Consider the following 57,423-nt stretch of genomic DNA (forward strand, 5'->3'; position numbering starts at 1 on the left):
GTTACCGTGATTTGGCGTTAGTTGTATTATTGGCAAGTATTTTCACAGCTTTTCCGATGCTCGAATCGGTGCAGCTGATGAAATATATTTCTCCGTTTACTTTAATTTTGACGGTAAATTTGGAGCCGATTTATGGGATTATTCTTGCTTTTTTTATCTTTGGGGAGTCTGAACAGATGAGTCCGGTTTTCTATATCGCCTCATCGATTATGATTTTGGCCATTATTGCAAACGGGATCATCAAGCAAAAGAGAAAAGCTTCGACCAATAAATTAGAAATTTGATGATAAAACTCTTCCTTACATTTTTCACTCTTGCAGGAATCCTTTCCCAAGCACAAATCGTGAGAAAATATTCCAACGAGTTTCTAAATATTGGAGCCGGTGCAAGAGGTTTGGCAATGGGAGGAGCAGTAATTTCCAACCAGAACGATGTGTATTCACCGATGTGGAATCCGGCAGGATTAATCGGAATCGAACGCGATTGGCAAGGTGCGGCTATGCACGCAGAATACTTCGAATCCATCGCAAAATATGATTACGTTGCCTATGCAAAAGCACTGGATCACAAAAACGGAACCTTCGCCATTTCCATAGTCAGATTGGGTGTGGACAATATTTTAAACACCACTCAAATGATTGATTCCGAAGGAAATATTGATTACGACAGAATCACCAGCTTCTCGCAGTCTGATTATGCGGGAATTCTTTCTTACGCATTTAATCCGGGTGGAAATCAAAAACTGGCAGTGGGAGTCAATGCGAAATTGGTTTATAGAAATGTAGGGAAATTTGCAAATGGATTCGGTTTTGGATTTGATTTGGGGGCACTTTACTTTGCGGACACCGGCTGGAAATATGGCGCGATGTTGAGAGATGCCACAACGACTGTGAATTTCTGGACCGTTAATCAGAAAGAACTTTCCGCCATAGTCAATGGTGAGGAATTCAACCCCGCTCCAAAAGACAAAATGGAAATCACCATGCCAAAACTGAATTTGGGCATGAGCAAAAATTTTGAAATCAACCGCGATTTGGAACTGGAACCTGAAGCGGGTTTAAATATCGATTTCGCTAAAACCGCTTCCCTGATTTCTACAGATTTTGCCAGCATTACACCATATGCAGGTGCAGAATTGAAATTTCAGGATATGATTTTTGTGAGGATTGGACTGAACCGTTTTCAAACCGTCACCGACATTGAAAGCTTGAAGAGAAAAATTTCCTTTCAGCCAAGTGCGGGAATCGGGATAAAATATCAGGGGCTGACTTTGGATTACGCCATTACCAATTCTGGAGTCGGTGGTTCCAACTTTTACTCCAATTTTTTTTCTTTGAAACTGGATATGGGCAATTTCAGGAATTAAATTACCTTTGTTTCAGTCAAAGTAAAAATCATGAGAAACATCTTTAAATTATCTTTTATTTTCCTGTTCGCAATACTTTCCGGGCAAAATATTTCAGATTACCAATATATTTTTATCCCTAAAGAATTCACCAATGCAAAAGCCAACAAATACGGATTGAGCAACTTATTGGCAAAAAAACTCAAAGCTAAAAAATATGTGATTCTCACCGATCCCATCCAAACCAGCTGCGAGTCATTACACGCAGAAATTGCAGACACTGGAAATTTTCTCACCAATAAAGTTCGGGTAGATTTCAAGGATTGCCAAAATAAAACGGTTGCGACTTTTGACGGAAAATCAAACATCAAGGAATTAGAAGAAGGAATGCAGGATGCATTGGAAAATGCCATGAAAGGAATAAATGTTTCAAATCCTGTACATCTTGTTTCGTCCCAAATGTCAAAACAGACAGAAACCGTCTCACAAACAGAACATGTCAACCAAAAAGAAAATACGATAGAAACCCCAAATGGAATTACCGCGCAAAATACTGCCGAAGCATATACCAACGGAACTTTGACTTTAAACAGAATCAATTTATCTGAAAACCAGTTTATTCTGGCCAATCCAGGCAAATCTGTTCCGTATGCGGTTTTTTCGGCTTCTGGCAAAAAAGATGTGTACAGGGTTCAGCTTGAAAATGGCACTACAACTTTCGGTTATTTTGAAAACGGAAATATTGTGATTGAAACACCAAATTCTGATGGAAGTTTTGGAAAGCAGGTTTTTATCAGGAAGTAATTATTCCGCTCCGTTGAAATATTCGTAAACCACTTTTCCTCTGGATTTCCCAATGATTTCTTCTAAAGTTTCCAGTGAAGACTCGCGAATTCTTTTGACGGATTTCAATTTGGAAAGCAAAAGTTCCACCGATTTCTCTCCCACTCCCGGAATTTCTTCGAGTTCGGATTTGATGGTTGAATTTTTTCTGCGTGTTCTGTGGTGTTTCACCCCGAAACGGTGGGATTCGTCCCGGACTCTTTGAAGGATTTTTAAGGTTTCCGACTTTTTGTCAATATAAAGCGGAATCGAATCCTCCGGAAAATAGATTTCTTCCAGACGTTTTGCAATTCCAATAATGGTAATTTTCCCGTAAAGCCCCAAAAGCTTCAAACTCTTTACCGCAGAGGAAAGCTGCCCTTTTCCGCCATCAATCAAAATCAATTGCGGAAGTGGCTCGTTCTCCTCAATCAGTCTTTTGTACCGGCGATAAACCACTTCTTCCATGGTCGCAAAATCATTCGGTCCTTCAACCGTTTTCGGATGGAAAATCCGGTAATCATTCTTGCTCGGTTTCCCATCTTTGAAAACCACACAGGCCGAAACCGGATTCGTTCCCTGAATATTTGAATTGTCGAAACCTTCAATGTGGCGCGGCTCCACAGGCATTCGCAGCAGTTTTTGCATTTCCGCCATGATTCGGTTCGTGTGCCTTTCCGGATCAACGATTTGGACCTGTTTTAATTTTTCTACCCGGTATTCCTTTGCATTTTTTTCAGAGAGTTCCACGATTCGCTTCTTATCTCCCACTTTTGGCACCATCAACTTTACGTTAGGAATCTCGGTCGGAAGATGAAAAGGCAACAAAATTTCCTTAGAATCGGAATTGAATTTCTGCCGGATTTCAATAATCGCCTCCTCCAAAATATCTTCGTCGGTTTCCTCCAAAACTTTTTTGATTTCGGTGGTGTAGCTTTGAATAATGTTTCCATTCTGGATTTTGAAATAATTCACATAAACCGCTGTTTCGTCGCTCGTCATTCCGAAAACATCCACATCATCAATGTTCGGATTCACCACGGTGTGTTTGTGTTCATAATCTGCAAGCAAATCGATGTTTTCTTTCACCGACTGTGCTTTTTCAAATTCCAGATTTTCAGCGTATTTCATCATCTCACCAATCAAATGTTCTTTCGCTTTGCGGAAATCACCTTTGATGATCCCACGGATTGCATCCACTTTCGAATCATAATGTTCCTTGCTTTCAAACATTTCACACGGTCCTTCACAATTTTTGATATGGTATTCCAGGCAAACCTTGTACTTTCCTTCCGCTATTTTTTCCGGCGAAAGGTTCAGGTTGCAGCTTCTGATTTTATAAATATGTTTAATGGTATCAAGCAAGACCTTTGCGGGACGAACTTTTGCGTAAGGTCCAAAATATTCCGAACCATCCTTGATCAAAGTCCGGGTCATAAAAATCCTGGGAAAATCTTCATTTTTGATGCAAATCCAGGGAAAAGACTTATCGTCCTTCATCATCACATTGTAGAAAGGCTGATGTTCCTTGATCAGGTTGTTTTCAAGGAGAAGTGCATCGTACTCGCTGTTTACTACGGTTGTTTCCAAACGGTGGATTTTTCCGACCATGATTTTGGTTCGGTAACCGGAAAGATTCTTATTAAAATAAGAAAGTACCCTTTTCTTGAGATTTTTTGCCTTTCCCACATACAGAAGCTGCCCGTTCTTATCATAATAACGGTAAACTCCGGGATCTGAAGGCAAAGTCTTAAGCTGAAGTTCGAGATTGAGATTCACCCTACAAAAATAGGGAAATGGATTTGGAAATTCAATTTTCATAATCCTCGGAAAAACCGTAATTTTAAGACCAAATAATTAGTAATGATTTACGGCATAGATTCCTTCACCATATCCGATATAATGGCGATTTTGGAAAATCCCAAAATTGCAAAACTCAATAAGGCGTCGAAAGATAAGATTCTGAAATCCCAGAAAAACGTTCAGCAGATTGTGGAATCAGACCGCACCGTTTACGGAATCAACACCGGATTTGGACCGCTTTGTGATGTGAAAATCTCGGAAGAAGAAGCTGCGCAACTTCAGCACAACCTCATCATTTCTCATGCAGTTGGCGTTGGAAAACCCATCCACAAAGATTTTTCACGGGTAATGATGATTGCGAAAATCCACGCCCTTTCAAAAGGATTTTCGGGAGTTTCACTGGAAGTGATCGAACGACTGGTATTGATGCTGGAAAAAGACATCATTCCGGTTGTTCCCGAGCAAGGTTCTGTAGGCGCTTCCGGAGATTTGGCTCCGCTTGCTCATTTGGTTTTGCCACTTCTGGGTTTGGGAAAAGTCTGGGAAAACGACCAACCGGCAGAAACCTCGAAAATTTTAAAAAAACATGGTTTAAAACCATTAAAACTTGGACCAAAAGAAGGATTAGGACTGATAAATGGAACCCAGTTTATTTTGGCACACGCCATTTTGGGCTTACATAAATTCGAATATTTACTGGATCTGGCTGATTTGACGGCGGCTCTAAGCTTGGAAGCTTACCGTGGATCCGCAAGTCCCTTCAAGAAAGAACTTCATGAAATCCGGCCGTTTGCAGGAAGCAAAAAAGTGGCGGCGAGAATGTTGAAGTTCCTGAAAAATTCCGACAACCTGAAAAGCCACGAATTCTGCGACAGAGTGCAGGATCCGTATTCCATGCGATGTGTTCCGCAGGTTCATGGTGCGAGCAGAAATGCTTTTGAACACCTGAAAAATCTGGCAGAAACCGAACTTAATTCCGTGACCGATAATCCAATCGTGTTGAGCGCAGAAGAATCTATTTCCGGTGGAAATTTCCATGGTCAACTCCTCGCATTGCCTTTGGATTATGCGACTTTAGCTGCGGCAGAAATTGGAAATATTTCCGACCGCAGAAGTTATCTCTTGTTGGAAGGAAAATATGGGCTGCCCAGACTTTTGGTGGAGAGTTCGGGGCTAAATTCCGGATTTATGATTCCGCAATACACTTCCGCTGCTTTAGTTACCGAAAATAAAACGCTTTGCTTTCCGGCATCGGCAGATTCCATTCCCACCAGTTTGGGACAGGAAGACCATGTTTCCATGGGAAGTATTTCCGGACGGAAATTCAACCAGGTTTTAGCAAATCTTGAAAATATTTTGGCGGTGGAACTGATGTTCGGCGCACAGGGACTGGAATTCCGACGACCTTCGAAATGCTCGAAATTCGTGGAAACCGCTTATGAATTGATTCGAACAAAAGTTCCTAAATTAGAGGATGACCGCTTGATTGGCAACGATATCCTGGCAATTGCCGAACTGATAAAAGACAGAAAATTTGAGGTGAATTAATAGATCTGAAAACCTTAACTTCGTTAACTTTAAAAATAAAATTCAAATAAAAATTTAGGAATGGAAAAAAGAACAGCGTTATATGACAAACACGTTTCTTTGGGCGCTAAGATGGTGCCTTTTGCAGGGTTCGAAATGCCGGTTCAATATACTGGCGTAACCGAAGAACATTTTGCGGTACGCGAAAAAGTGGGAATCTTCGATGTTTCACACATGGGACAATTTTTCGTGGAAGGTCCTTCTGCAAAGGATTTGCTGCAATACATCACCACTAATAACGTGGATTTGCTTGAAGACGGAAAAGCTCAATATTCTTGCCTGCCAAACGGATCTGGCGGAATTGTGGATGATCTGATCATCTACAAAATGAATGACGAAAAATATTTTGTGGTGGTAAACGCTTCAAACATTGATAAAGACTGGAACCAATTCCAAAAATACAATGACCGATTCGGGGCAAAATTAATCAACGCTTCAGATGAAATGTCGCTGATTGCGATTCAGGGACCAAAAGCAACTGAAACACTGCAAAAACTTACCGATACCAATCTTTCCGAAATTCCTTACTACCATTTCGTGGAAGGAACTGTGGATGGAATATCCAATGTGATTATTTCAAATACAGGTTATACCGGAAGCGGCGGTTTCGAGATTTACTTTAAAAACGAGGATGCCCTGAAACTGTGGGACGCATTGACCGAAGCTGGAAAAGAATTCGGATTGATTCCTTGCGGATTGGCTTCCAGAGATACTTTGCGTTTAGAAAAAGGGTTCTGCCTTTATGGAAACGATATAGACGACACCACTTCTCCCCTTGAAGCAGGATTGGGTTGGATCACCAAATTCGACAAGGATTTTGTGGACAAAGAATTTTTTGCAAAGCAGAAGGAAGAAGGCGTTTCCAGGAAACTGGTCGGTTTTGAAATGCAGGAAAGAGCGATTCCGAGACACGGATATTTGGTGGTGGATTCCGAAGGAGCGGAAATTGGTGTGGTAACTTCCGGAACAATGAGTCCGATGAAAAATATAGGGATCGGTTTGGCTTATGTTGCAAAACCGCACTTCAAGGTGGGATCGGATATCTTTATCCAAATCAGAAATAAAAATGTTCCAGCAAAAGTAGTCAAAACACCATTTGTATAAGGGAATTTTTCTTATCAGCTAAAAAAAGAAGGACCTGAGATAAAGTCCTTCTTTTTTTATGTTAAATAAGATGCTCTTCGAATCAAATTCCCGCCATTTCAGCCTTAATTTTATCCTGCAAACCTGCACTGGCTGGAACCAAAGGAAGTCTGAGAAAGTTTTTCACGATTCCCATTTCTGCCAATACAAATTTGATTCCGGCAGGATTTCCTTCCGCAAAAATCAATCGGGTGATTTCCACGAGTTTGTTGTGGATTTCATAAGCTTCTTTCACTTTTCCGTCAAACGCGAGCTGAACCATCGTAGAAAATTCTTTCGGATAAGCTTGTCCAATCACGGAAATCACTCCATTTCCACCTGCCAAAGTTACAGGAAGCGTAAATTCGTCATCCCCTGAAACCAAATTGAAATTTGCCGGTTTTTTCCTCAAAATATCGAAATACTGCAAAATGTTCGGTGCAGCTTCTTTGACCATGATCAAATTCGGGAAATCATTTGCCAGTCGAAGCGTTGTTGCTGCCTCAATATTTTGTCCGGTTCTTGAAGGAACGTTGTAAATTATGATATTCTTGCCGGTTTGCGCCAAAACCTTGTAATGCTGGTAAAGTCCCTCCTGATTTGGTTTGTTGTAATAAGGCGAAACGGAAAGTATCGCTTCAAATGCGGATAAGTCAGTTTCCTCGATCTGCTTTTTCACCGCCATCGTATTATTTCCACCGATTCCTAAAACCAGCGGAAGTCGGCCGTTATTCACTTTTACAATATGATTGATTACCGCTGTTTTTTCATCAGCGGACAAAGTCGCAGATTCTCCCGTGGTGCCCAAAACCACTAAATAATTGGTACCATTTGCAATATTGAACTCCACCAGTTTGGTCAGCGAATCGAAATCAACCGAAAGATCCTCATTAAACGGTGTAACCAAAGCAACACCAACTCCTCTTAAATTGCTCATTTCAAATAAAATTAATGTTTCAAAATTACGAAAATTAATGCGAGAATTTGAGAAAAAAAATCAGAACTTAATATTCATATCTTTATATTTGCAACTCTAGACAGCATCTTAATGAAAAACAGATTTCTGATTCTTGGACTGGCCATTTTATCGCTTTCATCTTGCAGAACTGCGATGACAGTGGCTAAAGTGAGCCCCGGGAAAAACATCTCGCTCGACAAGGATTTACCGGAAGACCCCAAATTTACCGAATTCATTGAACCCTACAAAAAAGAGTTGGAAGGAAAGATGAATACCAAAATTTCCCATACCAATGTGGATTTGAACAAACAGGGAGATAATAGCAATCTCGGGAATTTGCTTGCAGATTACACCTTCGAAGGAGCTGATAACTGGGCAAGGAAAAACGGAATTCCCGGCGGAGTGGATGCAGCGGTGATCAATGTGGGTGGAATCCGGTCCACCATTGGAAAAGGCGATATTTTGACCAAACACATTTACGAAGTCATGCCTTTTGAAAATGAAGTGATGATCGTGAAGATGAAAGGTTCGGATTTGAAAGGTCTTTACGAATATTATGCAAAAACCCAGAAAAACAATCCCGTTTCCAGACTTTATATTGAAACCGACAGCGGAATGAGCGTCAAGGAACTGATCAATGGAAATGAAGTTGATCCCGCTAAAATCTATTATATCGCGACTTCCGATTATCTGGCTTTAGGTGGCGATAATATGGCTTTTTTCGGCAAAGGTGAAATGATTTCGACCGGAATCAAATTGCGCGATCTGTTTCTGGAAAAATTTAAAGAAAATCCAGAGATCACCATTCCGAAAGACGTGCGAATCCTTTTTAAAAACAAAAAGAACAAGACCGATGAATAGACAGCAATTTCTGAAAACGATTGGCAGTGGAACTTTGGCGCTGACTTTAGCTCCCAATTTGCTTTTGGCGGAAAACCTGAAATTTCTGGAAAAATCAGCGGCAACCAAGCTGACTATTCTTCACACCAATGACCAACACAGCAGAATCGAGCCGTTTGATTCCAGCTACAGCAGAAATCCAAACCAGGGCGGTTTTGCAAGAAGGGCTGCTTTGATCCAAAAAATAAGAAAAGAGGAAAATAACGTCCTTTTGTTGGATTCGGGAGACACATTTCAGGGAACGCCGTATTTTAATTTTTTCGGTGGCGAACTGGAGTTTAAGCTGATGTCGATGATGGGTTATGATGCTTCTACCATGGGAAACCACGATTTTGACAATGGTTTGGAAGGCTTCAAAAAAGTTCAGCCCCATGCAAAATTTCCTTTTATTTGTTCCAATTACGATTTTAAGAACACCATTTTAGACGGACACACCATTCCCTTTAAAACATTTCATAAAAACGGAATTAAGGTCGGGATTTTCGGAGTTGGAATAGAACTCGCCGGATTGGTTGGGAAGAAAAGTTATCGCGAAACGGTTTACCGGAATCCCATAGAAATCGCTCAGCATTATTCGGATTTTCTCAGGAAAGACCAAAAATGTGATTTGGTGATTTGCCTCTCGCACATCGGATATGATTACAAAGATGATCCCAAAAAGATTTCAGACAAGATCTTGGCCGCAAAAACTGACGGAATAGATCTGATTCTAGGTGGCCACACCCACACTTTTTTGCCTGAACCACAGAGTTTCCTCAACAAAAGCGGAAAAAATGTTTTGGTGAACCAAGTGGGATGGGCAGGATTACTTTTGGGAAGAATTGACTTTTATTTCGACAAAAATAAAAACGTGAAAAATATTTCATGGAACAATCAAGTTATAGATGAAAGAATTTTAGTTTAACCAAATGATGAAGAAAACATTACTTATTTTACTGTTAATCGTTTCCGTTTCTGCTTTTTCGCAGGTAATTACGTCCAGCAAATGGAGCGACCTTTTCTCCTACAACAATGTCCTGGAAATCCGGGAAGACGCGGGAAGACTTATTGCAGCTACCGAAAACGGAATTTTCTATTACACGCCGGCAACTGGTGAAATCAAGAAACTTTCGAAAGCAAACGGATTGCATGAGGTGAAAATTTCTGCTTTTGACTATAATCCGGATACCAAAATCGGACTTGTTGGTTACAATAGCGGCTCTTTGGACATTATTTCTCCCGAAGGAATTACTTATGTAGTGGACATTCCTATTGCAACCGGATATATGGGAAACAAGAAAATCAACCACATCCATATCACTGGAAATTTAGCGGTCATTTCTGTAGGTTATGGGGTTTCCATCTTTAAACTGGATAAAAAAGAATTCGGGGACTCCGCTTTCTTCAATAATGGTGGAGTTTATGAGGCAGCTCGAGAATCAGTGATTAAAGGCGATACCGTTTATGCACTGACTTCTACCGGTTTGAAGACCCACAAAATGGATGTGACTTTCCCCATTTACAGCAGTTGGAACACCATTTCAGCGGGAAATTTCACCCAGATTTCTTTGTCCACGGTAATGGCTTACGCAAATAGCACAACGGTTTTTGTGGGAGACGGCACTACTTTTAATGCGATTCCGAAAACTTTTAACGGGGTGAAAGATGTGGTGGCAACTCCACAAAATATTATTGTGGCGGATTCCCAATCTGTTCAGATTTTTAATACTACAGGCACTTTCGTAAAATCTTACAATGCTTCCGAAGCCTTGAATACAGGTTTCTACAGCAATTCTGTGATTTACGCAGGAACAGAACTTTCCGGAATGAAAAAGGAATCCGGCGAAATCCTGAAACCAGATGGACCTTATAATAATTTTTCTTATAAAATCAGTGTCAATGGCAGCGAACTGGTGGTTTCAACAGGATTTCGGGAAGCTCGTTTCAATTTTGCAGGCTACAATGCGAAAAATCTGGGCTTCTATTATTTCAATGGGTCTGAATGGATTTATCCAAGTTACTTCAAAAATAATCCTATTCAGTTTAATGTTTTGGATGCAGTTCAAAATCCATCCGTCAAAACAGATTTCTTTTTTTCCAACTATAATCAGAACGTAGGTCAGGGTTTTTTCAGAATGAAATACAATCCAGGCACCAAAGATTTTGACTTTCAGAAATATTATTCTATAGGAAACAATTACTCCTACAACAGACCAGTTGGATTGACCTATACCGACACCGGAATTCTGTACGCAACAGCAAGTTACTACACCCCGACTTATTCCGGTCACTCTACCGGATATCTGTCTTTCGACCCATCCAGCGACAGTTTCATAGGAAGAAATCTACTTGTGGCTCCAAATGGTGAAGCGGTGCAAAAAGCTTATGTCTCGGAGGGATATCTTTGGATTCCATTTCCGCGTTCCAATAATTTCGGCGCAGTGGATTACAAAAACACTCAACCTGTTTCAGATGACCAAATTTACATCATACAGAAAGATCAAGGTCTTCCAAGCAATTCCGGGGGAACTCTAAGTTTCATCATAGACAAAAACGGTGATGGCTGGATTGGAACAGAAAGCGGATTAAGGATCTTAAGATCTGCCGCCACCGAAATCAAGAACACTCCCACTGTGGAGCCGATCATCATCGAACAAAATGGACTGGGTGAAGAACTATTCAGGGACAGCATCATTTTGCAGATCGAAGTGGATTCCGGAAACCAAAAATGGGTATCCATCGATGGAGGCGGTGTTTTTTATTTAAGTTCAACCGGTGAGCAAACCATTTTGCACTTTACCAAAGAAAATTCCCCGCTCCCTACAAACAGTGTGACAGACATCAAAGTGGACAGCAAAACCGGAAAAGTCTATTTCGTGACGGCAGACGGAATCATAGTTTACCAAGGTGACGTTTTGGAGGTAACTTCCAACTTCGGTGATGTGCTGGTTTATCCAAATCCTGTAGTCTATGCCAATTACAAAGGAAACGTACGCATCAGAGGTTTGGCAGATAAAACCAACATCAGAATTACAGATGCTGCAGGAAATCTAGTTCACCAAGCCGTTGCAAGAGGTGGTTATTATGAGTGGAATCTCAACAACCAGCGCGGAGTGCGGGTAGCTTCTGGAATTTATTTTGTCTTAATGACCAATGCTGATGCAACCGATAAAGCAACTGCCAAAATTGCCGTGGTGAATTAATGCAAAATCAAAAATGCTTTCTGCTTTCTTACATTAAATATGGCGACAATGATGCGGTGATGCATTGTTTTTCGCAGGAATCAGGATTTGAGAGCTTTTTTGCCAGAGGAATTTATGCACCCAGAAACAAAAAGAAACCCTATCTCATTCCGCTGATTCCACTAAATATATCGGTGATTCCTGCAAACAAATCAGGAAAAATGCCCAAAATTTCAAAACTGGAACCAGCCAATGAGCAAAAAGAAGAAGGCAACCTTGTTCAAAACTCCGTCCTTTTTTTCCTGGCAGAATTCTTGAACCAGGTCTTAAGGGAGGAAAGGCAAAGCGAGATTATTTTCCATGAAATATCGGCAGTTCGGAAGGAAACATTGGGCGGAAATGTCAATGCCTATAATGCTTTTCTGGTGAAGTTCCTCCAAATTTCCGGCATTGCTCCACTGCTCAACGACAAAAAATTTCTTCACCCCGAATCGGGCACTTTCGGCGACGAAAAAATCCATGAACTCTTTGATGAGAAAATTTCCCGGACCTGGAAACAATTTCTGACGTCGTCAGACCCCTACGGAATTTCGTTGAAGAGAACCGACAGAAATCTGTTTACTGATTCGCTGATGCTGTATTACCACATCCATTTCTCTGGCTTCCGAATGCCGAAATCACTGGAAATCATGCGCCAGGTTTATGAATAGAATAATTCTAAAAAAAAAGCAACCCATTTCTGAGTTGCTTATTTTCTTTTTCGGAAGATTATTTTCTTAAACCAAGTTCCGCAATAATCGCTCTGTATCGTGCGATATCTTTTTGCTTAAGGTAATCCAAAAGTCTCTTTCTTTTACCTACCAATTTCACCAAAGATTTTTCAGTGTTGAAGTCCTTTTGGTTTTTTTTCAGGTGTTGAGATAAGTGATTGATTCTGAAAGTGAAAAGGGCAACCTGTCCTTCTGCGCTTCCTGTGTCTGCATCAGACTTTCCGTGCTTTGCGAAGATTTCTTTCTTCTTGTCAGTTGTTAAGTACATTCCAATATTATTTTAATGATTATTATGTAACGGTTGCAAAAGTACAATTATTTTCCTAATGCACAAAGGAATTTGCAGGATGAATAAGAAATGTGCTGGACTTTTATTTTTCTTTATGGTCATTTTTTATCAAAAATTTCTATTTTTACACGGATTATTAAAATAAACTATGGAAATTTTTCGTGACCGGAAAAGCCTTCGCAACTATATTGAAAGACAGAAGGAAATGGGAAAAAAGATTGGATTTGCACCCACTATGGGAGCCCTTCACAAAGGCCACCTCTCCCTTTACGAAGTTGCCCAGAAAGAGAACGATCTTGTGATTTCCTCCATTTTTGTGAATCCAACGCAGTTTAACAATCCGACAGATCTGGAAAAATATCCTCGAAATGTTGAGAAGGATATCGAAATCTTAAAGGATTGCGGATTGGTGGATGCGGTTTATATTCCGGAAGTGGGCGACATTTATCCAGAAGGTTTGAAAAGCCAGCACTATGATTTTGATGGCTTGGAAAACGAGATGGAAGGCAAATTCCGCCCTGGGCATTTTGACGGAGTCGGCACGGTGGTTGAAAAACTGTTCCGCCAAGTAAAGCCGGACCATGCTTATTTTGGGGAAAAAGATTTTCAGCAGCTGGCGATCATCAAAAAACTGGTCAAGAAACAGAAACTTATGGTTAAAATCCACGGCGTTCCAATTTATCGGGAAGAAAACGGACTTGCAATGAGTTCCAGAAATGAAAGATTGAGTCCCCAACAAAGAGAACAAGCAAAACTCATCCATGAGACCTTGGTCAAAGTGAACGACTGGTTCCGAATCATCACCATCCCTGAAATCTACAGACGGGTTCAGGAAATCTTCGAAGATCAAAAAGAAATGAAGCTAGAATATTTCGAAATTGATGAAGAAGAAACTTTAAAAGAAACCGACTTTTTTTACCCGGGCAAAAAATACCGCGCATTCATCGTGGCTTTCGTGGGAGATGTGCGCTTAATAGACAATATGCACCTTACCTAAAAAGCCAAAAGCTTCCTTTTCAGAAAGCTTTTGGACACCAAATCACAAAATATTAATATGAAAAAAATTTACTCCTAAAAGTAAATAGTGACCTGGCTGGGATTCGAACCCAGGACCCATACATTAAAAGTGTATTGCTCTACCAGCTGAGCTACCAGGTCTTAATTCTAATTAAGAATTAATAAATTCGGAAATCAGACCAAACAAAAATTATTCATTTTTAATTCTTCTTTTTTCCCTTAAAGAATTTGTCGTGCCTGCGACTGGACTCGAACCAGCACATCCATAGGAAACCACCCCCTCAAGATGGCGTGTCTACCAATTTCACCACGCAGGCAAAAAAAAACCGTAAATCTTACGGAATTTATTTACTTGTGACCTGGCTGGGATTCGAACCCAGGACCCATACATTAAAAGTGTATTGCTCTACCAGCTGAGCTACCAGGTCGGCCACAAAATTATAATTGATCATTCATAAATCTTGGCTGACAAAACTGCAAGTATTTATATATCCATTAATTTTTGGTGGTGCAAAGATAAGTCTTTTTTTAAAATCTCAAAATTTTTTTAGAAATTTGTGAAAAATTCAAAAATGATCATTTCACTCATCGGATACATGGGAAGCGGCAAATCACACATTTCCAAACTATTGAGCCGGGAAATGAATTTGAAATTAATTGATCTGGATAAGGAAATTTCATTTCAGTGTAAGATGCCGATTTCAGAAATCTTCGAAAAGAAAGGCGAGTTATTCTTCAGACGTGCCGAACGCGAAAAGTTGGAGGAAATTCTGGCAAAGGATAAAAACTGTGTATTAAGTCTTGGCGGAGGTACTCCCGCCTATTATAACAACATGGAAATCATCAACCAAAATTCAGAAAGCGTTTTTTTGCGTACCTCCGTCGGAACTTTGGCTGAAAGGCTTTCAAGGCAAAAATCAAAACGGCCCATAATTGCAAAAATTAATGAGCAGGATCTGCCGGAATTTATTGCAAAGCACCTTTTCGAGAGAAATCAATTTTACAGCATGGCAAAATTCACCCTGGATACCGACCGAAAAACCCCTGGTGAAATTTCCGCCGAAATCCGGGCATTTTTTAATCATCGTTAGAATCCTCCAAATCACTAAAGAAAAAATCCCAATCGGTGTTTTCATCACGGGGCTCGTCGGAGGTGAAACCCTCCAAATCTCTTCTATCTTTTTTGGTAGGTCTTCCCTCTCCTTTCGTTCGGTAGTACTCCTGAGACATTTTCCTCAATCTCAAAATTTCGTACTGTTCCTTTTCGGTACGGTCTTGGATATGCAGCGGAACCAGTTTTGCACCTATTCTGCTTTTAGGGATTTCCAAAATCTTGATTTGGTAGTCGATTTGGTTTTTTCGGATTTTAAGGAGGTCTCCGATTTTCACCTCTTTCGAAGATTTCACCACCTGACCGCCGACCGACACCCTATTCTTCTTTATTTCATCCGCCGCAATGCTTCTTGTCTTGTAAAAGCGCACACACCACAAAAATTTATCTATTCTCATAATTTATTTATACTTTTGCCGTATTAAAAAAATCCCAGCAATTTAATGATAAAATTGAATATGAAAAAAACAATCTTGTTCCTGGTTTTGGCTTCCATCTCAGTGATTTCATGCAGAAAAGACGATCCCACTGCCGCAGAACCAGAAGTTAGCATAGAAACCCAAAACGCATATGATGACGAAGCAACCATAGAGTTCCTAAAGACACACTACCTTGATGCAAAAGGAAACGTGAAGGATTTTGTGGAAACCGATACAGTGAACACCAAATTATTCGACCTGAATCCTGTCACTCTGCCTTCAGGTGTTGTTTATGTGAAAAAAGTAGCTTCACAACCAGATCCAGGCACCGTAATCGGTGATAAAGACATTTTGAGGCTGATGAATATCGCAACCACCTATGTGGCACAAAGTACAGATGGCAAAGTGAAATTTGGTTCGTCCTATCCTTTCAGAAATACTGTTTCAACAGGAAACCCAGAAGTTGACCCAGCTTATTATTACGTGAAAAATTCTGTGTTAGCAGCTTTCAACAGCAAGTATGGCACCAGTTACGACCACTCTTATTATGAGATAGAAGGTTTTCGGGAGGCTATTCAGAAATTCAAGGCATACGACATTCCAGATGAAGAGAACTATAATTTACAGGGGGTGATCATCGTACCGTCTAGAGCAGCTTTTGCAAGAGATCCACATTTTAATTATTCTAACATATCCTTCAGAAACAGAAGTTTTATCTTTAATTTCCAGGTTTATAAAACCACGACCAGAATCATTCCTGATCAGGACTAAATCCAAAAAGATTGAAAACTTCTTTTGATAAAATTAAAAGCAACCCGAATTTGGGTTGCTTTTGCGCATAAAAAGGTCAATATTTAAGCCGCTCTTCCCCGGGTAAATAAATTAACAATTGCGAGTAAAACGATGGCTCCCACTGCACCGGTAAGAATCTGCCCAATAACTGCAGTGCCAAAAGTGGTTCCCAACAACCAATAACCGATGAAACCTCCCAATATTCCGACAACAATGTTGCCGATTAAACCTAAACTTCCGCCCTTAAAAATCTGAGCGCCCAACCATCCTGCAACCGCACCGATGATTAATGTCCATAAAATTTCCATAATAATATTTTTTAGTGATTTGAAAAGTAAAATTCCAATATTATGCCAAGCGCAACATCAAATCATTTGAAAGATCTTCAAACCTTGTAAAAGTATCTAAAAGAACTTCAGCGTTTTTCCCTATCTTTGCACACGAAAATTTAAAGAGATTAAATAGTAACGCACTCAATACGGAGTGCAAAAGACAGTTTTATTTTATGAATGCTCCAGAAGCAATTATCGAAAAAATTCAATTAAAAGACGGGAGAGAAATCTCCATTGAAACAGGACGTCTCGCGAAACAGGCAAACGGTTCTGTGGTAGTAAAATGTGGCGGAACAATGCTACTTGCAACGGTGGTAGCCAACAAAGACGCCAATCCGGGAGTGGATTTCCTTCCACTGACGGTAGATTACAGAGAAAAATTCTACGCAGGAGGCAAGATCCCTGGAAATTTCTTCAGAAGAGAAGCAAGACCTTCCGATGAGGAAATCCTTACAATGAGATTGGTTGACCGTGTTCTCCGACCGCTTTTCCCTGAAGATTTCCATGCTGAAGTCCAGGTGATGATTTCCCTCATTTCTTACGACAAAGAATCCATGCCGGAGGATTTGGCTGGTTTAGCTGCTTCAGCAGCCATCGCGATTACCGATATTCCGTTCAACGGACCCATGTCGGAAGTTAGAGTGGTGAGAATAGACGGTGAACTTTCCGTAAACCCAAGTTTTGAAAATTTAAAGAAAGCCGACCTGGATATTATGGTAGGCGCAACCAAAGATTCCATCGTGATGGTGGAAGGAATTATGGACGAAATTTCGGAAGCGGAAATGATTGAAGCAATTCAGTATGCCCACGATGAAATTAAAGTTCAGATCGCCGCACAGGAAAGACTGGCGGAACGAGTAGGAAAATCTTTACCAAAAAGAGAGTATTCCCACGAAGACCACAACGAAGAAATTCGCGAAAAAGTTTGGAAAGAAACTTATGATAAAGTGTATGCCATAGCGAAAACGCCGTCGGCAAAAGAAGAAAGACATGATAATTTCGCGGCAGTATTGGAAGAATTCCTTTCCCAATATTCTGAGGAAGAAAGAGCGGAAGTGGAGCCCTTTGCAAAAATCTATTACCACGATGTGGAAAAAGAAGCGATGCGCCAAATGATCCTGAACGAAAAAATCCGTTTGGATGGACGTGATCCGCAAACGATCCGCCCCATTTGGTCAGAAATCGATTATCTTCCTGGAGCGCACGGTTCCGCAATTTTCACGAGAGGAGAAACGCAATCGTTAACAGCAGTGACTTTAGGCTCCGTCAAAGATGCAAACATGGTGGATTCTGTGGCATCTCAATATGATCAAAAATTCTTCCTGCACTACAATTTCCCGCCATTCTCCACAGGAGAAGCGAGACCCTTGAGAGGAACTTCACGTAGAGAAGTTGGCCATGGAAACCTGGCTCAAAGAGCGCTTCAAAACATGATTCCTGCTGAAAATCCTTACACCATACGTATCGTTTCAGATATTTTGGAATCCAACGGTTCATCTTCCATGGCGACGGTTTGTGCCGGAACTTTGGCATTGATGGATGCCGGTGTACAGATTTCAAAACCGGTTTCCGGAATCGCAATGGGCTTGATTACAGATCCAAAATCCGGGAAATTTACCGTACTTTCAGACATTCTTGGTGACGAAGACCACCTAGGAGATATGGACTTCAAAGTAACCGGAACCGCTGATGGTATCACCGCTTGCCAAATGGACATCAAAATCCAGGGACTGACAATGGATATTATGGAAACCGCTTTGAACCAGGCAAAAGACGGAAGACTTCATATCTTGGGAGAAATCCTAAAAACCATCGATAAACCAAGAGCCGATGTGAAACCACACGCTCCGAAAATGGAAGTTTTGGAAATTCCAAAAGACTTTATCGGTGCTGTGATCGGACCTGGTGGAAAAATCATTCAGCAGATGCAGAAAGATTTCGATACAGTGATTGCAATTGAAGAAATTGGCGAAATCGGAAGAATCGAAATTTCCGGGGTCAACAGAGAAAACATCAACGCAACCATTGCGGCAATCAACGAGATTACTTTCGTGCCGGTTGTAGGTGAGGTTTACAAAGGAAAAGTAGTGAAGGTCATGGATTTCGGAGCATTCGTAGCGATAGCAAAAGGAACAGAAGGACTTCTCCATATTTCCGAAATCGAATGGAGAAGATTAGACAAAGTTCCTTATGCTGAAGGCGACGAAGTGGAAGTAAAATTCATGGGTTATGACGACCGCAAGAAAATGAAGCTTTCCCGCAAAGTGCTTCTTCCGAGACCTCCAAGACCGGAAGGCGGCAAACCGAGACAGGATAGACCGAGAGGTGAGAATGGTGAAAACCAAAAGCCTCAGAATGAAGGTCAAGGTGAAATCAACGAAGGATAAATAACATTCTTTATATACGAATCCCGCTGTGAGGCGGGATTTTTTGTTGTGGCGCCATCAAACAAAATTGAGCGGGTTACTCCCCTAAACAGCGTCATTTCAGGAAACACCAAATAGGTTTCTATTGTGCTCTAGATTTGCCATATATTCTTGCGAAAAGAAAATTTTATAGTTGAAATTCCTTATTTCAAAAACTGCTGAAAATTCTTTGAAAATTTCGATGAAAACAAGAAGAAACAATATTTAGAGAATGAATTGACCAAAATCATATGAATTAGGTGAATAAGAAACAGAAAACCCTTTCAAAGCAAAAAACCAGGAAAGGGTTTATTTTAAACTAAAAGCTTCATTAAATATTATAGCTGCTCAAAACGCGCCTGAAAAAACCTTAAATATTTGGGTTCGTACACCATTTTCAAACCTTTGATTTCGTTTCTTCTTTCATAAACTCGGGCAGTAGATTCGGCGATTACGTCCATGTGAGCTTGGGTATAAACTCTTCTCGGAATAGTGAAACGCACGAGTTCCAGTTTCGGATAATAGTTTTCACCTTTAGAATTTCTTCCTGCAGAAACAATTCCTCTTTCCATCGTTCTGATTCCGGCATCCAGATAAATTTCTGCGGCTAATGTCTGAGCCGGGAAATCATCCTGAGAAATATGTGGTAAAAACTGTTTTGCATCCACGAAAATTCCATGTCCTCCGATCGGTTTTACAATCGGGATTCCGAATTCCTGCATTTTTTCTCCCAGATAAATGACCTGTCCGATTCTGGCTTTCATGTGTTCATCCTGCACGCTTTCACATATCCCGATTGCCATCGCTTCCATATCTCTTCCTGCCAATCCGCCATAGGTGTGCAAACCTTCGTAAACGACGACCATATTACGTGCTTCCTCGAATTTGTCGAAATCATTTAAAGCCAAAAATCCACCGATATTGACCAATGCATCTTTTTTCCCGGAAAAGGTGGCTCCGTCTGTATAACTGCAGATTTCCTTCACGATTTCGGCGATGGTTTTCAATCGGTAACCTTCCTCTTTTTGTTGGATGAAATATGCATTTTCAGCAATTCTGGTCATGTCGAGCATGATCTTGATGCCTTTTTCTGCGGTGTACGCACGAAGTTCTTTCAGGTTTTTCATGGAAACCGGTTGTCCGCCTGCAAGGTTTACGGTAACGGCGACACAGATGTAAGGAATTTTTTCTGCACCGTATTCCTGAACCAGTTTTTCTACTTTGTTTAAATCCACATCACCTTTGAAGGCATATTCCGAATTGGAATCGTGCGCTTCGTCTATGATCACATCATGAAAAACTGCTCCCGCCAATTCCTGATGAAGTCTAGTTGTGGTAAAATACATATTTCCCGGAACAATATCTCCTGGTTTGATCATGATTTGTGAAAGGATATTTTCCGCGCCGCGACCTTGGTGGGTTGGAACCAGATATTTGTAGCCATATACTTCGGAAACGGCTTTTTCCAGGTTGTAGTAGTTCTTACTTCCGGCATACGCTTCGTCTCCGCGCATCATTCCGCTCCACTGTTCGTCACTCATTGCGCTGGTTCCGGAGTCGGTCAATAAGTCGATATAGACCTCTTCGGATTTTAAAAGAAAAGTGTTGTAACCGGCTTCTTGAAGTGCTTTTCTTCTTTGTTCCGGGGTGGTCATTTTCAATAGTTCCACCATCTTAATTTTGTAGGGTTCTGCCCAACTGTCTCTTTTTAGCTGCATCTTTTTTGATTTTAATTTTAAACATAATAAATAGCTGGAAATTCAGAGGAAAATCCATGTTGTTCGGAAATGTAAAATCAGATCAGGTTGGTTTGCGCAGAAATTTCTTGTAGAGCAACAGCGAAAAAATATCGAAAGTGCTTTCGAAAAATTTTAAGAATTGTAATTCAGCTGTTCCCATAAGGTTTGAAACTGAACAAATTTAAGGAATATAATCACATCGATTTTGTGATTTGCATCATAGTATCCACTTAATTGTTGAAACTGGAACAACCAAAACAAAATGATGTAACCAATAATATCAAGAAAGGCCAATGGTATATATCGCAAAATTTTCATCTTAAAACATTAATTCAGTGGGGGTTTCATGACTGCATTAACAAAAAATATCCATTAACAAAAATGATCATCATTAACAAAAATCAATTTTTTTGAAAAAAAGGGTTTTTTCACTACTGTTTTTTGGAGTGGTTCTTTCTAAATTTATTGCCGGAATATCATTCAGATTCAACACAAAAAAAAATATAGCCATGCCAACAAATCCCTTAGAAATCAGGACCAAAGAAATTCAGAAAAAACTGTCTGTGTCACCAACCGGAATTTATGACCTACCCACCTGCAACCAAATTGAAATGCTATTAGGAGGAATCGTCACCGACCTGAATTTGGAAGAAAAAAAGAAAAACATTCAAAGACTGCTGGGCTTTACCGGAAAAGCAATCGATGGTATTTTTGGGGTGAACACCACCACAAAAATTGAGATGTTCCTCACCGAAAGACTGCCGGCAATACCTTCTGGAGCTAGAATGATTGTTTCCAAAAAATCGCTGGAGCTCGTTATTGAGAGTGAAATCAGTTCTCGGGCCTCCTACAATTCAAAGTACAAATTTCCAGTTTGGCCACAAGGAAACAGTGGAATCACCATTGGAATCGGATATGACCTCGGATACGTCACCAAACCGCAATTTGAAAAAGACTGGAAAAATTCCATAAGCGACGATAAACTTACCAAACTCAAAGCTGTAATCGGACTAAAAGGCGATGCGGCAAAAAACGCATTAAATGCCTCATTAAAACAGATCGAAATTCCTTACGACGATGCTATAGCGGTATTTTATGTATCATCCGTCCCTAGTTATGCTCGGGAAACTGCCAATGTTTATCCTGGAGTAGAACTTTTGCCTCCAGACGCGCAAGGTGCACTGCTTTCGCTGGTCTATAACCGTGGTGGTTCGCTGGTAGGTGACACCAGAATAGAAATGAAAAATATCGCCGCTTTGGTAAAATCAAAAAACCTTTCGGGAATTGCCAATGAAATCCGCAAAATGAAAAGACTATGGCAAGACAAACCCAATATGCGCGGACTCCTTTTGCGGCGTGAACGCGAGGCGATCCTAGTTGAAAATGCAAATTATTTTGTTCGGGCTCAAGATTTCATTTTCGCTTAAATTTTTAACCAAAAAAAGATAAACTATGAACATTTACGATTTTTCTGAAATACTATACTATATCGGAGAGGATGATGAGGGGAAAGAGCTGATCAGTAAGTTAAATGGCGTGAAAGCACAAAACAAGGCCTTTTCTGATGTTTATACGCAAGCGGAAGATGATAGCAGATTTCAATTTGCAGAACTCGTTCAGGAAGGCGGTGGAACCTTGGGGATTTCTTTGGTGGGATTCTGCTTCGTATTGGAATTTCTCGGCATCCGTTTTCTTCGGCTTGCAGGAACGAGCGCAGGTGCCATCAACACTTTATTCATGGCTGCTTTAGGCAAAAATAAAGAATATCCTGCAACTCCCGAACTCTTCCAGATCGTGAAAAACATGGATATGTTTTCATTTGTTGATGGCCACTGGATCGCAAAACGTGCGGTCCGAAGTATCATTTCAAAAGATGGCTGGTTACAGAAAACCATTATCATTTTTGTGGTGGTGGTTTTATTTCTCATGATTTTTTTTCCCATATTTTTTATATTCAACCTTATACATAGTGCTACTTATTGGATTGCACTTGCAATTTTGGTCTTTTTTGTGGCCATCAATGTCTATATGTATTTGCGTTTTAAAAAGGCCAATTATGGGGTTAATTCAGGAAATAAATTTTTGGAATTCCTGATCCAGAACCTTCAAAAAAAAGGCATATCTAGAAAGCTCCAATTGGACCGGATCGCAAAATTTGTAATTAATGAAGACGGCACCGTGGAAGGAAATTCAAATTATCAGTTTCTTGCGAGAAGAGAACATTTGGATGAAAATCAGAACATCATGGATGCACTGAACAATCAATACCACACCAATTTGCAAAGTAACTTTACCCTAAAAAACCTCACTGCAGACTATACCTTTATTTCGGTGGATATTTCTTCCGAAAGAAAAGTTGAATTTCCTGCCCAAGCTGGACTCTACTGGAGCAACCCCAATTTTGATGTGAATCCCGCGGTTTTCGTTCGTGCTTCCATGGCGATTCCTTTATTCTTTGAACCTGTCATTCAAAAAATCGACCGCTCGGATCTGCAAATTGTGGAGAGCTGGGAACGGATTTTTGTCCATCAAAATGAAATACCCAATAAGGGAATCTTTGTAGATGGTGGCTCCATTTCCAACTTCCCCATCAGTATTTTTCATAATCAAAGGATTATCATTCCGAGGGTTCCTATTTTCGGCATCAGAATTAATGATTCCAAACCCAACCCTGAAACAGAAATTAAAAATCTTGCAAACTATGCCGGAAGGATTTTAAACACCATGAAAAGTAACTATGACAAAGACTTCCTGACCAAAAATAATTTTTATGAAAAATTCAGTATTGCAGATATTGACACTTATCTGACGAATGCAAACTGGCTCGACTTCAACATGGATGAGAAGACCAAAAGAGCGCTTTTTCTAAAGGGTGTGGAATCGGCGATCAAGTTTATGGATGAGTTTGACTGGTTTGACTACAAGATGAATCGGGCAAAAGTCTATTTTGAAAACAATACCTAAAATTCAGAATTAGTCACCACTACCAAAGTTTGCCCTCGCTTTCGCCAAAAATGGAATGGAAATCATACCCAGCACAATCATAATGACGAGCTGCATGGTGTGTGAAATGAAAGCATAGGAAAGTCCCACTTCCGCACCTTCTTCCGGGTTCTTGCCCATGGAAAGAAAAAGTGCCATGATGCCCAATTTTAAAGCAAAATGGAAAGCGCCAATTCCACCAGAAGCTGGAACCATCATACCCAAAGTTCCCACCACAATGATGAAAAAGCCATCGGCAAAAGTAAATTCAGAAGTTTCAGGGAGTGCGAAACAAACGAGGTAAGCCGCCAAATAATAGCACATCCAAATTGCGATGGAAAGCAAAATAAAGCGAAATTTTTGTTTCAGTTTAAAGATCGATGTCAGTCCGTGGAAAATTCCTTTCCCAAAATCTACAACCTTCCGGTAAATCGCAAACTTCTCCACATTTTTCCGGAAAATAAAAAACAGAATACCCAGTAGCAGAACCATTCCTGCTGCAATAACGAGCCTATTTCCTGTCCCAGCTTGGGTAGTCTTATTGTTTTCTTCGGTTACAAAATTGTAAAAAGAAACAATTGCGCTGTATTTGAAAATTAAAGTCAATCCCAGAAATCCAAACATACAAACCAAATCCACTAATCTTTCCAGAATAATGGTGCCGAATGACTTCTCTACCGGGACTTTCTCTACACCGAAAAGTGCAGTGGAACGGGCCAGCTCTCCGCTTCTCGGAATAGTGAGGTTCATTAAATAGCCAAAAGCAATCGTCCAAAAAGAATTGGAGTTTGATATTCGATAACCGAGTGGTTCCAGCAATAAATTCCAGCGAACCGCACGAAACCAATATGCCAGAACTCCGAAAACCGATGCTGCCAAAACCCAAAAATAATTGGCTTTTGCAAAATAACCGGCAATTTTTTGGAACTCCAATCCACGGACAGCGAGCCACATAAAAAACATAGCAATTGCCAATGAAACAGCAATGGTGAGAAAGGTTCTTAAGGAATTGTTCTTTTTGGGGGATTCCACAATTAAATTTTGAAGGAAAGAAATTCTACGTTAGAAGGTTTGTTTTTTCATTGGGAAAAATAATCTTTGGCTGGAAAGTTTTCGCTTCTTCGGGCGTCATTTGAGCATAGGACATGATAATGATGATATCACCTTTTTGAACGCGTCTCGCAGCAGGACCATTCAGGCAGATTTCGCCAGATTTCCTTCTTCCCTTGATGGCATAAGTATCAAATCGCTCCCCATTGTTCACGTTCACGATAAAGACTCTTTCACCCACGATGATTCCTGATGCTTCAAGAAGTTCCTCATCAATCGTGATGCTTCCAATATAGTTAAGATCTGACTCGGTGACGCGGACCCTGTGAATCTTCGATTTAAAAACTTCAATTAACATGGCGCAAATTTAAAGATTTTAATCAAAAAAGCACCTATAAATTAAATCCATGAGCAAGCTGAAATGTGGAAATAGGCAAAGAAACACCCTTTTTATGCGATCTGAAAGCCAAAATAATGCAAAAAAATTGAAAATACCAGGCAATTATTTCTGACTGAATTAAATAATTCGCAATCGGTAAAACTCAATATAAAAAATGTAAAAAAGCCCAATCTAAAAGCCTTTGGCATAATTCTAGTAGCTCGAAACGGTCATAAAAACAAAAAATTGAAATTTGCATATTTTAGTTAATTCAATGAATATTGTCAATTTTTAATTAATTTTTACGAAAAAGTTTGCACAATTTGAAAATTGTTTTAAATTTGCTTATATAATAAACTAACCTTAATAATTATTATTATGAACAAGTCTGAATTAATCGACGCAATCGCAAAGGATGCGAGCATTACAAAAGTTGCGGCTAAAGCTGCTCTTGAATCTTTTATCTCTAATGTTACTACTACATTGAAGAAAAAAGACGGAAAAGTTTCTTTGGTAGGTTTCGGTACTTTCTCCGTAGCTGAAAGAGCTGCAAGACAAGGAATTAACCCTGCAACAAAGAAACCAATCAAAATTGCTGCTAAAAAAGTTGCCAAGTTCAAAGCTGGCGCTGATTTAGCCGGAGCAGTAATGGGTGGAAAGAAAAAATAAGCACTCGCTAAACTGAAAAATCACACCCTGTCGAAAGACGGGGTTTTTGATTTGGAATCGGCTTCATCACCGCTAATCCGTTTTCCCTTGCATTGCGAAAAAACTCTGGGCAGGTCTGCTGGCTTTAGCAATCGGAGATTTCCAATTCATCACGGCGCAAGACGAGAAATCTTCCAATCAAAATTTTCCTGGAGTTCATACAGAATCCTGTCGTGAAGCCTGTTGGGTCTTCCCTGCCAAAATTCAATTTCGTAAGGCTTTGCCAAATACCCACCCCAGTTTTCAGGTCGCGGAACTTCTTTTCCTTCAAATTCAACTTCCAGTTTTTTGAGTTTTTCTTCGAGGAATTCACGGTTGGGAATCACCTGGCTTTGCGGAGAAACCTTTGCGCCGAGCTGGCTTCCTTTTGGCCTGGAACAGAAATATCCGTCGCTAATATTTTCCGGAACCCTCTCCAAATCAGCCTTGATGATGATCTGCCTTTCAAGACTCGGCCAGAAAAAATGGAGGCACGCTTTATGAGTCTCCTCGATCGCCTTTCCCTTTCTGCTTTCGTAATTCGTATAAAAGACAAATCCGTTCCAATCGTAGGATTTCAGTAAAACCATTCTGGTTCTGGGACATCCGTCTTTTTCCAAGGTAGATACCGACACTGCGTTCGCCTCCGAAATATTGGGATTTTGTTCTGCTTCCAAAAACCAGTCCCGAAATTGCTGCATGGGATTTTCTCTGATTTGATTTTCAAGAAGTTGTGATTTATCGTAAACTTTTCGGTAATCGTGAAGGTTTTCCATTATTTTTTTTATTACATTTGAAAAAAAGGTTTTTAAAGATCCCGTTCTTATCAAAATGAATTACTCCTACAAAGGTAAAATATTAATTTCCACTCCTGATATTTCGGGCGATATATTTTCCCGCTCAGTGGTTTTGATCGTTGACCATAATGAAAATGGCGCATTCGGACTGATTTTAAATAAAAAGAATAACAATATCAGTTCCCGACTATTTAAGATTTTTGGGTTCACGATCGATGTTTATGAAGGCGGACCGGTGGAAAATGACAAAATTTTCTTCATCTGCAAATCTGAAAAAGTGACCGAAAATTATACCGAGCTTACTGACGAATTCTACCTCTCCGAAGATGTGGAAAACCTGGTGGCCGCGATTTTAGACAAGCGGCTTGCGGTGAGCGACATTAAGGTTTTTTCAGGATACTCTGGTTGGGCGGCGCAGCAGCTCGAAAATGAGATTCACCGAAAAATGTGGACCGTGGTTGACGTTTATCATTTGGATTACACCACCCCAAACGATCAAAGCCTGTGGAAAAAAATCATGCAAAACCTGGGCGGAGAATATCTTTTGTGGGCAAATTCTCCGGAAGATGTTTCCATGAATTAATGTAGCATCGTGTAAAAATCTGAAGCAGAAACTTTAACAAAATTTTAGCATCCCTCTACATAATTTACACCTCAACTTGCCGTTTTTAAAGTAGCATAAAAAAACTAAAACCCGGTAAATGACCTTTTTGTTGTTTGTCGGGTTTGTCAATTACCAGAATAGTGCTGAAGAAAAAGTATGGACTTGATTGGTCCGTTTTTTTGTGTTATTTTATTCAAAACTAGATTTCCATTTATCAATCATTTCCCTGAATCGATGTTTCGCAAAGGATTTATTTCGAATTTTCATCACAGGGAAGATTCCTTTTTCATCTGAAATCATTAGGATTTCTTCTGCCTTTTGTGATTCGAAGCCAATCATTTCACTTACCTCCACCAATGCAAGATTGTGGTTGTGAGTATAGGTGATAAAACTTTCCATCAAAGGCGAAATCAGGGCACCTTCTGATAATTTCGGGATCTTGATGGTATTTCCGGCCAGGAATAATAAATTCCCAAATATCGATCGTGCAATCCGCTTATTTGGATTCTGCAGAATGACGTCGTCTAAATCATTTTCTTTGGCGTAAACTTCCGCAAAAACATTTTCCGGACAATGCACCCGAATATTACTCAGAAGATTGTTATTGACATTGATTTCCTTGATCATATCCATTTCAAATTCCCGCTGCAAAGAAAGTACATCGGCAACTTTATCCACTGTAAAATAAAACGCTACTTCCGCTTTTGAGGGCAACGTTTCGGTAAGGTTTCGGTAGGTCATGAAATTGATAATCCCGTTTGAAACTCCTTTGCCAATGACTTCCGTGTGGAATAAATTTTGAAAAAATTCCAGGGTATAGGTCATCGGAATTTTCATACGCATTTTGCGCATGGAGGACATCAGGAAAAAATAACATTCCTCAGCCAAGATTAGTCTGGAGTTTCTCACAAAGAAAGAAGTTTTCACTGCATCGCCGTGAAGAAACGCCCTGTTTATCTCTTGAAAATTTTCACTGCTAAAATAGTTTTCCACTTCAGTTCTGATTTAGATAAAAAAATAATGAACGAAAAACTCGTCCATCATGTTTATTCGTTTTTAGATAAAATTAAGCTGCTCCCAATTTGATCTGCAGATTTTCTATGAGATTTTCCCAGTAGAGTTGATTTTCATCTTCGTCTCCGGGATCACAAAAATCGGTAATATTTAAAGATAAATCCTCGGTAATGTCATCGATCACGATGGTCATTTCAAAGAAATTTTTGGTTCCCTCATCTTCTTCCCAGCGGAAACGCACGAAACTTTCCGGTTTATATCGGATCAAAGTTGCTTTTTCAGAAGGACCATTATTCCAACTGAAGAAAAAATCATCACCTTTTTCCACTACCTCATCCGCAAACCATTCAGAAAGTCCTTCCGCACTCGCCATATATTCATATAAAATCTCTGACTGACAGTGCATTGGGAATTCATAGTGCACTTTCGTTTTCGCCATATTACTTACATTTTAATGTGCCGCAATATATAAATTTAATTTTGATTTGTACAAACTATTTCAACTAAAAACGAAGAAAACTGGATCGAAAGACATGATATTTGATAGGATTCAATAGTGATGAGTGAAAACAGGGATTGTATGGTTCACCACCTCTGGACAAGAAACCGTTTCCACCCAATTTTGGGGATAAAATGGCATGGATAAATACTCGAAAGAAAACAAAAAAACTCCCCAAAACTGGGGAGTTTCACATTGTATCTACAAGCGAATTATTTCAATTCTACTTCAGCACCAGCTTCTTCCAATTGCTTTTTCAAAGCTTCTGCCTCATCCTTAGAGATCCCTTGCTTGATTGGAGCAGGAGCACCGTCTACCATATCTTTTGCTTCTTTAAGACCGGCACCTGTTAAATCTTTTACCAATTTAACTACAGCCAATTTAGAAGCTCCAGCTGATTTAAGGATTACGTCGAATTCAGTTTTTTCTTCAGCAGCTTCTCCAGCTCCTGCTCCACCTGCTACTACTACTGCAGCAGCAGCTGGCTCAATTCCGTATTCATCCTTAAGGATTGCAGCTAATTCGTTTACGTCTTTTACTGTTAAGTTTACTAGCGTTTCAGCTAAATTTTTTAAATCTGACATTTTGTAATGTTTTTTTTGTTGAACGATTTATTTTTGTTTTTTTGAGTAATTTCTCAGTGCTTTCGGCTGTCTGCTCCCGATCACTATCGGGACGGCTTTCAACTTGAGCTGGTTTGAATAATTCTTAAAATTATTCCGCTGGAGTTTCAGTTGCTTCAGCGTTTGCTTCCGGAGTTTCCGGTGCAGTTTCTGCTGGTACTTCTGCAACAGGTACTTCTGCAACTGGCGCTTCTTCTGCAACAGGTGCTTCTGCTGGTGCAGCTTCTGCTTTTGCGTCCACTGTTTCAGGCTTGTTTTGCAATGCGCCAATAACTCTCTGAATTGGTGACTGAAGCAATCCGATGATTTCTCCTATCATTTCTTCTCTTGACTTGATGTTTGCCAACATCTCAAGGTTGTTGTCTCCAACATAGAAAGTTTCCTGAAGGAATGCAGACTTCAAAGCTGGTTTCACCTCTTTTTTTCTGAAATCTCTGATCAGTTTCGCAGGCGCGTTCGCTGTTTCAGAAATCATGATGGCAGAGTTTCCTTTGAAAGTTTGGAACATTTCCGAGTAATCAACTCCTTCAATCTGCTCCATTGCTTTTTGAAGCAAAGTGTTTTTAACTACTTTTACCTTGATATTTTGTTTGAAGGCAGCTCTTCTGAAATCTGACGACTTCTGAGCATTTAATCCTTCTAGATCTGCTACGTAAACTACTTTTGCATCCTGAAGCAAATCTTTAATCTCTTGTATCGCTACAACTTTATTTTCTTTAGTCATTGTCTTGAGGATTTATATTAGTTTACAGATTTTGTATCAACTGAAATTCCAGGACTCATGGTAGAAGACAAGTAGATTGACTTCACATAAACTCCTTTTGCAGCAGTTGGTTTCAATTTGATCAGCGTCTGAATTAATTCAGAAGCGTTTTCTTTGATTTTAGCAGCGTCAAAAGATACTTTTCCGATTCCTGCGTGGATGATTCCGTATTTATCAACTTTAAAATCAATTTTACCTGATTTTACTTCAGAAACAGCTTTCCCGATTTCCATCGTTACGGTTCCTGATTTTGGATTCGGCATCAAACCTCTCGGTCCCAAAATTCTACCCAATGGACCTAATTTACCCATTACAGCAGGCATGGTCACGATAACGTCAACGTCTGTCCAACCTCCTTTAATTTTATCAAGATATTCATCAAGACCTACATAATCAGCTCCAGCTTCTTTTGCTTCAGCTTCTTTGTCTGGAGTAACCAGCGCAAGGACTTTCACATCTTTACCGGTACCATGTGGAAGAGAAACAACTCCTCTTACCATCTGGTTTGCTTTTCTTGGATCAACTCCCAATCTAACCGCCAAATCTACAGAAGCATCAAACTTCGCATAGTTCAGTTCTTTTACCAAAGCAGAAGCTTCGTCTAAGTTATAGACTTTGTTCTTCTCTAGTTTGCTTGCAACTTCTTTTTGCTTTTTCGTTAATTTTGCCATTTCAATAAGTATTAAGCGTTAGTTGGTTTAGTTCCTGTCACTCTCAATCCCATAGATCTTGCCGTACCTGCAACCATAGTCATTGCTGAATCGATGGTGAAGCAGTTAAGGTCTGTCATTTTATCTTCTGCGATTTTTTTAACCTGATCCCAAGATACAGAACCAATTTTTGCTCTGTTTGGCTCTCCGGAACCTTTTTTCTGCTTGGATGCATCTAAAAGTTGGATTGCCGCAGGTGGAGTTTTGATTACGAATTCAAAAGATTTGTCTTCGTACACAGTAATTACTACTGGCAAAACCTGTCCTGGCTTGTCTTGAGTTCTTCCGTTAAATTGCTTGCAAAACTCCATGATGTTCACACCTGCAGAACCCAAAGCTGGACCTACCGGTGGAGAAGGGTTTGCTGCCCCTCCTTTCACTTGGAGTTTAACCATTTTAAAGACTTTTTTAGCCATTTTTTTGTTTTAAGGTTTTTTAATTTATGAATGTGGAAGCATTTATAAATCAGCAAAGTAGATAATCTCACCTTTCTACCTTGCTTTTCGGACTGCAAAATTAAGAATAATTTTTAATCCCACAAGTGTAAGATGTTGATTTTTAGAAAGAATTTTTAACAGAAGAGCCAATCAAAGCTCTTTGCACCTTGACGCAATTCTGTCTGTCATTCAAATAAGTGTTTTCACCCTAAAAATCAGGTGATTTCACCCAGCAAATTTAGGCGTTTTCACCGTTTATCAAGACAGAATTTCGTCATAAATTTGTACCTCTCCTTAAGAGAAATATTAAGATTTGTCATGAAAAAAATCTCCACTCTTTTTACTTTAATTCTAGCAGGATCCACAATTTTCGGGCAGGTTTTGATGTCTGAAAATTTTGAAAACTATCCTTTAGGAAGTTTTGGAAAGCAGGGAGGTTGGCAAAGAAAAGGGGGAAATCCCGACCAAATAAAGATTGTCACGCTTCCCAATACGGTGTACGGAAAATCGCTTCAGTTTGATCGCTCGACCCAGGATGAAATTGGCCTTCATAAAATTTTGCCTTGGTCTCAAAGAAATCCTGGAAATAATATTTTGAGAGTGGATTTCAAGATTTATTCAGGGACGGGATTTGGCGAAACCGGGATTCAAGTATTCGCGGACGGTAGTGCGCATTACAAAGTGGCCGAACTCGTCTATTTTGCAAGCAGCGGCTCATTTATCTTCCGAACCCAAAACATGGAGTCCCACGGAACCATAACTTTGTGCAACATTGATGAAAACACCTGGTACAGTTGCACCCTGTTTTATAACTCAAACAGTGGCGAATCACACCTCATGATCGAGGGGGTCACTTTTGGACCATTCTCAGATGCGGCAGGAAAATCCCCGGACCGATTTCAGTTTATTTCCAGTCCATTTGATGGCCTTCATACTTTAAGCTTTGACAACTTATCGGTTTCTGCAATCAAACAGATTAGTGCATCCAGCGAAAATGGGATTTCGCAGACCACAGTTTTTCCGATTCCCGCAAGCGACTTCTTTATGGTGAAAACGGACAAAAAGATTTCACAAGCACTGCTATTGGACCAGGGAGGAAACATTGCAGCAATTTCAAAATCAGGCCAAATCAATGTTTCGGGATTGATTCCCGGGATTTATATTCTGAACATAAAATATACGGATGGAAAACACGAAACCATCAAAGTAATCAAGAAATAACCCATTTTATCATCTATTTTAATATTTTTGAGAGAGCTGCAGTCCATGCGATTGCAGCTTTTTGCGTCAAAAAGTTGACCGGAAAAATGATGCAGTGACATTTAAGGTCAACTTACCGTTCAAGATGTTCACGCAAGTCTAAGATCTTTTGGATATCGACCCTTTCAGACGGAGTGATTTTCTTCCAGATAAATCCGTCTCTTAAATTGGAACCTTTCATTTGCGGGAAAATTCCTGCATCCAGATATTCCTGCACAAAGGAGGGAGAAATGGCGGGAATCGGCGTATCAAAACTAAAGGGATAACTATTGACCATATTAAACTTTAAGTTTCCAATTTGGTAATCATCATATTTTTTCCATGCATAAACGGACGGCGAAATAAACTGAGTAAAAACAAAACCGCGCAAGAAGCCGGTCATCTTAAAACTTGCCAATCGGGATTGAAAGTATTTAGGAACACAAAAAAACAGACCTACCATGAAAGATAATATAAAAAAAAGCATCAGTGAACGAAATCTTGATATCCGCTGCCAAAAAACCACAAAGAAAATGACAAAAAACACATCGATAAAAAACCGATATTGTGCAGAGAACCAAAGAACTACAATCATCTTCAGCAAAATGGAAATAAAGATCAGCCAAACCAGTTTTGATTTTTTTAGAGCAGCATAAACCAGAAACAGTGCTAAACTTAGAATAAGCAGCACATGAATTATGCCTTTGATACCAGCCAAGAAAAGCCAGTTATTAACATAATCCATTAAGGAAAATCGTCGGATTTCTTCCAGGGAATATTGCAAATCATAGGTCTTAAGAATTGCCATATCTGCGGATTTCCCCAGAATAATGTCATTTGGCTTCCAACCAAAGCCAAAGTCCAGGAACTGCAATGGGAAAATTGGAAATCCGAACACCCAAATGTTTTTGAAAAAGAATAAAAAGAGTAAGGTTGTTCCGGGCAAGATAAACTTTAATCGAGAATTTACGATAAAGAGCGAATATAAAAAACTGAAAACCGGCAACCAAATCATGGTTGGTTTGATAGAAAATATGAAAACGGAAATCAGGAAAAGCATTGTTGAATTCCTGTTACCCATCAGAATCTCATTTAATAGGATCAACGAGAAGACGATCACCGGCAAATCTGGGCTAGGCGATTGTGAAAACAGAAACAAAATGGGCAAAAAAGCAAGATGAATCCACGATCTTCTCTCGAAAATATAAATGACGAAAATGACGAGGGTTATAGAATTGAGCCTTAAAAAAGAGTCTGTGAAACTTGAAAATCCCGCCTGTAAAATATGCCAAAACGACATTTGCCCCAAAAGTAAATCCAAATTCGATATTCCTTTCACCAAACCCACTTTAGAAATCCAGCTGATCACTGGAACGTAATATCCGAAATGGTCTAAAATAAATGGATAGAAGGATCCAAAAAACAGAATGATGGCCATCAACGACAAAAATAAAATTCGATTCCCTGCCATAACTCCTAAGATTCCACGATAGCCCCTAAAATAAAAGAATGCACCAAGTCCGAAGACGACAAAAGGAACCTCCACAAATATGTTTAAGGAAACAAAAAAAGCCAACAAACAAAAAAGGATTGAAATAGAGAGCATTCCAAGAATGATCCTTAATGAAATTCCCTCCAACTCGATTTGAAATAAACTGCAAGTAATCTTACCGAATCCGAGAAAAACGGGTATTAAAATAAGTGTTGAAAAAAGAATAGAAAGCACAGCTATTTTATAAATGGAACCGATTTGCTTACCACTCCATCTACTTTCAGCTCGCAGATATAATTTCCTTTCTTCAGTTTCATGTGTTCCACATCAATTTTTTGAATATACTTTCCATAACCCTGATTTTCTTTTAGAACCTGGCGAACCAATCTTCCAGACATGTCATAAATATTGATTTCCACTTGAGACGAAGCGTGGAGTTTGTATGAGATATAAGCTTCCCTATCTACCGGGTTCGGGTAAAAATTGATGTTTTGGTCGGTTATGTTTTCAAAGGTCTGCAGAATTTCGCTATCAAGAATTTTAGCGGTCACAATTCTACTGCTTCCACCAACTCGGTCTCCCCAAATTGCATGAATCACCCCATTTCTAGCAGCAATATTGGTATAGTCGCCGAAAAACACACTTTGATTGGGGGTAAAAGTGGTTTGGTTTATTTTCATATTGACGAAAGATTGTCCACCATCGGTAGATCTCGCGATATAGACGTCCGTTTGGTTATCGCTATAACTTCTTCGGTCATAAAATACAAAATAGAGGTTTCCATTGGACTGATCAATGGCCATCCAAGTCAGGAACTGCTGTCTTCCGGAGTTATCATTATTCACTTTGATGGGCGCAGTCCAAGTATTTCCACCATCTGTGGATTTGCTCAGGAAAATATCGGTATCGTTAACACCGTTTCTTTGATCGCTCCAGTTCACATAAATGGTGCCGCGATTTGGTCCATTGCTTACGTCGCAAGCGGTGATCGGAAGTCCGTTGCTCCGATCCAATCCCGGAATTGAAAAATCCCACCCCCCCGGAATATCGGCAATCTTAATATCGTTGGTGAGCCAGGTATTTCCCCCATCAAGAGATCGATCGAAAACCAGACCAGCGGGTCCTACCCACGAAACATAGATTTCGTTGTTTGGTCCAATCGCGGGAACGGCTCCTTCCACCGTGTTGTCTTCATCCACACAATCACCGTCCACTTGGTTTATCTTCACGGGGTTGCTCCAAGAAGCTCCGCCGTTGGTGGACTTTGAAAACAGAATTGAAGTTTTGTCATTGGGATTGGTACTGCCATAGGAGTCAAATTGGGTCCAGGTCATGAACAGATTGTTATTGCTATCTACAGCGAGCCATTGCTTATCATGCTGTTTCCCATTGAGTCCCACATAGCTTCCGTTATCATAGGTTGCACCACCATTGGTTGATTTCTGCACCACAATCCTGTCCAGCCAAGAACCGGAACTCGGATTTGAAAGATGCGCAAAAAACAAATTTCCGGCGTGGTCAAAAATCAAAGCAGGATCCCCCCAAACTCCATAAGTTGAAGTCAGGGACTTTCGTGTCCAGTTTAGCCCGCCATTGGTGGAGTAGTAATAATTGTTGATATTGGCACCCGCCGCTAATATATTGGGATTGGTCGGATGGATAGCAATCGAAGGTTCAGTGGGTGTTCCAGAATGGATGACTACATTCTGCTGCGCCCGAAATAAACTAATGGATAAAAATGCGAGTAAAAACGGAAACTTCATAGCGATAAAAAAAGATTGCCTAAAATTAAGCAATCTTTCGAATATATTTGATGTAATTTGGTTTTAAGACTATCTCGGCTGTACTCTACCATCTTTTCGATCCTGTGATCTACCGATGGCATAACCTGTTGCTCCACCTACAATACCACCAATCACTGCACCTGCACCACGATTGTTTTTGTTGATGATAGCTCCTGCTGCAGCACCACCTACTGTACCGATAATCGCACCTTTAGCTGCTTTACTCATTCCTTGCTTTTGAGTAGTTCCCTGAGCTGTTCCTGCACTGCTTCCAGAATTAGAAGCCACCGCACCTGAGCTGGAAGCGCTTCGGGGAGTTCTGTTTACATAAACCGTTCTGGTTTTGGTAACGACTTTCGGAGCTGCTGCTTTTGCCTTATTTGCTTCCGCAATACTATCTGCTTTTTTCTGCGTTTCATAGGCAATTCTTTCTTTTTCAATAGCCAGTTTTTGTTGCTCAATTTCGAGCTGCCTTTGTTGGAACTCCACTTTTTGCTGTTCCAAAGATTTTTCAGCCACGGTGTTATCTTTCTTGCAGGCAGTCAATGTTAATATGGACACAAAACCTGCTAATAATATATTTTTCATAATCTTCAATTTTAAAAGTCAATAAATTAAAACCATCTTCGTAGAGAGCATGCCAAAAACGAAACCAAACATAAGTTAAAGAAATGTTAAAATTTTTAAAAAATCTTAATTGTTAAAGATAATAAACATCCAATCAGATTGTTACAAAAATTAAAATTCGATCAATTTTTAAAAATTCAGAAGATGATGAATAAAAAAAGTACTATTTTGCGATAGCGAGAATTCTTGCAAATGCCCCAAACACCTAAGCAAAGAAAATAAAAAAACTCTAATCGCTTAAAAATAAACGCATTAGAGTTTTTTGGAGGTACCTAGCGGATTCGAACCGCTGTAGATGGTGTTGCAGACCACTGCCTAGCCACTCGGCCAAAGTACCATTTGGGTTTGCAAATATAGACAATTTTTGATGTTTGGAAAAACTTTTTTCAATCGCTTTCTTTCACTCCAATCGCATTGATCTCGTTATCCAGATTTTTTGCTCGCTCAAATTCTTTCACTTTCACCACGCGGGTATCGGACCATCGATCATGCCACCCATTATTGCCCAAAAACGAAAGTGCATCAAAAGGAACAATCCGCGAAAAACTTCGTTTCAATAAATCCATGCCGGTGAGTGGACTGTTATCTGCCTTGACCACTTTGGTCCCAGTAATATATTTGCCCACACTTCTGCCTTTGGTTCCCCATTCTGTTACAAACATTAGCAAAGCATAAACAATCATGGTCAAAACACGGTCCGCCAAACCATTGATGTTTTCCATCTGATAGGTCACCTCAGCGAGATGTAAACCGGTAATTATACTGTAAATCACAGCCAGGATTCCAAAAAACAAAACCGTGGCACAAAGGCAAAAAGTAAAATCAATTAAGTAATTTGCAAGTCTAAGTCCTGAACCTGCGCGGTTTCTTTCCACAACTGGTAAAGCTTTTGCCATAAATCATTTAATTTTTGCTAAAATAATGAAAAATCATACTCCCTGAACAAAAAGCTTCAGCTGTGCTTCTGTGTCGATTATCGCCGTAATGACCGACGGACTCAAAATTATTTTGGAGGGCTTCAAACTGAAAACCTTTCCTTGCATTTTCAGGCCTTTGTAATATTCTTTGTTAAAGGTTTCCTCGATGCTTTTTTTCGAATAATCTTCCAATTCTGCAGTGGGGATCCCATATTCGTCCTCTATTATTTTCACGATCTTGCCTTGGAACAATAAGGTCGCTGCTTTCTGCAAAATACTTTTCGTCTTCAACTTGAATTTGGTATCGCTCAAAACGATTTTTCGCTTTGCTTGATCATAAACCGGTATTCCGGAAATAAACGAAGTTCCGTCCACAGTTCCCTCGGTTTTGGCTTCCATCATGATCCGGTCATTTTCGCCATAGACTTTGATTCCCGTAATCTTGATCTTCGATTTTCCTTCCCTAAAGGCAAATTCCTTGTCGAGAAACATACTTTCCGCAATCTTCGTTGCTTCTGTAAATGGAATGTTTGCAGTGGTTTGAAGCAGGAATTTTTGCGGAAGCGACTGCACAGAATTGAAATTGGCGATCGACTTGATCAGTGGCGAATCCGCAGGTTTTTGTCCGGTAAAAGTTTCGGAAAAGGTATCAATCCCGATATTTCCCTGAATTTGGTCCAAATAGAAAACCAAAGGCGTAATATTGACCGAAATCGGAGTCACTTTCAACCAGGTGTTATATTCTTCCGAAATCTGAAACGGCTGCGAAAACTGATTCCATGCCAAAACTGCATATTGCTGAAAATTCAGTTGCGTCGCCATCATATCATCAATGGTTTTGCAGAATTCCTGCTGCTGCTTTTTCAGATTACTTTCCACCAAAGGGGTGATGGGAACTTTGATTTTGCCATAGTCGAGAACCGGTTTCGTCACCCATTTGAAACCATTCGGAGCCGTTTTGGTGGTGACGGTCCAATTATTATTAAAGGAGATCTGCACATTAAAGTACATCACCGTCTCGAAAGTAGTATTCTGGTAATTGTAAACCCCCAAAGTTCCGATTCCCTTTTCCGCCCAGATTTTCAGCGGAACTTCGATCAAAAGATTCTGATTGGTTCCACCGACCAGTCGAATCGGCCGGGTTTTCCATACCTTTACCTTAAACTGGTCATTATCGTTATCAACATAGGAATCATCCTGATAAACCAGCTGTGGAACTGAATTATTGATGATATTCGAAATCTCAGCAAGTGGAATTTTCACCGGCATGGAAATCGAGGATTTTATTTTAGGAAAACTATTGTTAACTTGTGTTGTTTGTTGGGAAAAAGTTTTCCAGAAAATAAGCCCGAAAAAGATGACCAGAAAATTTCGCATTTTTACATTTTGTATGAAACGCAAATTTCAACAAAAATTTCATATCAGAAATAAGAAAAAATTTAAACTTCAATGAAACCCTTCGAAATATCTGTGCTGGATTTGGCTCCAGTGAAACAAAACAAAACGATCCATGAAACTTTTAATGACAGTCTGGATTTGGCCAGAAATGTAGAAAAATTAAATTACAAAAGATTTTGGCTTGCCGAACATCACAATATGGCGTCGATTGCAAGTTCCGCTACATCTGTATTAATAGGTTTTATCGCAAATGGAACCCAAAAAATCCGAGTAGGTTCCGGTGGCGTCATGTTACCGAATCACAGCTCACTAGTCATTGCAGAACAATTCGGAACCTTGGAAAGTCTTTTCCCGCAAAGAATCGATTTGGGAGTGGGAAGAGCTCCCGGAACTGATGGTTTGACGGCACAAGCTTTGGGAAGAAATCCCATGACCATTAACGAACAGTTTCCCAGACAAATCCGCGAACTTCAAAAATATTTCTCAAAAGAAAATGCTGAAAGTTTAGTACGGGCAATTCCCGGCGAAGGTTGCGATATTCCGATTTACGTTTTGGGTTCCAGCACAGACAGTGCGTGGCTTGCCGCGGAATTTGGATTGCCGTATGCTTTCGCTGGACATTTCGCCCCCGAAATGATGAGCTTTGCTTTTGAAATCTATCTTGAAAACTACAAACCGAGTGCAAAATTTCCGGAACCATACCTGATTGCTTGCGTAAACGGAATCGGCGCAGAAACCGACGCAGAAGCCAGAAAACTGACTACCACTTTGTATCAGGCGTTTTTAAATATCATTCGAAACGACAGAAAGCCCTATGCTCCACCGGTAGAAGACATGGATGCAATCTGGAGTTCCATGGAAAAAGCCGGAGTTCTGCAAAAGCTTCGATACAGTTTTGTGGGAAGTCCGGAAACCTTGAAAACCCAGATCAGGAATTTCCAAGACCGGTTTCAGGTGGATGAACTCATGATCACTTCGCATATTTACGAACATGAAGCGAGAGTGAAGAGTTATGAGATTTTCCGGGAGGTGGTGGATTCTTTGATTTAAAAATTAAGATCTTCTTCAACGCAAATCTCAATTTAATACTGGGCAAACTCCCGCGTCCCGGCTTGAGCGGAAATCCTTTTTTCTCTGTTGGATTTAGACGTCGGCGAAAAAAGATTGGGAGCGGAAGACGGAAAAAGACGCCCAAATAAAAATTGCGATTCGCTCCAAATCTCAGTACCTTTGCAAAAATCTAAAAGTAAAATGTCTGAAATAAAACTCAATACGATTCCGGAAGCCATTGACGATCTGAAAAACGGCAAAGTCATCATCGTGGTGGATGATGAAAACCGCGAAAATGAAGGTGATTTTCTTTGTGCCGCAGAACTGACCACCCCTGAAATCATCAACTTCATGTCGATTCACGGAAGAGGTTTGATCTGCACTCCGCTGCCAGAAAAAAGATGTGACGAGCTGGAACTGGAAATCATGGTCACCAGAAGTAGCGACCCGAAGGAAACGGCTTTCACGGTTTCTGTGGATTTGTTGGGAGACGGTGTTTCCACAGGAATTTCTGCAAGCGACAGAAGCAAAACGATTCTCGCATTGATGGACGAAAATACCAAACCGGCCGATTTGATGCGACCTGGACATATTTTTCCTTTGCGGGCTAAAAAAGGGGGCGTTCTAAAAAGAGCAGGACATACTGAAGCGGCGATTGATCTGACCAAACTTGCAGGCCTGAAAGAAGGCGGCGTGATTTGCGAAATCATGAACGAAGACGGAAGCATGGCGAGATTGCCGCAACTTCACACGCTGGCTCAAAATCTTGGTTTGAAGATGATTTCCATCGAGGATCTGATTAAATATCTTTTGAGGAAAGGCGACCTCATTGAAAGAATCGAGGAAAGAAAAGTAAAAACCACCTATGGTGATTTTGATTTTTTTGCCTTCAAGGAGACAAGCACCGATCAAATCCATTTTGCGCTGACTAAAGGAACTTGGTCGGAAGACGAGCCGGTTTTGGTTCGGGTACAATCTTCAAACTCCTATTTCGATGTTTTGAGCAGGTTGGTTACAGGTGAGAAACCTTTGTTGGCGAAAGTCACGAAAATGATTAACGATGAAGGAAAAGGCGCTCTGATTTTCATCAACAATGTTTCCAATTCCGAAAATACGATGCGTAAACTGCAGCAGTTTCTGGATTTCCAAAGTGGCCACGAAATGCGGCCTACTTTATCTTCCAATTTCAGGGATTATGGGATTGGAACTCAAATCTTAAAAAACCTGGGCATCAATAAATTCCGTGTTATTACCCAGAATGTGAACCAAAAACCTTTGGTGGGAGGTTATGATGTGGAGGTTACCGAAATGGTGGAATTGGTTTAAAGTTTGAATAAGCAAGCGCAAAGATATTTGTTCTGAAAACAAAAATCGTCTGAAAGCAATTTTCAGACGATTTTTTGATGAGTGGAATTTCAATTATCCCTGGTCTAATGAAGCTCCGAAGTATTCTCTGTTCAACCTGGCGATCACTTCCAAAGAAATTCCTTTCGGACATTCCACTTCACAAGCTCCAGTGTTTGAACAGTTTCCAAACCCTTCTTCATCCATGGCGGCTACCATTTTCAGAACCCGTCTTTTTCTTTCCACCTGTCCTTGCGGAAGAAGAGCGTATTGGGAAACTTTTGCTCCCACAAACAACATTGCGGAACCGTTTTTACAAGACGCTACACATGCTCCACAACCGATACAGGTGGCTGCATCCATGGCTTTGTCAGCTTCTTCTTTATCGACCAAAATGTTGTTTGCATCAGTGGTATTTCCGGATGTATTTACCGAAATAAATCCACCTGCTGCCATCACTCTGTCAAAAGAACTTCTATCCACCACCAAATCCTTGATGACTGGGAACGCTGCACTTCTCCAAGGTTCAATGGTAATGGTTTCACCATCTTTGAACATTCTCATGTGAAGCTGGCAAGTTGTGATTCCGGTATCTGGACCGTGTGGACGGCCATTGATGTATAGAGAACACATTCCGCAGATTCCTTCGCGGCAGTCGTGGTCGAAAGCAATCGGTTCTTTTCCTTCGTTGATGAGTTTTTCGTTCAAGATATCCAGCATTTCCAGGAATGAGGAATCGGTGGACACCTCTGAAATCTTGTAGGTTTCAAATTGTCCTTTGGTTTTATTGTTTTTCTGTCTCCAAATTTTCAGAGTCAGGTTTAGTCCTTTTTTTGCACTCATAATTATTAATATTTTGGAGATTATTTGTAGCTTCTGGTTTTCACCTCTATATTTTCATATTTCAAATCCTCTTTGTGAAGGATTTCAGCATTGATATCGTCTCCGTTATATTCCCAAGCTGAAACATACATGTAGTTGACATCATCTCTTTCTGCTTCACCTTCAGGCGTTGCGTGATCCCATCGGAAATGTCCACCACAAGATTCTTTTCTACCCAGTGCGTCTTTTGCCATTAATTGTCCCAATTCCAGGAAATCGGCTACTCTGCCGGCTTTTTCCAACTCAGGATTCATTTCATCGTTGCTTCCCGGAACTTTCACCTCTGCCCAGAATTCTTTTCTCACTTCTTCGATTTCCTTAATTGCTTCGGCTAATCCTTCAGGAGTTCTTCCCATCCCTACTTTGTTCCACATGATGTGGCCCAATTTTTTGTGGAAATAATCCACGGAATGTTTTCCATTATTATTAAGGAAGAAATTAATCCGGTCTTTTACACTTTTCTCCGCCTCATCAAATTCTGCCAAATCGGTTGGAATTGCTCCAGTTCTGATATCAGCTGAAAGGTAATCTGCGATCGTATAAGGAAGCACGAAATAGCCATCCGCCAAACCTTGCATCAAAGCTGAAGCTCCCAATCTGTTTGCACCGTGGTCTGAGAAATTTGCTTCACCAATGACGAAACAACCCGGAATAGTGGACTGCAAATTATAGTCAACCCAGATTCCTCCCATGGTATAGTGAACCGCAGGATAGATTTTCATCGGGGTTTCATATGGATTGTCTGCCGTTATTTTTTCATACATCACGAAAAGGTTTCCGTATTTTTCTTCCACCCAAGCTTTTCCTAAATCATAGATTTGCTGCTCCGTTGGATTATGGATGTTTTTCTCAATGGCGGCTTCTTTTCCTTTTTTGGTAATCTCGGTGGAGAAATCCAAGAAAACACCTTCTTTGGTATCATTGTTTTCGATTCCGAAACCAGCGTCACATCTTTCCTTGGCCGCTCTCGAAGCCACGTCTCTCGGCACTAAGTTTCCAAAAGCCGGATATCTTCTTTCCAGATAATAGTCACGGTCTTCAGGTTTAATATCTTTTGCTTTAAGCCTTCCTTCACGAATTGCAACTGCATCTTCGATTTTTTTTGGAACCCAGATTCTACCGGAGTTTCTTAAAGATTCAGACATTAAAGTCAGCTTAGACTGCTGCGTTCCATGAACCGGAATACACGTTGGGTGAATCTGCACGTAGCAAGGGTTTGCGAAATATGCTCCTTTTTTGTGAATTTTCCATGATGCGGAACAGTTGGAGCCCATTGCATTTGTAGAAAGGAAATACACATTTCCGTATCCACCGGATGCAATAACCACGGCATGAGCAGAATGTCTTTCAATTTCACCGGTCACCAGATTCCTTGCAATAATTCCTCTGGCTTTTCCATCCACGACGACGAGCTCCAACATTTCGTGGCGGTTATACATTTTGATTCTTCCTTTACCGATTTGTCGGCTCATGGCGGAATAGGCTCCCAAAAGCAATTGCTGTCCGGTTTGACCTTTCGCGTAGAAAGTCCTTTTTACCTGAACACCACCGAAGGAACGGTTGTCTAATTGTCCACCGTAATCCCTTCCAAAAGGAACACCTTGCGAAACACATTGGTCAATGATATTTCCAGAAACCTGAGCCAATCGGTAAACGTTTGCTTCTCGGGAACGGTAGTCTCCACCTTTGATCGTATCATAAAACAATCTGTAAATGGAGTCGCCATCACCTTGATAATTTTTTGCGGCATTGATCCCACCTTGAGCAGCAATAGAGTGTGCTCTTCTTGGCGAATCCTGATAGCAAAAAGCTTTTACATTATATCCCTGCTCAGCCAAAGTAGCTGCTGCAGAACCGCCTGCTAAACCAGTTCCAATGACGATGATGTCGATCTTGTCCCGGTTATTTGGCGAAACCAGGTTCATGTGGTTTTTATGGTTTTCCCACTTGTCGGCTAATGGACCAGCTGGGATTTTGGAATCTAATTTACTCATTATTTGAAATTTTAGATTTGATGTTTGAATTTTAGAGTTTGAATTTGACTAAAATTCAAATTATTGAGTTAAAAAATGAAAAAGCGCAATGAAGATGAAACCGGCAGGAATCAAAATCGAATACCAAGTCCCGATTTTTTTGATCAACGGGGTGTATTTCGGATGTCTGGCTCCAACAGATTGGAAAGATGACTGGAAACCATGCGCCAAATGCAATCCCAGCAAAATGAAAGAGATCACATAGAGAACCACCCTCCAGGTTTCCGCAAATTTCGCATGAAGTTCTGGCCAAAATCTGGTAACATCATTCGGATCACCACCTCCCGGAATGTATTTGTAGGTCATCTCATGGAGCCAGAAATCATACATATGAAGACCCAGGAAAGCCAAAATGACCAATCCAGAATAAATCATGTTTCTGGACATCCAGGTGGTATTAGCATTTCCGTCGTAAACCGCATATTTCACAGGTCTTGCGTTTCTGTTCTTAATTTCTAAGATGAAACCCATGATGAAGTGAAACATCACTGCGAAAACCAAAATCGGCTGCATGATATATTGAACCATCCAATTGTAGCCCATAAAATAGGATGCTTCATTGAAGGGGCCATCTTTGCCACAAACCGAAAGTAAATTCACCGAAAGGTGCATGATTAGGAAAACGAGCAGGAACATTGCGGACAATGCCATTGCGTATTTTCTACCGATGGTAGAACGTGAAAATCCTGACATAACTATGTTTAAATTTGAATTCCCACAAAGTTAAAGAATTGTTAAGCTATGTAAAAGTGAGATTCATCAGAAATATTCAGTTTGTAATGTTTCTAAATAAGAAGAAAAGTTAAAAAACCAACTGAAACACGAAAACAGCAAAGCGCTAATCTCAATCTGGAAAATCAGCTGGTTTCGCCAAATCAATTTAATGGGCTCCGTTCATTACCATTTGCGCCATAAAGACCATTGCAGCTGATCCCCATGTAAATTACCTACTGCTCCTCAAGTCATAGACTTTTCCATCAATATGAACGGTTTCGATATTTTTTGGAATAAATTTGATCTCAAAATCTTTTGTCCGGCGAGCGGTCAGATAAGGTTCAATTACGTAAGCTTTTAGTTTTTCCAGATCCAGATGCTCTGGAATCAGGAATTGCACTTTTTCATTTCTCTTAACAGAAATCAGCTTTTCTTTAAAATATTGGTGAACCAAAACTTCATTGATTTGATCTGCCCTAAAATTTAAAACGAACCTCAAAGCAGCAAACAGAGCCAAATAGTAAACGACTTTCGATATACTTTTTAGATTGAATTTAAAGATCGCATCCCTCAAGTAAAAGATGATCACAAAAAGAACTGCGACTTCAAGCAAAGTGATTGGGATCATTTTATAAAAAGCCATATCAATGTTCGCAAAAAAATGAATCACCTTCAAAATCCAGATCACGCAAAAATCATACAAGCTATTGATCCATGAAAAATCAATAGAAAATGCGATCAGAAATGTCATCAACAAAGCGAAAATGATCAGGATTTCCGCCACCGGAATCACCACCAAATTGGCGACCACTGAAATGAGCGACCACTGGTGGAAATAATAGACCACCAATGGAAGCGTTGAAATCTGCGCCGCCAAACTTATCGAAACCACATTGACCATGAAATTTTGAATCTTATTCTTCGGTTTGGGCAGATATTTCAAAATGGGCTGATTCAACCAGAAAATTCCGAAAACTGCTGCAAAACTCAATTGAAAACCCACATCAAAAAGCTGATTCGTATCCACAATGAGAATAGCAAACGCCGCAACCGCCATGGAATGAAGCAAATCCGTCTTTCTCTGAAGCAAAACATATATATAATAGCATGAAATCATCACGCAGCTCCGAACAACGGAGCTTCCGTAATCAATGAAAATGGCAAAGGCCCAAATTAAGACTAAGGAAATAATAATTTTGAAATTTCGAAACCTCCGTGGGAAAACAGGCTTCAAAACAAACAAAATAAGCATGTAAATAATCGCCATGTGCGATCCGGAAATAGCCAAAATATGCATTAAACCAGACTTTTGGAAGTCCTGCACAGTTTCTTTGTCCATTTCTGTGCGGTCTGCCAAAATAATTCCTTTGGTGAACTCACGGGTTTGTTTGCTGAGATGGGCGGCATCAATTTTACTTAATGTTTCCAAGCGTTTTTGACGGATTTTTTCCGCAAAACTGAGATCATTCCTTACTCCGCTTTGATATGAATTCGGGAGATAGCTTTGGAAATAAATATCCTTTCTGGAAAGATATTTTCCATAATCAAACTGAAAACCGCTGTAAGGCTTCGAAATGGGATTTACAAAAGCTTCACCTTTATAATAATGCCGGAAATCAAGATCCTGCTCTTCTTTCGGCATGGAAAGTATGCTCTGAAAAAACTGCCTGTTGCACCATGCGGAAATCTCGTAGCGCTTATTTTTATCATTGGAATTGAGTTTTTGATTGATCTTAAAATAGATGAATTCCTTCCCATGAAGTCGAGGCAATTTCGGTTTCTGAAGCTTCAATGAATGGGCAAAAAGACCTAATGAAAAGAACATCAGTAATAAGAAACAATATCGAAACCGCGCAACGAAATAATTTTTTACCAGAAAGGAGAGCAAAAATAAAAAACTGATTACCAAAATAATCTGGATCAGCTTTTCATTCAGCAAAAAATAATCCTGCAAGAAAATTCCAAGAATAAAAAACGTGCAGAGAATAAATAATGGCTGCTTTTTCAAATGGTGTTTTCGCGCAAAAATATCAAATTACTTTGATAAAATCCACCGTCAAATCACCCATTTACGATCACTTCGGCGGCATGGTCACTTGCTCCTTTTCCGCCCAGTTTTTCACGAAGAAGTTCATAATTACGGAGGATTTCCTGCCGTTTTGCACCGTTGAGGATTTTGCTCAGTTCTGCAACTAAATTTTTTGTTGTAAGGTCTTTCTGTATCAATTCGGTCACGATCTCCTGATCCATGATCAGGTTGACCAAAGAAATGTATTTGATGTTTTTCACCAGACGTTTCCCGATTTCATAGGAAATTCTGCTTCCGCGGTAACACACCACTTCGGGAATATTGAGCAATGCCGTTTCCAGAGTTGCTGTTCCGGAAGTTACCAAAGCTGCTTTGGAAGACCTCAGCAAATCATAGGTTTTGTTGGATACAAAATGTACATTTTCATCCACATATTTTTCGTAGAAACTTTTCGGCAAACTTGGCGCACCCGCGATGACGAACTGATAATCCGAAAATTCCGAACGAACGGAAAGCATCAAATCCAGCATTTTGGCAACTTCCTGCTCGCGAGAACCCGGAAGAAGAGCGATAATCTCTTTTTGATTCAGCCTGTTATCTTTTTTAAATTCTTGGATATCAAGTGGTTCCAGCTCTGAAATAGCATCCAGGAGCGGATGTCCAACGAAATGTGCATCCACGGCGTGCTTTTTATAGAAATCCTTTTCAAACGGAAGGATCACCAACATTTCATCTACGAATTTTTGAATTTTTTCTACCCGGCTTTCTTTCCACGCCCAGAGTTGGGGAGAAATATAGTAAACCACCTTGATTCCCAAATTTTTCGCAAATTCTGCAATCCTTAAATTGAAACCTGGATAATCGACCAGGATCAAGACATCCGGGTTGTAGTTTTCGATATCACTTTTGCAGAATTTTATGTTTTTAAGAATGGTTTTCAGATTTTTGGCCACTTCCAAAAAACCCATAAAGGCTAATTCCTTGTAATGCTTTACCGGAGTGCTTCCCGCCACTTTTTGCATTAAATCTCCACCCCAGAATCTGAATTCGGCGCTGGTATCTTTTTTAAGGACAGATTTCATTAAGTTGGAAGCGTGCAGATCTCCGGATGCTTCTCCTGCGATGATGTAATATTTCATTAAGAATGTTGATGAGTAAAAAAATCAACTGAATTTCTATATTTTCTTGGTCTTGATGAGCTTCCCAAACGGTTAGAACCAAAATTTCCCTGTCAAATATTTAGTACACAATCAGGCAAATTCTCACCAGAGCAGTTCGCACCTTGACCACATTTGTTTCTCTTCCGCTAAATGGATTTTCTAAAACAATATTCCTTTTTTCATTAAATAGCAGATTCCACTTCCTGCTATCATTCACAGTCTTGCTCCTTTTATCCCCATAGGAAAAAGGTGTTTTCTGTCTTTCATCGATTCTGCCGATCCGGTAACTTTCCCTGTTTTGCGAACCATTTCTTTTTTTCTTCTTCATCGGCTAAAAACTCGCCCCTCAAATATTGAACATGAGCTTCTTCAAATTTCCTGATCAGTTCCTCCGGATAGATGAAAATCGCTTCAATTTCGGCCAGAACAGCTTGATCTTGAGTTGAATCAATTTTTCGTTTTAAGCATTACTTTCTTTCCAGAGTTGTCATTTTTCCGGTCTTTTTATTATGCTTAAATTTGCTTTTCAAAGATAACAAAAAAATGTCCGAAGATTTTGAAATAAAAAATAAAGTTGCGGAGAGCGGCTTGGTGAATTTCGACCTTTCCAAACTGGTTCCCGAAGGAAAAAGAATCGGAATCGATCTGAAGGATTTCCTTTTTGAAGGTTTGATTTTAAGAGAAAAAGATTTCCGTGAAAAAGTTTCAGCAGTCAATCCCGAAGAATACCGTGATGCGTTCATCTATATCTACAATTCCGCCGAAGCGATTGTTCCGCTTTGGGCATATTTTCTCATCACTGCGAAATTGACTGACGCGACAAAAAAAATCATCTTTGGAAGCCGTGAAGATTTGGAAGTTCTACTCATGCACAATGCTTTACAAACCTACGATTTCACAGATTTAATGGGCAAAAGAGTCCTGGTAAAAGGTTGCAGTGATAAGTCCATTCCCGAAAATGCCTACATCGAATTGGTGGAACAGCTGAAACCGATCGTGAAATCCCTGATGTTTGGCGAAGCTTGTTCCAATGTTCCGATTTTTAAAAATTAAGAATGAATTCCAAGATTTACCCTTAATGCATCTTTTTCATTTTTATTTTTATTGATGCGTCGGGAAGTTTCAGCGAGCCGGATGACCCTCAGTGCTGAAGAATACATCAAGTTCAAAATTTCCCAATGTTATGCTCTGGAAGAAATTAAGAAATTTGAGTTGCTTCCCGCACAAATTCATTTTTTTTTTCGGCAGGTTTTTTGATCGCTTTAATCATCATAATTTTAGTAACACAAAAAAACCAACCAACTATGAGTTTAATTGACCTCATCACAGGAAATGCCGGAAACCAAGTTGCAGCAGACGCTGAAAACAAATTCGGAATCAGTAGAAATCAGGTAATCGCACTTATGGCAGTGGCTGCACCGCTGGTTATTTCTTACCTTAGAAAAAAATCACAGGAAAGTCCGGCCGAAGCAGACGCCTTAAATAATGCTTTAGACAAAGACCACGACGGAAGCATCCTGAACAACCCTTCACAGGCAGCCGCAAGACAAACTGAAGGTGGTTCAATTCTGGAGCATATTTTTGGGAGCCAAAAAGCAGACGTAGAGAATCAACTTTCGCAAAGCACCGGAATTTCCGTGGACAAAATGGGACCTATTTTAGGAATGCTGGCTCCTCTGATCATGGGATATATCGGTCAGCAAAAGCAAGCAAGCGGTGTTACATCTGGTGGCGGATTAGGTGATTTGTTGGGCGGGATCCTGGGAAATGCATCCAGTCAAGTGCAGGAACAACAAGCTCAGGGAAGCGGAAATCCGATCACCGATATTTTAGGCAGCGTTCTTGGCAGCGGTCAACAAGGTGGAATTGGGAACATAATCGGAAGCATTCTTGGCGGTGGCGGAAACCAACAACAAGGTGGACTTGGGGGAATTTTAGGAAATATTTTGGGTGGAAAATAATTTGTGGAGAAACAGTTTTCTGCACTAAACTCATTATGCAACCTCTCTTGATTTTTCTTAAGGGAGGTTTTTTTTCATTTTTTCCTCAGGAACCTAAATTAATTTTCTTTCGCAAAAAAACGGATTATTTTCAACTTTCGCAAAAATGTTGTAATTTTGCGCAGAAAGTAAAGATGTCTATTCACAGCAAAATCACAGAAACAGCCATCACTTTCGATGACGTTCTACTCATTCCCTCTTATTCAGAGGTTTTACCGAACCAGGTTTCCCTAAAATCAAGACTTACCGACAAAATTACGCTCAATGTTCCGATCGTTTCCGCAGCAATGGACACGGTGACTGAATCCGATATGGCGATTGCTTTGGCGCGGGTCGGCGGAATTGGTTTTATCCACAAAAATATGCCGATCGATGAACAGGCTGCACAAGTCTATCGGGTAAAACGTTCCGAAAACGGAATGATTTCCGACCCGGTGACTTTGTCCAAAGATCATACTCTGAAGCAGGCCAAAGAACTGATGGCGAACTATAAAATTTCGGGATTACCAGTGGTAGATGCTGAAAACACACTGATCGGAATCATTACCAACCGTGATGTGAAATACCAGGAAAACCTCGAAGTGAAAGTGGAAGAATTAATGACGAAGGACAAACTCATCACCTCCGGAAAAAACACCACTTTGGAACAAGCCAAGAAAATCCTGCTCGAAAACCGCGTGGAAAAACTTCCCATCGTGGATGAGAATTTCAAGCTGGCTGGGTTAATCACCATTAAAGATATCGACAATCAAATGGAATATCCCAATGCCAACAAAGACAAAAACGGCAGACTGATTGTGGGAGCCGGAGTGGGCGTTGGTGAAGACACCATTGATCGGGTTTTTGCCTTGGTGAAAGCCGGAGTGGACATTATTGCGGTGGATTCCGCTCACGGACATTCACGAGGAGTTCTGGACAAAATTTCGGAAATCAGAAAAAATTTCCCGGAGCTGGATATTGTCGGCGGAAATATTGTAACAGCAGAAGCCGCAAAAGATTTAATTGAAGCAGGCGCAAACGTGCTGAAAGTGGGAGTCGGTCCAGGATCCATCTGCACAACCAGGGTGATTGCAGGGGTCGGCGTTCCGCAACTTTCTGCGATCTATAATGTTTTCGAATATGCGAAAACTAAAAACGTAACCGTCATCGCCGATGGTGGAATCAAGCTTTCGGGAGACATCGTGAAAGCAATTGCTTCTGGAGCCAATGCGGTGATGCTAGGTTCACTTCTTGCAGGAACGGATGAAGCACCGGGTGAGGAAATCATCTTCCAGGGAAGAAAATTCAAAGCATATCAAGGAATGGGAAGTCTTTCGGCAATGAGAAGAGGCGGAAAGGAAAGGTATTTCCAAAGTGAGGCGAAAAAATTTGTTCCCGAAGGAATCGAAGGTCGTGTTCCGCATAAAGGAAAACTTGAAGACGTGGTCTTCCAGCTAACCGGCGGAATCCGTGCGGGAATGGGATATTGCGGAACCAAAGATATTGAAACTTTGCAACGGGACAGCAAGATGGTGATGATTACCGGAAGTGGGCTGAAAGAATCGCATCCACATGATGTAATTATTACTCAGGAAGCACCGAATTACTCGCTCTAAAATGATGAAATCCGGTTTTCGGAATTCATAAAAATAAAATCAGCTGCAAAATTATTTGCAGCTGATTTGTTTATCGGTGTATTAGGAATTATTCCTTAATCACTTTCTTGCTTTCCACAGTTCCATCTGCGAAGGTGATGCTAACAATATAGCTTCCTTTTGCAAGGTCTTCCACATTGATTACATTTTCAGTGGTTTGTTTCACTTTTCTTCCGGTCATGTCGAAGAAAGTTACGTTTGCCACTTTTTTATCAGCAGTAATATTCAAGACCTCAGTGGTTGGGTTCGGATAAACGTTGACTTTTGTTTTGTTCACGTTCGACACAGCCAAAGCAGCATCTGCAGCAATCACGATGTTGTCATATCCCGCATTGTTTGTTCCAGAAGCAACCAAGTCTATTTCTGTTGGGTAATGATATGCCTCTTTAGCGAAAGGTCCGTAATTGGTTCCGTTAATGGAAACGTTCATGGTTCCCTCAGAAATGTTATACGTAACGATAACTTTGTACCAAGTATTTGCCGCAATGTTTGGAGTCAATAACTCCCCACTTAAATCAGCATCAAAATCCGCCTGATCAGCAAGCCAAGCTCCATTGGTTGGGCTCAAATATATATCAAAGATTGCATAGTAGTTAGTTCCATCGGATTCATAGACCTGCATTTCCGCCCAGTTATTTCCAGTGTACATTTCGACCTCCGCTCTGAAAACCTCGTTGTCCGGATTAGCTAAGCCCATATTGATTTCCTTATAAATAAATTGAGGATCACTCGTCGCAGTGGTATTCATCCGCATCGATTTTCCATGTGCACCATCAATCGTTGCAATTTTAACGCTTGACGCACTACCGCCTTCATTGGCCCACCCTCCTTGGGTTCCTAGATTTCCGATGGTGTAGGATTCAAAATTGTCTGTCCACAAAGTTTGTGAATACGCACTCACTGCCAAAGTTGCAGCGAAAACAAAAGATAAAATTCTCTTCATAATATCAAAATTGGTTAATAAAGGGGCAAATATAAGCTTTTTCCCGAAAAAAGCCCTTAATCAAAGGAATCCTGAGCAAAGAAATTGCTGCTTAGCCGATCAGCAAAGCAATTCGGTACGGTGAACCCTGTTCTGAAAATTTCACTTTTTGCTAAAAAACATGTAGCTTTGTGTAATGATGAATTTCAGGAAAAAATTTGATGAGATCAGTTTACGCCCTTTTTGTTTTTCTTTTGGTCAGCAGCTGTGAAATTTTGCCGCTGAACAAGCCGAATTCCGGAAATTATCCCAACACGGCAAACACCATCATCAACGAAAGTAAAGAATTTGCGGAGCTGATGGAGGCAGATAAAATCGACAAAAGAAAAGTAACCGCACAAGTCCTGACTTATCTCCTAAATGATTCCGACCCGAATGATCCCCAAACTGCCGCAGTAATTACCAATGAATCCAACTGTGATATCATTGTGCGATTGGTGGGCACCAAAAACAAAAAGTTTTATAATCTACCCGTTGCAAAAAACAGCAAAAACCAGTTTTTGATCAGAAAAGGAGGCTACACTTTGAATTCCAATGTCTGCGGCGCGAAGTATTACTCCCAGAAAATCATCGTGGAACCGCTGATTATTACTCTTTCAAACTGATTCTAATGTTCAGGCGCACTCATTTTTGGGTTTAAGAAAAAGGATAAAACGAATCCGGCTGTAATTAAGGTCAATCCCACGCCAAAAGAATAAACTGACGCATTTTGCGGAAAAATATCTTTCAGCAGAGCCGTAATCTGCGGACCGAGAATTCCACCGATTCCCCACGCCGTCAAAGTAGCGCCATAAACTGAAGCCATCAAACCAGCCCCAAAACGCTCTCTGACCAATGAAGGCAAAACTCCAAAACCACCTCCATAACAAAGTAAAACAACACATACTCCAGTAGAGAATACCCAGATATTTTGTGTGAAAATGAGGATTAGGAAAACCACAATCTCAATGACCAGGATCATGCGAAAAGTGGGAATCCTGCCCAATCTGTCAGAAATTCCGCCCCAGAGAAACCTCCCGAATCCATTAAAAAGGGCACTCACCGCTATTAAGGTTGCTCCACTTTTTTCAAGAAGTTTGGGATCAGAAGTCCCCGAAGTTTTCATCAAATCCTGGAGGAGCGGCGACTGAAATGAAATGAAAATCATTCCGGCTACAATGTTGAACATAAAAATCAACCAAATCAGCACATAGTCGGATTTTAGAAGAACACTGAAAATATTCGCTTCATGAGTTGCCCGGTTTTCTACCGGTTTGAACCGCCCCAGTTGGGAAGCAAATAAGGGAAGAAAAATGAACAGGATTATTCCGCTCCACAAAAAGACCTTTGCCAAATCCCCATCGAATAAATCCAGAAAGAAAGGTGCTAAAATTTTGGACATCACAAATGCACCCAATCCGAATCCCATCACGACCATTCCCGTCATGATCCCCTGCTTTTCCGGAAATATCTTGGAGACCACTGCAACTGGCGTGACATAAGCCAGTCCCAAACCAAATCCGCCAATCATCCCGAAACCCAAATAAAGCAAGACAAGGGAACCCGCCTTTAAAGCTAAAAAAGAAATGATATATCCCAAACCATAAAGGATGACTCCGCTTAAAGCAAGGCGTCTTGCCCCAAATTTTTCGATTTTTGTTCCTGCCCACGCTGCGGTAAATCCCAACATCAGAATTGATGAACTAAACGCCCAAGCTGTCTGCGAATTCGACCAGCCGAACGAATCTGTAATGGGTTTCTGAAAAAAACTCCATGCGTAAACGGTTCCCAAACCAAGATGCGTCAATGTGGCGGCAATTGCAACGAACCATCTGCTGGGATTTGTACTTTTCAACATTTTTTCAGATTTAAAACACGAAGATAAGAAGCCCGGTTTTCTTCTAGCAAAATCCGGTACTGATATATAGCAGGTAAAATTCCCTTTTGTCTATTTTACTTTTGACAAGGTTTAATGTGAAAGACGAAAAGCAACTAAACTTAGTGCAAAAACACTCCAAACCACTCATAAAAAGTGCTTTCCGGAAGTATCAGAAATTTCCCTATATTTAGGTTTTTCAATTTCAGAGCCGAGGTCTGACAAATCTCATACCATTAAATTTTAAAATGAATTTTAATTAGGATATTTTTGTCCTATTAAAAATAAAGTAAGAGAATTAAAATAATTAAACCGAAAATTAAATGAAAAAGATTGTGTCCATTTTGGCTGTTGGTCTATTGACGCTCCAAGCATGCAAGCAAAATTCAAGCGAATCCTCATCTGCGAATGCTGCGATTGATATGAAGGTAAGCGGCGAAACTGAAACCCAAAAAGTAACCGCACCACCTTTTGTACCGGCTCCTGTTGGTGACCGCGCTGCGAAAAAAGTAATCGTGCATCTTGAAGCAACGGAAGAAGAAGGCGAACTTGCAGATGGCGTAACCTACAAATTCTGGACTTTCAACCATACTGTTCCGGGAACTTTCATCCGAGTGAGAGTGGGTGACGAAGTGGAACTTCACCTAAAAAATAATTCAAACAGTGTAATGCCCCACAATATTGACCTTCATGCAGTGAATGGTCCAGGTGGTGGCGCCGAAGCGACCAACGTGGCTCCCGGAAAAACGGCCATTTTCCATTTCAAAGCTTTGAATCCGGGACTTTATGTGTACCACTGTGCTGCCGCTCCCGTTCCATTGCATATCGCAAACGGAATGTATGGGATGATTTTGGTGGAACCCGAAGGTGGACTTCCAAAAGTGGATAGAGAATATTACATCATGCAGGGAGAATTCTATACCAAAGGAAAAACCGATGAAAAAGGTCTTCAGGAATTTGACCAAGATAAAGGAATTGACGAAAAGCCAACTTACGTAGTATTCAACGGCAAGAAAAATGCGTTGATGGGTGCAAATGAACTTCAGGCAAAAGTGGGCGAAACCGTGCGTTTGTTCGTAGGAAACGGCGGACCCAACCTGGCTTCTTCTTTTCACGTGATCGGCGAAATCTTCGACAGAGTTTGGGTTGAAGGCGGAAGCAAAATCAATGAAAACGTGCAAACAACTTTGATTCCGGCAGGTGGTGCAGTGATGGTTGAATTCAAAGTAGAAGAACCAGGTGAATATATTTTGGTGGATCACTCCATTTTCCGGGCATTCAACAAGGGTGCAATTGGAAAACTGAAAGTGACCGGCGAAAAAAATCCGAAAGTCTATAATAAGATACAGTAATTTATTTAGTTAGTTTTTGTTTTTTAAAAAGATTCCACTATGATTAAGATAATGCATATATTACTGATTGTTAGTGGAATCTTCTTTATTTCATGCGAGGAAAAATCCAATGAAGTCCCTAATAGTTTCAGTTTTGAAAATCAAAAGGAAGAACCGATTCATCCTGATGTCAAAATGATCTCCATCAAGGGAGGGAAATATCAACCGTTTTACAGAAAACAGGACAGTCTCATTTTGGTTAAGGATTTCGAAATCGATGAAAGACCTGTCACCAACGCTGAATTTCTGGATTTCGTGAAGAAAAACCCGAAATGGAAACGAAGTCAGGTGAAAACCGTTTTTGTGGATTCCACTTATCTGAAGGACTGGAAAGATGATGAGACTTTAGGAGCAGACATGAACCCAAATGCGCCGGTTACTTTCGTTTCTTGGTTCGCCGCAAAAGCATACGCCAAAAGTGCCGGAAAAAGATTACCAACCATCGACGAATGGGAATTTGTAGCAATGGCAGATGAAACCTCGTCCAACGCCAGAAAAAAACCATCCTATTCTTCAGATATCATCAAGCAGTACGAGGTGAAATTCAAGGAAAAAAATCCGGTGAAACAGTCGAAACCTAATTATTACGGAGTTTACAATATGTTTGACTTGGTTTGGGAATGGACCGGCGATTTCAATTCAGTTCTTACCACCAACGATTCCCGAACTGCGGAATATGATGACAAAGGTCTGTTTTGTGCAAGTGCAGCAACCACCTCCACTGATATTTTGAATTATGCCTCTTTTATGAGATACGCTTTCAGGCAAAGTTTGAATGCCAATTACACCGTTGCAAATCTCGGTTTTAGATGTGCAAAAGACATAACCATAAAATGAAAACGCTGATTTTTTAAACATTTAGGTTAGGAAAAGATTAAAAAATTTAAGCTCCATATAATTATGCAATTCTAAAGAATTGATTTCAGGTTCAGCCATCTTTACTTAATTTTCAATGGTGAAATTCAGCTATCAGCTTTGTGATGGTTCTTAAACAATTTATTTCCTTCATGGTAAAAACTTTAAGCTAAAAAAATGAAAAACTTTCTTTTAATTCTGTTCGCTTTCTTTGCCATTCTTTCATGCCAAAAAGAAGAGCAAACCGCTGTGGCCAAAAAAACCACTGATTCCGTTTTCTACCTCGATTCCCAATGGAAAAACCAGGATGGTGAAACCATTAAGCTAAAGGATCTGAAGGGAAAAAATCTGGCTATCGTAATGATTTTCACCAGCTGCAAAACTTCGTGCCCGCTTTTGGTAGCAGATATGAAAAAAGTGTACAGCAAACTGGACAAAGCGAAAATTAAAAACACCAATTTGGTACTCATCTCCATTGACCCTGCTAATGACACTCCAGAAGTTCTGAAAAAATTTGCCGTGGAAAGAAATATTTATGGCGATCCGTGGACTTTTTTGGTCAGTGACGACGAATCGATCCGGGAATTTGCCAACGTTTTAGCTGTGAAATACAAACAGATTTCTCCTATTGAATTCTCACATTCTAACCTGATTACCATTTTTGACCGAAACGGAGAAATGGTGGACCAGCAAGAAGGAGCCGGCGTGAATTCAGAATCAATTGCGAAGAAACTCAATGAATTGAACTGACAGCACCATACAAAAAAAGGCTGCAACCCAATGCAGCCGTTTTCATTTGACCAGAAAGTTTATTTTTTGATCAATTTAAACTCTTTTGGTTCAGCTTTAGGACTCAATATTTTCAAGATATATACTCCTGGAGCTAAATCTTTTACAATCACTTTGTTTCCAAAGTTTTG

55 protein-coding genes, 4 tRNA genes and 1 pseudogene (2 of these 60 only partly in view) are annotated in these 57,423 nt (G+C 40.3%); 27 read left to right on the top strand and 33 right to left on the bottom strand.

The window, feature by feature from the left end; translation table 11 throughout:
• The 3 genes in view from L0951_RS05965 to L0951_RS05975 are tightly spaced (at most 30 nt apart) and all read left to right on the top strand, a layout consistent with a single transcriptional unit that may run on beyond the window.
• Positions 1–284, top strand: the 3' end of a protein-coding gene (locus L0951_RS05965) for a DMT family transporter (protein ID WP_234110298.1). Its footprint begins 610 nt before the window's first position; 284 of the gene's 894 nt are visible here — the last part of the coding sequence; its start codon lies off the left edge, out of view; its stop codon occupies positions 282–284.
• Entirely contained in the window at positions 284–1,366 is a 1,083-nt protein-coding gene (locus L0951_RS05970) for a PorV/PorQ family protein (protein WP_234110301.1), read from the top strand. Before L0951_RS05965 ends, L0951_RS05970 begins: the two co-directional genes overlap by 1 nt.
• Positions 1,367–1,396: 30 nt before the next feature.
• Positions 1,397–2,149 (top strand): hypothetical protein, encoded by a 753-nt coding sequence (locus tag L0951_RS05975; protein WP_234110304.1) that lies wholly within the window; start codon positions 1,397–1,399, stop codon positions 2,147–2,149.
• On the opposite strand, the gene uvrC is transcribed toward L0951_RS05975, so the two are convergent.
• On the bottom strand, positions 2,150–3,946 hold the full coding sequence (uvrC, locus tag L0951_RS05980) for an excinuclease ABC subunit UvrC (RefSeq protein ID WP_234110306.1): 1,797 nt from the start codon (positions 3,944–3,946) through the stop codon (positions 2,150–2,152).
• Between the two features lie 84 nt (positions 3,947–4,030).
• Here uvrC and hutH point away from each other — a divergent pair, with 84 nt between their 5' ends.
• Together hutH and gcvT are read left to right on the top strand one after the other, a co-directional pair.
• On the top strand, positions 4,031–5,518 hold the full coding sequence (hutH, locus tag L0951_RS05985; RefSeq protein WP_234110309.1) for a histidine ammonia-lyase: 1,488 nt from the start codon (positions 4,031–4,033) through the stop codon (positions 5,516–5,518).
• 60 nt (positions 5,519–5,578) lie between these two features.
• Positions 5,579–6,661: a glycine cleavage system aminomethyltransferase GcvT gene (gcvT, locus tag L0951_RS05990; RefSeq protein WP_234110312.1), complete on the top strand. Its 1,083-nt coding sequence runs from the start codon at positions 5,579–5,581 to the stop codon at positions 6,659–6,661.
• An 82-nt stretch (positions 6,662–6,743) separates the two neighbouring features.
• Here gcvT and dapA read toward each other — a convergent pair whose 3' ends face one another.
• Complete coding sequence (gene dapA / locus L0951_RS05995) at positions 6,744–7,616, bottom strand: 4-hydroxy-tetrahydrodipicolinate synthase (protein WP_234110314.1); 873 nt, start codon at positions 7,614–7,616, stop codon at positions 6,744–6,746.
• Positions 7,617–7,727: 111 nt separating this feature from the next.
• Here dapA and L0951_RS06000 point away from each other — a divergent pair, with 111 nt between their 5' ends.
• From L0951_RS06000 to recO, 4 genes are read left to right on the top strand one after another with little or no spacing between them, the layout of a single operon-like run.
• On the top strand, positions 7,728–8,498 hold the full coding sequence (locus tag L0951_RS06000) for a 5'-nucleotidase C-terminal domain-containing protein (protein ID WP_234110317.1): 771 nt from the start codon (positions 7,728–7,730) through the stop codon (positions 8,496–8,498).
• A complete protein-coding gene (locus L0951_RS06005) occupies positions 8,491–9,441 on the top strand; it encodes a bifunctional metallophosphatase/5'-nucleotidase (RefSeq protein ID WP_234110318.1) in 951 nt (316 codons plus the stop codon). Before L0951_RS06000 ends, L0951_RS06005 begins: the two co-directional genes overlap by 8 nt.
• 7 nt (positions 9,442–9,448) lie before the next feature.
• The gene (locus L0951_RS06010; protein WP_234110320.1) at positions 9,449–11,719 is read left to right on the top strand and encodes a hypothetical protein; all 2,271 of its coding nucleotides are present in this window, start codon (positions 9,449–9,451) and stop codon (positions 11,717–11,719) included.
• Complete coding sequence (gene recO, locus L0951_RS06015) at positions 11,719–12,408, top strand: DNA repair protein RecO (protein WP_234110322.1); 690 nt, start codon at positions 11,719–11,721, stop codon at positions 12,406–12,408. Before L0951_RS06010 ends, recO begins: the two co-directional genes overlap by 1 nt.
• 58 nt (positions 12,409–12,466) lie before the next feature.
• Here the strand turns inward: recO and rpsO are convergent, their stop codons facing one another.
• Positions 12,467–12,736 (bottom strand): 30S ribosomal protein S15, encoded by a 270-nt coding sequence (rpsO, locus tag L0951_RS06020; protein ID WP_048498984.1) that lies wholly within the window; start codon positions 12,734–12,736, stop codon positions 12,467–12,469.
• Positions 12,737–12,905: 169 nt separating this feature from the next.
• Here rpsO and panC point away from each other — a divergent pair, with 169 nt between their 5' ends.
• On the top strand, positions 12,906–13,754 hold the full coding sequence (gene panC / locus L0951_RS06025; protein ID WP_234110324.1) for a pantoate--beta-alanine ligase: 849 nt from the start codon (positions 12,906–12,908) through the stop codon (positions 13,752–13,754).
• An 88-nt stretch (positions 13,755–13,842) separates the two neighbouring features.
• On the opposite strand, the gene L0951_RS06030 is transcribed toward panC, so the two are convergent.
• From L0951_RS06030 to L0951_RS06040, 3 genes are all read right to left on the bottom strand, one after another.
• Positions 13,843–13,915, bottom strand: a tRNA-Lys gene (locus L0951_RS06030).
• A gap of 93 nt (positions 13,916–14,008) precedes the next feature.
• Positions 14,009–14,091, bottom strand: a tRNA-Leu gene (locus L0951_RS06035).
• A 38-nt stretch (positions 14,092–14,129) separates the two neighbouring features.
• Positions 14,130–14,202, bottom strand: a tRNA-Lys gene (locus L0951_RS06040).
• A 144-nt stretch (positions 14,203–14,346) separates the two neighbouring features.
• Here L0951_RS06040 and L0951_RS06045 point away from each other — a divergent pair.
• Complete coding sequence (locus L0951_RS06045) at positions 14,347–14,865, top strand: shikimate kinase (RefSeq protein ID WP_234110326.1); 519 nt, start codon at positions 14,347–14,349, stop codon at positions 14,863–14,865.
• Here the strand turns inward: L0951_RS06045 and L0951_RS06050 are convergent.
• On the bottom strand, positions 14,852–15,283 hold the full coding sequence (locus tag L0951_RS06050) for an RNA-binding S4 domain-containing protein (RefSeq protein WP_234110328.1): 432 nt from the start codon (positions 15,281–15,283) through the stop codon (positions 14,852–14,854). The two genes, L0951_RS06045 and L0951_RS06050, sit on opposite strands and share 14 nt — an antisense overlap.
• A 60-nt stretch (positions 15,284–15,343) precedes the next feature.
• Here L0951_RS06050 and L0951_RS06055 point away from each other — a divergent pair, with 60 nt between their 5' ends.
• On the top strand, positions 15,344–16,075 hold the full coding sequence (locus L0951_RS06055; protein WP_234110330.1) for a hypothetical protein: 732 nt from the start codon (positions 15,344–15,346) through the stop codon (positions 16,073–16,075).
• Positions 16,076–16,158: 83 nt separating this feature from the next.
• On the opposite strand, the gene L0951_RS06060 is transcribed toward L0951_RS06055, so the two are convergent.
• Positions 16,159–16,404, bottom strand: coding sequence for a GlsB/YeaQ/YmgE family stress response membrane protein (locus L0951_RS06060; RefSeq protein WP_234110332.1), 246 nt, complete (start codon positions 16,402–16,404; stop codon positions 16,159–16,161).
• Positions 16,405–16,601: 197 nt separating this feature from the next.
• Here L0951_RS06060 and L0951_RS06065 point away from each other — a divergent pair, with 197 nt between their 5' ends.
• Complete coding sequence (locus L0951_RS06065; protein WP_234110334.1) at positions 16,602–18,815, top strand: polyribonucleotide nucleotidyltransferase; 2,214 nt, start codon at positions 16,602–16,604, stop codon at positions 18,813–18,815.
• Between the two features lie 356 nt (positions 18,816–19,171).
• Here the strand turns inward: L0951_RS06065 and L0951_RS06070 are convergent, their stop codons facing one another.
• Positions 19,172–20,551, bottom strand: a complete 1,380-nt coding sequence (locus tag L0951_RS06070) for a tyrosine phenol-lyase (protein ID WP_234110336.1) — start codon at positions 20,549–20,551, stop codon at positions 19,172–19,174.
• A gap of 530 nt (positions 20,552–21,081) precedes the next feature.
• Between L0951_RS06070 and L0951_RS06075 the strand changes: the two genes are divergently transcribed.
• Together L0951_RS06075 and L0951_RS06080 are read left to right on the top strand one after the other, a co-directional pair.
• Complete coding sequence (locus tag L0951_RS06075) at positions 21,082–21,999, top strand: hypothetical protein (protein WP_234110338.1); 918 nt, start codon at positions 21,082–21,084, stop codon at positions 21,997–21,999.
• A 25-nt stretch (positions 22,000–22,024) separates the two neighbouring features.
• Positions 22,025–23,536 (top strand): patatin-like phospholipase family protein, encoded by a 1,512-nt coding sequence (locus L0951_RS06080; RefSeq protein WP_234110340.1) that lies wholly within the window; start codon positions 22,025–22,027, stop codon positions 23,534–23,536.
• A 9-nt stretch (positions 23,537–23,545) separates the two neighbouring features.
• Here the strand turns inward: L0951_RS06080 and L0951_RS06085 are convergent, their stop codons facing one another.
• Both L0951_RS06085 and panD read right to left on the bottom strand, forming a co-directional pair.
• Entirely contained in the window at positions 23,546–24,586 is a 1,041-nt protein-coding gene (locus L0951_RS06085) for a lysylphosphatidylglycerol synthase transmembrane domain-containing protein (protein WP_234110342.1), read from the bottom strand.
• Positions 24,587–24,611: 25 nt separating this feature from the next.
• Entirely contained in the window at positions 24,612–24,962 is a 351-nt protein-coding gene (panD, locus tag L0951_RS06090; protein ID WP_234110343.1) for an aspartate 1-decarboxylase, read from the bottom strand.
• Between the two features lie 399 nt (positions 24,963–25,361).
• On the opposite strand from panD, the gene L0951_RS06095 reads away from it, so the two are divergent.
• Positions 25,362–25,652, top strand: coding sequence for an HU family DNA-binding protein (locus L0951_RS06095; RefSeq protein ID WP_234110344.1), 291 nt, complete (start codon positions 25,362–25,364; stop codon positions 25,650–25,652).
• A gap of 149 nt (positions 25,653–25,801) precedes the next feature.
• Here the strand turns inward: L0951_RS06095 and pdxH are convergent, their stop codons facing one another.
• Positions 25,802–26,446, bottom strand: coding sequence for a pyridoxamine 5'-phosphate oxidase (pdxH, locus tag L0951_RS06100; protein ID WP_234110345.1), 645 nt, complete (start codon positions 26,444–26,446; stop codon positions 25,802–25,804).
• Positions 26,447–26,501: 55 nt separating this feature from the next.
• On the opposite strand from pdxH, the gene L0951_RS06105 reads away from it, so the two are divergent.
• Positions 26,502–27,050: a YqgE/AlgH family protein gene (locus L0951_RS06105; protein ID WP_234110346.1), complete on the top strand. Its 549-nt coding sequence runs from the start codon at positions 26,502–26,504 to the stop codon at positions 27,048–27,050.
• A 210-nt stretch (positions 27,051–27,260) separates the two neighbouring features.
• On the opposite strand, the gene L0951_RS06110 is transcribed toward L0951_RS06105, so the two are convergent.
• The 6 genes from L0951_RS06110 to rplK all read right to left on the bottom strand — a co-directional run bounded on the left by L0951_RS06110 (position 27,261) and on the right by rplK (position 31,096).
• Positions 27,261–28,064: an aminotransferase class IV gene (locus tag L0951_RS06110; RefSeq protein ID WP_234110347.1), complete on the bottom strand. Its 804-nt coding sequence runs from the start codon at positions 28,062–28,064 to the stop codon at positions 27,261–27,263.
• Between the two features lie 73 nt (positions 28,065–28,137).
• Complete coding sequence (locus tag L0951_RS06115; protein ID WP_234110348.1) at positions 28,138–28,524, bottom strand: START-like domain-containing protein; 387 nt, start codon at positions 28,522–28,524, stop codon at positions 28,138–28,140.
• A gap of 272 nt (positions 28,525–28,796) precedes the next feature.
• Entirely contained in the window at positions 28,797–29,168 is a 372-nt protein-coding gene (rplL, locus tag L0951_RS06120) for a 50S ribosomal protein L7/L12 (RefSeq protein WP_048498999.1), read from the bottom strand.
• A gap of 130 nt (positions 29,169–29,298) precedes the next feature.
• Entirely contained in the window at positions 29,299–29,931 is a 633-nt protein-coding gene (gene rplJ / locus L0951_RS06125) for a 50S ribosomal protein L10 (RefSeq protein ID WP_234110349.1), read from the bottom strand.
• Positions 29,932–29,948: 17 nt separating this feature from the next.
• Entirely contained in the window at positions 29,949–30,641 is a 693-nt protein-coding gene (gene rplA, locus L0951_RS06130) for a 50S ribosomal protein L1 (RefSeq protein ID WP_234110350.1), read from the bottom strand.
• An 11-nt stretch (positions 30,642–30,652) separates the two neighbouring features.
• Positions 30,653–31,096, bottom strand: a complete 444-nt coding sequence (rplK, locus tag L0951_RS06135) for a 50S ribosomal protein L11 (RefSeq protein WP_234110351.1) — start codon at positions 31,094–31,096, stop codon at positions 30,653–30,655.
• A gap of 339 nt (positions 31,097–31,435) precedes the next feature.
• Between rplK and L0951_RS06140 the strand changes: the two genes are divergently transcribed.
• The gene (locus tag L0951_RS06140; protein WP_234110352.1) at positions 31,436–32,338 is read left to right on the top strand and encodes a T9SS type A sorting domain-containing protein; all 903 of its coding nucleotides are present in this window, start codon (positions 31,436–31,438) and stop codon (positions 32,336–32,338) included.
• Positions 32,339–32,450: 112 nt separating this feature from the next.
• On the opposite strand, the gene L0951_RS06145 is transcribed toward L0951_RS06140, so the two are convergent.
• From L0951_RS06145 to L0951_RS06170, 6 genes are all read right to left on the bottom strand, one after another.
• The gene (locus L0951_RS06145; protein ID WP_410686089.1) at positions 32,451–34,082 is read right to left on the bottom strand and encodes an LIC_10190 family membrane protein; all 1,632 of its coding nucleotides are present in this window, start codon (positions 34,080–34,082) and stop codon (positions 32,451–32,453) included.
• Positions 34,083–34,084: 2 nt separating this feature from the next.
• Complete coding sequence (locus tag L0951_RS06150) at positions 34,085–35,611, bottom strand: T9SS type A sorting domain-containing protein (RefSeq protein ID WP_234110354.1); 1,527 nt, start codon at positions 35,609–35,611, stop codon at positions 34,085–34,087.
• A gap of 69 nt (positions 35,612–35,680) precedes the next feature.
• The gene (locus L0951_RS06155) at positions 35,681–36,220 is read right to left on the bottom strand and encodes a YMGG-like glycine zipper-containing protein (protein ID WP_234110355.1); all 540 of its coding nucleotides are present in this window, start codon (positions 36,218–36,220) and stop codon (positions 35,681–35,683) included.
• A 302-nt stretch (positions 36,221–36,522) separates the two neighbouring features.
• Positions 36,523–36,596, bottom strand: a tRNA-Cys gene (locus L0951_RS06160).
• A gap of 49 nt (positions 36,597–36,645) precedes the next feature.
• Positions 36,646–37,155 (bottom strand): RDD family protein, encoded by a 510-nt coding sequence (locus tag L0951_RS06165; protein ID WP_234110356.1) that lies wholly within the window; start codon positions 37,153–37,155, stop codon positions 36,646–36,648.
• A 33-nt stretch (positions 37,156–37,188) separates the two neighbouring features.
• Positions 37,189–38,553 carry a DUF4403 family protein gene (locus L0951_RS06170; protein WP_234110357.1) on the bottom strand — a complete coding sequence of 455 codons (1,365 nt, stop codon included), beginning with the start codon at positions 38,551–38,553 and terminating at the stop codon, positions 37,189–37,191.
• A 72-nt stretch (positions 38,554–38,625) separates the two neighbouring features.
• Here L0951_RS06170 and L0951_RS06175 point away from each other — a divergent pair, with 72 nt between their 5' ends.
• A complete protein-coding gene (locus tag L0951_RS06175; protein WP_234110358.1) occupies positions 38,626–39,624 on the top strand; it encodes an LLM class flavin-dependent oxidoreductase in 999 nt (332 codons plus the stop codon).
• A 201-nt stretch (positions 39,625–39,825) separates the two neighbouring features.
• On the top strand, positions 39,826–40,950 hold the full coding sequence (gene ribB / locus L0951_RS06180; protein ID WP_234110359.1) for a 3,4-dihydroxy-2-butanone-4-phosphate synthase: 1,125 nt from the start codon (positions 39,826–39,828) through the stop codon (positions 40,948–40,950).
• A gap of 93 nt (positions 40,951–41,043) precedes the next feature.
• Here ribB and L0951_RS06185 read toward each other — a convergent pair whose 3' ends face one another.
• From L0951_RS06185 to L0951_RS06210, 6 genes are all read right to left on the bottom strand, one after another.
• Complete coding sequence (locus tag L0951_RS06185) at positions 41,044–41,811, bottom strand: succinate dehydrogenase/fumarate reductase iron-sulfur subunit (protein WP_234110360.1); 768 nt, start codon at positions 41,809–41,811, stop codon at positions 41,044–41,046.
• Between the two features lie 20 nt (positions 41,812–41,831).
• Complete coding sequence (locus tag L0951_RS06190; RefSeq protein WP_234110361.1) at positions 41,832–43,844, bottom strand: fumarate reductase/succinate dehydrogenase flavoprotein subunit; 2,013 nt, start codon at positions 43,842–43,844, stop codon at positions 41,832–41,834.
• Between the two features lie 60 nt (positions 43,845–43,904).
• Positions 43,905–44,576, bottom strand: a complete 672-nt coding sequence (locus tag L0951_RS06195) for a succinate dehydrogenase cytochrome b subunit (protein WP_234110362.1) — start codon at positions 44,574–44,576, stop codon at positions 43,905–43,907.
• Positions 44,577–44,826: 250 nt separating this feature from the next.
• Complete coding sequence (locus L0951_RS06200) at positions 44,827–46,368, bottom strand: ComEC/Rec2 family competence protein (protein ID WP_234110363.1); 1,542 nt, start codon at positions 46,366–46,368, stop codon at positions 44,827–44,829.
• Positions 46,369–46,658: 290 nt separating this feature from the next.
• Positions 46,659–47,765 (bottom strand): lipid-A-disaccharide synthase, encoded by a 1,107-nt coding sequence (gene lpxB, locus L0951_RS06205; protein ID WP_234110364.1) that lies wholly within the window; start codon positions 47,763–47,765, stop codon positions 46,659–46,661.
• A 100-nt stretch (positions 47,766–47,865) separates the two neighbouring features.
• Complete coding sequence (locus tag L0951_RS06210) at positions 47,866–48,114, bottom strand: hypothetical protein (RefSeq protein ID WP_234110365.1); 249 nt, start codon at positions 48,112–48,114, stop codon at positions 47,866–47,868.
• A gap of 215 nt (positions 48,115–48,329) precedes the next feature.
• Here L0951_RS06210 and L0951_RS06215 point away from each other — a divergent pair, with 215 nt between their 5' ends.
• From L0951_RS06215 to guaB, 3 genes are all read left to right on the top strand, one after another.
• Complete coding sequence (locus L0951_RS06215) at positions 48,330–48,839, top strand: DUF2480 family protein (RefSeq protein WP_234110366.1); 510 nt, start codon at positions 48,330–48,332, stop codon at positions 48,837–48,839.
• 251 nt (positions 48,840–49,090) lie between these two features.
• Entirely contained in the window at positions 49,091–49,747 is a 657-nt protein-coding gene (locus L0951_RS06220; protein WP_234110367.1) for a DUF937 domain-containing protein, read from the top strand.
• Between the two features lie 173 nt (positions 49,748–49,920).
• Positions 49,921–51,381 carry an IMP dehydrogenase gene (gene guaB / locus L0951_RS06225; RefSeq protein WP_234110368.1) on the top strand — a complete coding sequence of 487 codons (1,461 nt, stop codon included), beginning with the start codon at positions 49,921–49,923 and terminating at the stop codon, positions 51,379–51,381.
• A gap of 88 nt (positions 51,382–51,469) precedes the next feature.
• Here guaB and L0951_RS06230 read toward each other — a convergent pair whose 3' ends face one another.
• On the bottom strand, positions 51,470–52,363 hold the full coding sequence (locus L0951_RS06230) for a T9SS type A sorting domain-containing protein (RefSeq protein WP_234110369.1): 894 nt from the start codon (positions 52,361–52,363) through the stop codon (positions 51,470–51,472).
• Positions 52,364–52,563: 200 nt separating this feature from the next.
• Between L0951_RS06230 and L0951_RS06235 the strand changes: the two genes are divergently transcribed.
• Positions 52,564–53,007, top strand: coding sequence for a DUF6759 domain-containing protein (locus L0951_RS06235; RefSeq protein WP_234110370.1), 444 nt, complete (start codon positions 52,564–52,566; stop codon positions 53,005–53,007).
• A gap of 2 nt (positions 53,008–53,009) precedes the next feature.
• Here the strand turns inward: L0951_RS06235 and L0951_RS06240 are convergent, their stop codons facing one another.
• Positions 53,010–54,239 (bottom strand): OFA family MFS transporter, encoded by a 1,230-nt coding sequence (locus tag L0951_RS06240; RefSeq protein ID WP_234110371.1) that lies wholly within the window; start codon positions 54,237–54,239, stop codon positions 53,010–53,012.
• Positions 54,240–54,580: 341 nt separating this feature from the next.
• Between L0951_RS06240 and nirK the strand changes: the two are divergent.
• From nirK to L0951_RS06255, 3 genes and pseudogenes are all read left to right on the top strand, one after another.
• Positions 54,581–55,594, top strand: a pseudogene (nirK, locus tag L0951_RS06245) (copper-containing nitrite reductase); the annotation flags it as partial.
• A 54-nt stretch (positions 55,595–55,648) separates the two neighbouring features.
• Entirely contained in the window at positions 55,649–56,485 is an 837-nt protein-coding gene (locus L0951_RS06250; protein WP_234110372.1) for a formylglycine-generating enzyme family protein, read from the top strand.
• A gap of 195 nt (positions 56,486–56,680) precedes the next feature.
• Positions 56,681–57,253, top strand: a complete 573-nt coding sequence (locus L0951_RS06255) for an SCO family protein (protein ID WP_234110373.1) — start codon at positions 56,681–56,683, stop codon at positions 57,251–57,253.
• 59 nt (positions 57,254–57,312) lie between these two features.
• Here L0951_RS06255 and L0951_RS06260 read toward each other — a convergent pair whose 3' ends face one another.
• Positions 57,313–57,423: the 3' end of a T9SS type A sorting domain-containing protein gene (locus L0951_RS06260; RefSeq protein ID WP_234110374.1), read on the bottom strand. It continues 576 nt past the right edge of the window; the window shows 111 of its 687 coding nt (coding positions 577–687); its start codon lies beyond the right edge, outside the window; the stop codon is at positions 57,313–57,315.

Source organism: Chryseobacterium sp. R2A-55 (genome assembly GCF_021401085.1).
Taxonomy (GTDB): domain Bacteria; phylum Bacteroidota; class Bacteroidia; order Flavobacteriales; family Weeksellaceae; genus Kaistella.

Excerpts from the sequence above, each read along its gene's own strand:
- L0951_RS05970 (WP_234110301.1), top strand. The coding sequence starts at position 284 with ATGATAAAACTCTTCCTTACATTTTTCACTCTTGCAGGAATCCTTTCC.
- L0951_RS05975 (WP_234110304.1), top strand. The coding sequence starts at position 1,397 with ATGAGAAACATCTTTAAATTATCTTTTATTTTCCTGTTCGCAATACTT.
- hutH (WP_234110309.1), top strand. The coding sequence starts at position 4,031 with ATGATTTACGGCATAGATTCCTTCACCATATCCGATATAATGGCGATT.
- gcvT (WP_234110312.1), top strand. The coding sequence starts at position 5,579 with ATGGAAAAAAGAACAGCGTTATATGACAAACACGTTTCTTTGGGCGCT.
- dapA (WP_234110314.1), bottom strand. The coding sequence starts at position 7,616 with ATGAGCAATTTAAGAGGAGTTGGTGTTGCTTTGGTTACACCGTTTAAT.
- L0951_RS06000 (WP_234110317.1), top strand. The coding sequence starts at position 7,728 with ATGAAAAACAGATTTCTGATTCTTGGACTGGCCATTTTATCGCTTTCA.
- L0951_RS06005 (WP_234110318.1), top strand. The coding sequence starts at position 8,491 with ATGAATAGACAGCAATTTCTGAAAACGATTGGCAGTGGAACTTTGGCG.
- L0951_RS06010 (WP_234110320.1), top strand. The coding sequence starts at position 9,449 with ATGAAGAAAACATTACTTATTTTACTGTTAATCGTTTCCGTTTCTGCT.
- recO (WP_234110322.1), top strand. The coding sequence starts at position 11,719 with ATGCAAAATCAAAAATGCTTTCTGCTTTCTTACATTAAATATGGCGAC.
- rpsO (WP_048498984.1), bottom strand. The coding sequence starts at position 12,736 with ATGTACTTAACAACTGACAAGAAGAAAGAAATCTTCGCAAAGCACGGA.
- panC (WP_234110324.1), top strand. The coding sequence starts at position 12,906 with ATGGAAATTTTTCGTGACCGGAAAAGCCTTCGCAACTATATTGAAAGA.
- L0951_RS06045 (WP_234110326.1), top strand. The coding sequence starts at position 14,347 with ATGATCATTTCACTCATCGGATACATGGGAAGCGGCAAATCACACATT.
- L0951_RS06050 (WP_234110328.1), bottom strand. The coding sequence starts at position 15,283 with ATGAGAATAGATAAATTTTTGTGGTGTGTGCGCTTTTACAAGACAAGA.
- L0951_RS06055 (WP_234110330.1), top strand. The coding sequence starts at position 15,344 with ATGAAAAAAACAATCTTGTTCCTGGTTTTGGCTTCCATCTCAGTGATT.
- L0951_RS06060 (WP_234110332.1), bottom strand. The coding sequence starts at position 16,404 with ATGGAAATTTTATGGACATTAATCATCGGTGCGGTTGCAGGATGGTTG.
- L0951_RS06065 (WP_234110334.1), top strand. The coding sequence starts at position 16,602 with ATGAATGCTCCAGAAGCAATTATCGAAAAAATTCAATTAAAAGACGGG.
- L0951_RS06070 (WP_234110336.1), bottom strand. The coding sequence starts at position 20,551 with ATGCAGCTAAAAAGAGACAGTTGGGCAGAACCCTACAAAATTAAGATG.
- L0951_RS06075 (WP_234110338.1), top strand. The coding sequence starts at position 21,082 with ATGCCAACAAATCCCTTAGAAATCAGGACCAAAGAAATTCAGAAAAAA.
- L0951_RS06080 (WP_234110340.1), top strand. The coding sequence starts at position 22,025 with ATGAACATTTACGATTTTTCTGAAATACTATACTATATCGGAGAGGAT.
- panD (WP_234110343.1), bottom strand. The coding sequence starts at position 24,962 with ATGTTAATTGAAGTTTTTAAATCGAAGATTCACAGGGTCCGCGTCACC.
- L0951_RS06095 (WP_234110344.1), top strand. The coding sequence starts at position 25,362 with ATGAACAAGTCTGAATTAATCGACGCAATCGCAAAGGATGCGAGCATT.
- pdxH (WP_234110345.1), bottom strand. The coding sequence starts at position 26,446 with ATGGAAAACCTTCACGATTACCGAAAAGTTTACGATAAATCACAACTT.
- L0951_RS06105 (WP_234110346.1), top strand. The coding sequence starts at position 26,502 with ATGAATTACTCCTACAAAGGTAAAATATTAATTTCCACTCCTGATATT.
- L0951_RS06115 (WP_234110348.1), bottom strand. The coding sequence starts at position 28,524 with ATGGCGAAAACGAAAGTGCACTATGAATTCCCAATGCACTGTCAGTCA.
- rplL (WP_048498999.1), bottom strand. The coding sequence starts at position 29,168 with ATGTCAGATTTAAAAAATTTAGCTGAAACGCTAGTAAACTTAACAGTA.
- rplJ (WP_234110349.1), bottom strand. The coding sequence starts at position 29,931 with ATGACTAAAGAAAATAAAGTTGTAGCGATACAAGAGATTAAAGATTTG.
- rplA (WP_234110350.1), bottom strand. The coding sequence starts at position 30,641 with ATGGCAAAATTAACGAAAAAGCAAAAAGAAGTTGCAAGCAAACTAGAG.
- rplK (WP_234110351.1), bottom strand. The coding sequence starts at position 31,096 with ATGGCTAAAAAAGTCTTTAAAATGGTTAAACTCCAAGTGAAAGGAGGG.
- L0951_RS06140 (WP_234110352.1), top strand. The coding sequence starts at position 31,436 with ATGAAAAAAATCTCCACTCTTTTTACTTTAATTCTAGCAGGATCCACA.
- L0951_RS06150 (WP_234110354.1), bottom strand. The coding sequence starts at position 35,611 with ATGAAGTTTCCGTTTTTACTCGCATTTTTATCCATTAGTTTATTTCGG.
- L0951_RS06155 (WP_234110355.1), bottom strand. The coding sequence starts at position 36,220 with ATGAAAAATATATTATTAGCAGGTTTTGTGTCCATATTAACATTGACT.
- L0951_RS06165 (WP_234110356.1), bottom strand. The coding sequence starts at position 37,155 with ATGGCAAAAGCTTTACCAGTTGTGGAAAGAAACCGCGCAGGTTCAGGA.
- L0951_RS06170 (WP_234110357.1), bottom strand. The coding sequence starts at position 38,553 with ATGCGAAATTTTCTGGTCATCTTTTTCGGGCTTATTTTCTGGAAAACT.
- L0951_RS06175 (WP_234110358.1), top strand. The coding sequence starts at position 38,626 with ATGAAACCCTTCGAAATATCTGTGCTGGATTTGGCTCCAGTGAAACAA.
- ribB (WP_234110359.1), top strand. The coding sequence starts at position 39,826 with ATGTCTGAAATAAAACTCAATACGATTCCGGAAGCCATTGACGATCTG.
- L0951_RS06185 (WP_234110360.1), bottom strand. The coding sequence starts at position 41,811 with ATGAGTGCAAAAAAAGGACTAAACCTGACTCTGAAAATTTGGAGACAG.
- L0951_RS06190 (WP_234110361.1), bottom strand. The coding sequence starts at position 43,844 with ATGAGTAAATTAGATTCCAAAATCCCAGCTGGTCCATTAGCCGACAAG.
- L0951_RS06195 (WP_234110362.1), bottom strand. The coding sequence starts at position 44,576 with ATGTCAGGATTTTCACGTTCTACCATCGGTAGAAAATACGCAATGGCA.
- lpxB (WP_234110364.1), bottom strand. The coding sequence starts at position 47,765 with ATGAAATATTACATCATCGCAGGAGAAGCATCCGGAGATCTGCACGCT.
- L0951_RS06210 (WP_234110365.1), bottom strand. The coding sequence starts at position 48,114 with ATGAAGAAGAAAAAAAGAAATGGTTCGCAAAACAGGGAAAGTTACCGG.
- L0951_RS06215 (WP_234110366.1), top strand. The coding sequence starts at position 48,330 with ATGTCCGAAGATTTTGAAATAAAAAATAAAGTTGCGGAGAGCGGCTTG.
- L0951_RS06220 (WP_234110367.1), top strand. The coding sequence starts at position 49,091 with ATGAGTTTAATTGACCTCATCACAGGAAATGCCGGAAACCAAGTTGCA.
- guaB (WP_234110368.1), top strand. The coding sequence starts at position 49,921 with ATGTCTATTCACAGCAAAATCACAGAAACAGCCATCACTTTCGATGAC.
- L0951_RS06230 (WP_234110369.1), bottom strand. The coding sequence starts at position 52,363 with ATGAAGAGAATTTTATCTTTTGTTTTCGCTGCAACTTTGGCAGTGAGT.
- L0951_RS06235 (WP_234110370.1), top strand. The coding sequence starts at position 52,564 with ATGAGATCAGTTTACGCCCTTTTTGTTTTTCTTTTGGTCAGCAGCTGT.
- L0951_RS06240 (WP_234110371.1), bottom strand. The coding sequence starts at position 54,239 with ATGTTGAAAAGTACAAATCCCAGCAGATGGTTCGTTGCAATTGCCGCC.
- L0951_RS06250 (WP_234110372.1), top strand. The coding sequence starts at position 55,649 with ATGATTAAGATAATGCATATATTACTGATTGTTAGTGGAATCTTCTTT.
- L0951_RS06255 (WP_234110373.1), top strand. The coding sequence starts at position 56,681 with ATGAAAAACTTTCTTTTAATTCTGTTCGCTTTCTTTGCCATTCTTTCA.